At 68.6% G+C, this 54,766-nt stretch carries 57 protein-coding genes and 1 tRNA gene (2 of these 58 running past the window's edge); 23 read left to right on the top strand and 35 right to left on the bottom strand.

Translation table 11 applies throughout. The features are described 5' to 3' along the window. The 3 genes in view from MRBLWO14_RS16755 to lepA are tightly spaced (at most 10 nt apart) and all read right to left on the bottom strand, a layout consistent with a single transcriptional unit that may run on beyond the window. A protein-coding gene (locus MRBLWO14_RS16755; protein ID WP_341934205.1) for a DUF1990 family protein crosses the window boundary here: on the bottom strand, positions 1–193 show its start. Its footprint begins 458 nt before the window's first position; only the first 193 of its 651 coding nucleotides appear in the window; its start codon is at positions 191–193; its stop codon lies beyond the left edge, outside the window. Between the two features lie 10 nt (positions 194–203). Continuing rightward, positions 204–704: a DUF1990 family protein gene (locus MRBLWO14_RS16750; protein ID WP_341934204.1), complete on the bottom strand. Its 501-nt coding sequence runs from the start codon at positions 702–704 to the stop codon at positions 204–206. After that, positions 705–2,558 carry a translation elongation factor 4 gene (gene lepA / locus MRBLWO14_RS16745; RefSeq protein WP_341934203.1) on the bottom strand — a complete coding sequence of 618 codons (1,854 nt, stop codon included), beginning with the start codon at positions 2,556–2,558 and terminating at the stop codon, positions 705–707. It abuts the gene before it with no gap. 238 nt (positions 2,559–2,796) lie between these two features. Here lepA and MRBLWO14_RS16740 point away from each other — a divergent pair, with 238 nt between their 5' ends. The 5 genes from MRBLWO14_RS16740 (at position 2,797) to MRBLWO14_RS16720 (ending at position 9,656) form a co-directional block, all read left to right on the top strand. Beyond that, positions 2,797–3,780 carry an ABC transporter permease gene (locus MRBLWO14_RS16740; protein WP_341934202.1) on the top strand — a complete coding sequence of 328 codons (984 nt, stop codon included), beginning with the start codon at positions 2,797–2,799 and terminating at the stop codon, positions 3,778–3,780. After that, positions 3,780–4,706, top strand: coding sequence for an ABC transporter permease (locus MRBLWO14_RS16735; protein ID WP_341934201.1), 927 nt, complete (start codon positions 3,780–3,782; stop codon positions 4,704–4,706). The genes MRBLWO14_RS16740 and MRBLWO14_RS16735 overlap by 1 nt, the downstream gene beginning before the upstream one ends. Further along, positions 4,703–6,634 carry an ABC transporter ATP-binding protein gene (locus MRBLWO14_RS16730; RefSeq protein ID WP_341934200.1) on the top strand — a complete coding sequence of 644 codons (1,932 nt, stop codon included), beginning with the start codon at positions 4,703–4,705 and terminating at the stop codon, positions 6,632–6,634. The genes MRBLWO14_RS16735 and MRBLWO14_RS16730 overlap by 4 nt, the downstream gene beginning before the upstream one ends. 117 nt (positions 6,635–6,751) lie before the next feature. Continuing rightward, entirely contained in the window at positions 6,752–8,467 is a 1,716-nt protein-coding gene (locus tag MRBLWO14_RS16725) for an ABC transporter family substrate-binding protein (protein ID WP_341934199.1), read from the top strand. Positions 8,468–8,903: 436 nt separating this feature from the next. Then, positions 8,904–9,656: an alpha/beta hydrolase gene (locus tag MRBLWO14_RS16720; RefSeq protein ID WP_341934198.1), complete on the top strand. Its 753-nt coding sequence runs from the start codon at positions 8,904–8,906 to the stop codon at positions 9,654–9,656. On the opposite strand, the gene MRBLWO14_RS16715 is transcribed toward MRBLWO14_RS16720, so the two are convergent. Continuing rightward, a complete protein-coding gene (locus MRBLWO14_RS16715) occupies positions 9,574–10,971 on the bottom strand; it encodes an MFS transporter (protein WP_341934197.1) in 1,398 nt (465 codons plus the stop codon). The genes MRBLWO14_RS16720 and MRBLWO14_RS16715 overlap by 83 nt on opposite strands. Positions 10,972–11,119: 148 nt before the next feature. Between MRBLWO14_RS16715 and rpsT the strand changes: the two genes are divergently transcribed. After that, positions 11,120–11,380, top strand: coding sequence for a 30S ribosomal protein S20 (rpsT, locus tag MRBLWO14_RS16710; RefSeq protein WP_341934196.1), 261 nt, complete (start codon positions 11,120–11,122; stop codon positions 11,378–11,380). 93 nt (positions 11,381–11,473) lie between these two features. Here rpsT and MRBLWO14_RS16705 read toward each other — a convergent pair whose 3' ends face one another. Genes MRBLWO14_RS16705 through MRBLWO14_RS16695 form a run of 3 tightly spaced genes read right to left on the bottom strand, consistent with a single transcriptional unit; the run spans position 11,474 to position 15,383 of the window. Next, complete coding sequence (locus MRBLWO14_RS16705; protein ID WP_341934195.1) at positions 11,474–12,169, bottom strand: histidine phosphatase family protein; 696 nt, start codon at positions 12,167–12,169, stop codon at positions 11,474–11,476. Beyond that, positions 12,166–13,209: a DNA polymerase III subunit delta gene (gene holA / locus MRBLWO14_RS16700; protein WP_341934194.1), complete on the bottom strand. Its 1,044-nt coding sequence runs from the start codon at positions 13,207–13,209 to the stop codon at positions 12,166–12,168. The genes MRBLWO14_RS16705 and holA overlap by 4 nt, the downstream gene beginning before the upstream one ends. A gap of 59 nt (positions 13,210–13,268) precedes the next feature. Continuing rightward, entirely contained in the window at positions 13,269–15,383 is a 2,115-nt protein-coding gene (locus MRBLWO14_RS16695; RefSeq protein ID WP_341934193.1) for a ComEC/Rec2 family competence protein, read from the bottom strand. Between the two features lie 413 nt (positions 15,384–15,796). Here MRBLWO14_RS16695 and MRBLWO14_RS16690 point away from each other — a divergent pair, with 413 nt between their 5' ends. Next, positions 15,797–16,237 carry a VOC family protein gene (locus MRBLWO14_RS16690; RefSeq protein WP_341934192.1) on the top strand — a complete coding sequence of 147 codons (441 nt, stop codon included), beginning with the start codon at positions 15,797–15,799 and terminating at the stop codon, positions 16,235–16,237. A 40-nt stretch (positions 16,238–16,277) separates the two neighbouring features. Here MRBLWO14_RS16690 and MRBLWO14_RS16685 read toward each other — a convergent pair whose 3' ends face one another. After that, complete coding sequence (locus MRBLWO14_RS16685) at positions 16,278–17,099, bottom strand: SDR family NAD(P)-dependent oxidoreductase (protein WP_341934191.1); 822 nt, start codon at positions 17,097–17,099, stop codon at positions 16,278–16,280. Positions 17,100–17,156: 57 nt separating this feature from the next. Between MRBLWO14_RS16685 and MRBLWO14_RS16680 the strand changes: the two genes are divergently transcribed. The 3 genes from MRBLWO14_RS16680 (at position 17,157) to MRBLWO14_RS16670 (ending at position 18,833) form a co-directional block, all read left to right on the top strand. Continuing rightward, on the top strand, positions 17,157–17,702 hold the full coding sequence (locus tag MRBLWO14_RS16680) for a TetR/AcrR family transcriptional regulator C-terminal ligand-binding domain-containing protein (RefSeq protein WP_341934190.1): 546 nt from the start codon (positions 17,157–17,159) through the stop codon (positions 17,700–17,702). Between the two features lie 127 nt (positions 17,703–17,829). Continuing rightward, positions 17,830–18,309 carry a GNAT family N-acetyltransferase gene (locus tag MRBLWO14_RS16675; protein ID WP_341934189.1) on the top strand — a complete coding sequence of 160 codons (480 nt, stop codon included), beginning with the start codon at positions 17,830–17,832 and terminating at the stop codon, positions 18,307–18,309. A gap of 104 nt (positions 18,310–18,413) precedes the next feature. Further along, on the top strand, positions 18,414–18,833 hold the full coding sequence (locus tag MRBLWO14_RS16670; protein WP_341934188.1) for a VOC family protein: 420 nt from the start codon (positions 18,414–18,416) through the stop codon (positions 18,831–18,833). Here MRBLWO14_RS16670 and MRBLWO14_RS16665 read toward each other — a convergent pair. The 3 genes from MRBLWO14_RS16665 to MRBLWO14_RS16655 form a co-directional block, all read right to left on the bottom strand. Further along, positions 18,823–19,416, bottom strand: coding sequence for a ComEA family DNA-binding protein (locus tag MRBLWO14_RS16665; protein ID WP_341934187.1), 594 nt, complete (start codon positions 19,414–19,416; stop codon positions 18,823–18,825). The two genes, MRBLWO14_RS16670 and MRBLWO14_RS16665, sit on opposite strands and share 11 nt — an antisense overlap. Before the next feature lie 112 nt (positions 19,417–19,528). Continuing rightward, positions 19,529–22,105 (bottom strand): leucine--tRNA ligase, encoded by a 2,577-nt coding sequence (leuS, locus tag MRBLWO14_RS16660; RefSeq protein WP_341936223.1) that lies wholly within the window; start codon positions 22,103–22,105, stop codon positions 19,529–19,531. 33 nt (positions 22,106–22,138) lie between these two features. Beyond that, positions 22,139–23,449, bottom strand: a complete 1,311-nt coding sequence (locus MRBLWO14_RS16655; protein ID WP_341934186.1) for an anthranilate synthase component I family protein — start codon at positions 23,447–23,449, stop codon at positions 22,139–22,141. Positions 23,450–23,490: 41 nt separating this feature from the next. On the opposite strand from MRBLWO14_RS16655, the gene MRBLWO14_RS16650 reads away from it, so the two are divergent. From MRBLWO14_RS16650 to MRBLWO14_RS16640, 3 genes are read left to right on the top strand one after another with little or no spacing between them, the layout of a single operon-like run. Next, positions 23,491–24,168: a DedA family protein gene (locus MRBLWO14_RS16650; RefSeq protein WP_341934185.1), complete on the top strand. Its 678-nt coding sequence runs from the start codon at positions 23,491–23,493 to the stop codon at positions 24,166–24,168. Between the two features lie 4 nt (positions 24,169–24,172). Further along, positions 24,173–25,198, top strand: a complete 1,026-nt coding sequence (locus MRBLWO14_RS16645) for a phosphatase domain-containing protein (RefSeq protein ID WP_341934184.1) — start codon at positions 24,173–24,175, stop codon at positions 25,196–25,198. 1 nt (position 25,199) lies between these two features. Beyond that, positions 25,200–26,063: a 3-methyladenine DNA glycosylase gene (locus tag MRBLWO14_RS16640; RefSeq protein WP_341934183.1), complete on the top strand. Its 864-nt coding sequence runs from the start codon at positions 25,200–25,202 to the stop codon at positions 26,061–26,063. A gap of 34 nt (positions 26,064–26,097) precedes the next feature. Here MRBLWO14_RS16640 and MRBLWO14_RS16635 read toward each other — a convergent pair whose 3' ends face one another. Genes MRBLWO14_RS16635 through MRBLWO14_RS16615 form a run of 5 tightly spaced genes read right to left on the bottom strand, consistent with a single transcriptional unit; the run spans position 26,098 to position 30,428 of the window. Further along, positions 26,098–27,306: a glycoside hydrolase family 3 N-terminal domain-containing protein gene (locus MRBLWO14_RS16635; RefSeq protein ID WP_341934182.1), complete on the bottom strand. Its 1,209-nt coding sequence runs from the start codon at positions 27,304–27,306 to the stop codon at positions 26,098–26,100. Positions 27,307–27,310: 4 nt separating this feature from the next. After that, positions 27,311–27,967, bottom strand: a complete 657-nt coding sequence (locus MRBLWO14_RS16630; protein WP_341934181.1) for an SDR family oxidoreductase — start codon at positions 27,965–27,967, stop codon at positions 27,311–27,313. Positions 27,968–28,005: 38 nt separating this feature from the next. Beyond that, positions 28,006–28,530 carry a DUF3592 domain-containing protein gene (locus tag MRBLWO14_RS16625; protein WP_341934180.1) on the bottom strand — a complete coding sequence of 175 codons (525 nt, stop codon included), beginning with the start codon at positions 28,528–28,530 and terminating at the stop codon, positions 28,006–28,008. After that, positions 28,527–29,318: a hypothetical protein gene (locus MRBLWO14_RS16620; RefSeq protein WP_341934179.1), complete on the bottom strand. Its 792-nt coding sequence runs from the start codon at positions 29,316–29,318 to the stop codon at positions 28,527–28,529. The genes MRBLWO14_RS16625 and MRBLWO14_RS16620 overlap by 4 nt, the downstream gene beginning before the upstream one ends. Before the next feature lie 45 nt (positions 29,319–29,363). Then, positions 29,364–30,428, bottom strand: coding sequence for an NAD(P)/FAD-dependent oxidoreductase (locus tag MRBLWO14_RS16615; RefSeq protein WP_341934178.1), 1,065 nt, complete (start codon positions 30,426–30,428; stop codon positions 29,364–29,366). Between the two features lie 135 nt (positions 30,429–30,563). On the opposite strand from MRBLWO14_RS16615, the gene MRBLWO14_RS16610 reads away from it, so the two are divergent. After that, positions 30,564–30,639: transfer RNA gene (locus tag MRBLWO14_RS16610), tRNA-Ala, on the top strand. A gap of 62 nt (positions 30,640–30,701) precedes the next feature. On the opposite strand, the gene MRBLWO14_RS16605 is transcribed toward MRBLWO14_RS16610, so the two are convergent. Beyond that, positions 30,702–30,947: a hypothetical protein gene (locus MRBLWO14_RS16605; RefSeq protein ID WP_341934177.1), complete on the bottom strand. Its 246-nt coding sequence runs from the start codon at positions 30,945–30,947 to the stop codon at positions 30,702–30,704. 106 nt (positions 30,948–31,053) lie between these two features. On the opposite strand from MRBLWO14_RS16605, the gene MRBLWO14_RS16600 reads away from it, so the two are divergent. The 3 genes from MRBLWO14_RS16600 to bla all read left to right on the top strand — a co-directional run bounded on the left by MRBLWO14_RS16600 (position 31,054) and on the right by bla (position 33,516). Continuing rightward, positions 31,054–31,791 carry a MerR family transcriptional regulator gene (locus tag MRBLWO14_RS16600; RefSeq protein ID WP_341934176.1) on the top strand — a complete coding sequence of 246 codons (738 nt, stop codon included), beginning with the start codon at positions 31,054–31,056 and terminating at the stop codon, positions 31,789–31,791. A 64-nt stretch (positions 31,792–31,855) separates the two neighbouring features. Continuing rightward, positions 31,856–32,569, top strand: coding sequence for a type II CAAX endopeptidase family protein (locus tag MRBLWO14_RS16595; RefSeq protein ID WP_341934175.1), 714 nt, complete (start codon positions 31,856–31,858; stop codon positions 32,567–32,569). A 5-nt stretch (positions 32,570–32,574) separates the two neighbouring features. Next, positions 32,575–33,516 (top strand): class A beta-lactamase, encoded by a 942-nt coding sequence (bla, locus tag MRBLWO14_RS16590; RefSeq protein WP_341934174.1) that lies wholly within the window; start codon positions 32,575–32,577, stop codon positions 33,514–33,516. Positions 33,517–33,545: 29 nt separating this feature from the next. Here the strand turns inward: bla and MRBLWO14_RS16585 are convergent, their stop codons facing one another. Further along, a complete protein-coding gene (locus tag MRBLWO14_RS16585; RefSeq protein ID WP_341934173.1) occupies positions 33,546–34,556 on the bottom strand; it encodes an IS481 family transposase in 1,011 nt (336 codons plus the stop codon). A gap of 206 nt (positions 34,557–34,762) precedes the next feature. On the opposite strand from MRBLWO14_RS16585, the gene MRBLWO14_RS16580 reads away from it, so the two are divergent. Genes MRBLWO14_RS16580 through MRBLWO14_RS16570 form a run of 3 tightly spaced genes read left to right on the top strand, consistent with a single transcriptional unit; the run spans position 34,763 to position 37,052 of the window. Beyond that, the gene (locus MRBLWO14_RS16580) at positions 34,763–35,575 is read left to right on the top strand and encodes a glycosyltransferase family 2 protein (RefSeq protein WP_341934172.1); all 813 of its coding nucleotides are present in this window, start codon (positions 34,763–34,765) and stop codon (positions 35,573–35,575) included. After that, positions 35,572–36,432: an endonuclease/exonuclease/phosphatase family protein gene (locus MRBLWO14_RS16575; RefSeq protein ID WP_341934171.1), complete on the top strand. Its 861-nt coding sequence runs from the start codon at positions 35,572–35,574 to the stop codon at positions 36,430–36,432. The genes MRBLWO14_RS16580 and MRBLWO14_RS16575 overlap by 4 nt, the downstream gene beginning before the upstream one ends. Further along, positions 36,429–37,052, top strand: a complete 624-nt coding sequence (locus MRBLWO14_RS16570; RefSeq protein ID WP_341934170.1) for a hypothetical protein — start codon at positions 36,429–36,431, stop codon at positions 37,050–37,052. Before MRBLWO14_RS16575 ends, MRBLWO14_RS16570 begins: the two co-directional genes overlap by 4 nt. Before the next feature lie 36 nt (positions 37,053–37,088). On the opposite strand, the gene MRBLWO14_RS16565 is transcribed toward MRBLWO14_RS16570, so the two are convergent. Next, positions 37,089–37,577 carry a pyridoxamine 5'-phosphate oxidase family protein gene (locus tag MRBLWO14_RS16565; protein WP_341934169.1) on the bottom strand — a complete coding sequence of 163 codons (489 nt, stop codon included), beginning with the start codon at positions 37,575–37,577 and terminating at the stop codon, positions 37,089–37,091. 163 nt (positions 37,578–37,740) lie between these two features. Here MRBLWO14_RS16565 and MRBLWO14_RS16560 point away from each other — a divergent pair, with 163 nt between their 5' ends. Next, positions 37,741–38,871, top strand: coding sequence for an AI-2E family transporter (locus MRBLWO14_RS16560; protein WP_341934168.1), 1,131 nt, complete (start codon positions 37,741–37,743; stop codon positions 38,869–38,871). Positions 38,872–38,970: 99 nt separating this feature from the next. Further along, positions 38,971–39,144, top strand: coding sequence for a hypothetical protein (locus MRBLWO14_RS16555; RefSeq protein ID WP_341934167.1), 174 nt, complete (start codon positions 38,971–38,973; stop codon positions 39,142–39,144). Positions 39,145–39,176: 32 nt separating this feature from the next. Here the strand turns inward: MRBLWO14_RS16555 and MRBLWO14_RS16550 are convergent, their stop codons facing one another. The 7 genes from MRBLWO14_RS16550 to MRBLWO14_RS16520 are packed head-to-tail and all read right to left on the bottom strand — an operon-like array spanning position 39,177 to position 47,054. Continuing rightward, positions 39,177–40,250, bottom strand: coding sequence for an Lrp/AsnC family transcriptional regulator (locus MRBLWO14_RS16550; RefSeq protein ID WP_341934166.1), 1,074 nt, complete (start codon positions 40,248–40,250; stop codon positions 39,177–39,179). Continuing rightward, entirely contained in the window at positions 40,196–41,095 is a 900-nt protein-coding gene (locus MRBLWO14_RS16545) for an alpha/beta hydrolase (RefSeq protein ID WP_341934165.1), read from the bottom strand. Before MRBLWO14_RS16545 ends, MRBLWO14_RS16550 begins: the two co-directional genes overlap by 55 nt. Positions 41,096–41,141: 46 nt before the next feature. Continuing rightward, complete coding sequence (locus MRBLWO14_RS16540) at positions 41,142–42,338, bottom strand: Xaa-Pro peptidase family protein (protein WP_341934164.1); 1,197 nt, start codon at positions 42,336–42,338, stop codon at positions 41,142–41,144. Further along, positions 42,335–43,237, bottom strand: coding sequence for an ABC transporter permease (locus MRBLWO14_RS16535; RefSeq protein ID WP_341934163.1), 903 nt, complete (start codon positions 43,235–43,237; stop codon positions 42,335–42,337). Before MRBLWO14_RS16535 ends, MRBLWO14_RS16540 begins: the two co-directional genes overlap by 4 nt. Then, positions 43,234–44,196: an ABC transporter permease gene (locus MRBLWO14_RS16530; protein ID WP_341934162.1), complete on the bottom strand. Its 963-nt coding sequence runs from the start codon at positions 44,194–44,196 to the stop codon at positions 43,234–43,236. The genes MRBLWO14_RS16535 and MRBLWO14_RS16530 overlap by 4 nt, the downstream gene beginning before the upstream one ends. Positions 44,197–44,226: 30 nt before the next feature. Beyond that, positions 44,227–45,846 (bottom strand): ABC transporter substrate-binding protein, encoded by a 1,620-nt coding sequence (locus MRBLWO14_RS16525; protein ID WP_341934161.1) that lies wholly within the window; start codon positions 45,844–45,846, stop codon positions 44,227–44,229. Next, positions 45,846–47,054: a membrane dipeptidase gene (locus MRBLWO14_RS16520; RefSeq protein WP_251588690.1), complete on the bottom strand. Its 1,209-nt coding sequence runs from the start codon at positions 47,052–47,054 to the stop codon at positions 45,846–45,848. Before MRBLWO14_RS16520 ends, MRBLWO14_RS16525 begins: the two co-directional genes overlap by 1 nt. 167 nt (positions 47,055–47,221) lie before the next feature. Here MRBLWO14_RS16520 and MRBLWO14_RS16515 point away from each other — a divergent pair, with 167 nt between their 5' ends. Beyond that, the gene (locus MRBLWO14_RS16515; RefSeq protein ID WP_341934160.1) at positions 47,222–48,877 is read left to right on the top strand and encodes an ABC transporter ATP-binding protein; all 1,656 of its coding nucleotides are present in this window, start codon (positions 47,222–47,224) and stop codon (positions 48,875–48,877) included. Positions 48,878–48,923: 46 nt separating this feature from the next. On the opposite strand, the gene MRBLWO14_RS16510 is transcribed toward MRBLWO14_RS16515, so the two are convergent. The 9 genes from MRBLWO14_RS16510 to obgE all read right to left on the bottom strand — a co-directional run. Beyond that, positions 48,924–49,208, bottom strand: coding sequence for a hypothetical protein (locus tag MRBLWO14_RS16510; RefSeq protein ID WP_096715580.1), 285 nt, complete (start codon positions 49,206–49,208; stop codon positions 48,924–48,926). 98 nt (positions 49,209–49,306) lie between these two features. Beyond that, complete coding sequence (locus tag MRBLWO14_RS16505) at positions 49,307–49,996, bottom strand: SDR family oxidoreductase (protein WP_341934159.1); 690 nt, start codon at positions 49,994–49,996, stop codon at positions 49,307–49,309. Position 49,997: 1 nt separating this feature from the next. Continuing rightward, a complete protein-coding gene (gene rsfS / locus MRBLWO14_RS16500; RefSeq protein WP_341934158.1) occupies positions 49,998–50,375 on the bottom strand; it encodes a ribosome silencing factor in 378 nt (125 codons plus the stop codon). After that, a complete protein-coding gene (locus MRBLWO14_RS16495; RefSeq protein WP_341934157.1) occupies positions 50,375–51,646 on the bottom strand; it encodes a hypothetical protein in 1,272 nt (423 codons plus the stop codon). Before MRBLWO14_RS16495 ends, rsfS begins: the two co-directional genes overlap by 1 nt. Next, the gene (gene nadD, locus MRBLWO14_RS16490; RefSeq protein ID WP_096715584.1) at positions 51,643–52,245 is read right to left on the bottom strand and encodes a nicotinate-nucleotide adenylyltransferase; all 603 of its coding nucleotides are present in this window, start codon (positions 52,243–52,245) and stop codon (positions 51,643–51,645) included. Before nadD ends, MRBLWO14_RS16495 begins: the two co-directional genes overlap by 4 nt. A gap of 6 nt (positions 52,246–52,251) precedes the next feature. Further along, positions 52,252–52,476: a hypothetical protein gene (locus MRBLWO14_RS16485; protein ID WP_341934156.1), complete on the bottom strand. Its 225-nt coding sequence runs from the start codon at positions 52,474–52,476 to the stop codon at positions 52,252–52,254. Positions 52,477–52,541: 65 nt separating this feature from the next. Further along, on the bottom strand, positions 52,542–53,795 hold the full coding sequence (locus MRBLWO14_RS16480) for a glutamate-5-semialdehyde dehydrogenase (RefSeq protein WP_341934155.1): 1,254 nt from the start codon (positions 53,793–53,795) through the stop codon (positions 52,542–52,544). A gap of 9 nt (positions 53,796–53,804) precedes the next feature. Then, positions 53,805–54,590, bottom strand: a complete 786-nt coding sequence (gene proB, locus MRBLWO14_RS16475) for a glutamate 5-kinase (RefSeq protein WP_341934154.1) — start codon at positions 54,588–54,590, stop codon at positions 53,805–53,807. After that, positions 54,587–54,766, bottom strand: the 3' portion of a protein-coding gene (gene obgE, locus MRBLWO14_RS16470) for a GTPase ObgE (protein WP_341934153.1). 1,320 nt of this gene lie beyond the right edge of the window; the window shows 180 of its 1,500 coding nt (coding positions 1,321–1,500); its start codon lies off the right edge, out of view; the stop codon is at positions 54,587–54,589. Before obgE ends, proB begins: the two co-directional genes overlap by 4 nt.

Below are 54,766 nucleotides of genomic sequence, written 5' to 3'. Positions count from 1 at the left end.
CGGATGCGCGCTGCGCCGTCCACGACAGGAGCGCTTCGCCGGCTGTCTGGAACCGTTCCTCTCCGCTGCCGATGCGCCAGGAGTTCTCGGCGGGGATGCTGCGCTCCGGCGGATACTGCATCAGATCGGGCGCATGGGTCGCACCCACAGCCGCATAGTCAACCGTGTCGTCTCGGAAAGTCCCGCGCCGCATGCCGACCAGCCTACCCGGGGTCGCCTGGACGGTGCCTCCGGGCTTCGTGGATCGCGGTCTCGACGGTGCGGATGTAGCGGTCGAACACGGAGCGCTGCATGACTCGCAGCGCCGGCGTCAGCATCCACCACAACGGGGTGGACGGACGCGAGACCGACCGGGCGGTGAAGACCCCGCCGTCGAGGACGAAGGACTCCTCGCCGTAGATCGGGTGGCCGGGCCTCGTCTCGTACCCGAACCCGTGCGCGTCGGCCCAGACGACCCGGATCGGCTCGGCGAAGCGGACCCCGAACACGCGCTTCGCGAGGGTTCCCTCACTCCCGGCCCGCGGCTCCTCGACGGGCGTGTCGAACCCCGCTCGCCGCTTGAACTCCCAGGACGTGATCAGTGCGGCGACGGCATCCCTCGCGTACTCGGGAACGGGGACCGACCGCTCAGCACCGCGGAGTCCGCGAGGAACCTCGCCGAGCGGATGCCGGGTGAGACCGCGCTCGTACCGCGGCAGCGCCACCTACTTCTTGTCCTTGCCCTCGACGTCGCCGGAGAGCGCGGCGATGAACGCCTCCTGCGGAACCTCGACGCGGCCCACCATCTTCATGCGCTTCTTGCCCTCTTTCTGCTTCTCGAGGAGCTTGCGCTTCCGGCTGATGTCACCGCCGTAGCACTTCGCGAGCACGTCCTTCCGGAGCGCGCGGATGGTCTCGCGGGCGATGATCCGCGCACCGATCGCCGCCTGGATCGGCACCTCGAAGTTCTGCCGAGGGATGAGCTTCCGCAGGCGCTCGGTCATGAGCGTGCCGTAGGCGTAGGCCTTGTCGCGGTGCACGATCGAGCTGAACGCGTCGACCTTGTCGCCCTGCAGGAGGATGTCGACCTTCACGAGGTCGGCCTCCTGCTGCCCCGCCGGCTCGTAGTCGAGCGACGCGTAGCCCTGGGTCTTCGACTTCAACTGGTCGAAGAAGTCGAAGACGATCTCACCGAGCGGCATGGTGTACCGCAGCTCGACGCGCTCCTCCGAGAAGTACTCCATCCCGAGGAGCGTGCCTCGGCGTGACTGGCACAGCTCCATGACGGTGCCGACGTAGTCCTTCGGGAGCAGGATGGCCGTGTTGACCATGGGCTCGGACACCGAACCGATGCGCCCGTCGGGGTATTCGCTAGGGTTCGTGACCGTGACGGTCTCCCCCGTGTCCGACGTCAGCACCTCGTAGATCACGCTCGGCGCGGTCGTGATGAGGTCGAGCCCGAACTCCCGGGCGAGCCGCTCGGTGATGATCTCGAGGTGCAGCAGGCCGAGGAAGCCGCAGCGGAAGCCGAAGCCGAGCGCGACCGACGTCTCGGGCTCGTACTGCAGAGAGGCGTCGGAGAGCTTCAGCTTGTCGAGCGCCTCGCGGAGCTCCGCATAGTCGCTGCCGTCGATCGGGTAGATGCCCGAGAACACCATCGGCTTGGGATCGGTGTACCCGGCGAGGGCCTCGGATGCCGGCCTGCGGGCGTTCGTGATCGTGTCGCCGACCTTGGACTGGCGCACGTCCTTCACACCGGTGATGAGGTAGCCCACCTCTCCGACGCCCAGTCCCTTGGCGGGGGTCGGCTCGGGGCTCGACACACCGACCTCGAGCGCCTCGTGGTTCGCGCCCGTCGACATCATCTGGATGCGCTCGCGCGGCGAGAGGCTGCCGTCGACCATGCGCACGTAGGTGACGACGCCGCGGTAGGCGTCGTAGACGGAGTCGAAGATCATCGCGCGTGCCGGCGCCTCGGCGTCGCCGACGGGCGCCGGGATCTCCTGGACCAGACGGTCGAGCAGGTCCTCGACTCCCACGCCGGTCTTGCCCGACACGCGAAGCACGTCCTCGGGCTTGCCTCCGATGAGCGACGCGAGCTCCTTGGCGTATTTGTCGGGATCAGCCGCCGGAAGGTCGATCTTGTTCAGGACGGGGATGATGTGCAGGTCGTTCTCGAGAGCCAGGTAGAGGTTCGCGAGCGTCTGGGCCTCGATGCCCTGAGCCGCGTCGACGAGCAGGATCGCGCCCTCGCAGGCCGCCAGCGAGCGGGAGACCTCGTAGGTGAAATCGACGTGCCCTGGCGTGTCGATCATGTTGAGCGCGAAGGTCTGACCGTCGAGCTCCCACGGCATCCGCACGGCCTGGCTCTTGATGGTGATGCCGCGCTCGCGCTCGATGTCCATCCGGTCGAGGTACTGTGCCCGCATGTCGCGGTCGGAGACCACTCCGGTGATCTGTAGCATGCGGTCGGCGAGGGTCGACTTGCCGTGGTCGATGTGCGCGATGATGCAGAAGTTGCGGATCTGCGTCGCAGGCGTCGCGGCAGGCTGAAGCGGAGTGAGGGCGCGTGGTGACATGTCCTGACGATTCTACGGTGACGCGCTGTCGATGCTCGATTCGCCGGATCCGGTGATATTCTGCCCAGGTTGCCCGGGAGCCGACCCTGAAACCGGATTCCGTGAGTGACGAGACTCCGTCACACTCGAGTGCAGGTGTCGTGTCGCGCAGATCGGCAGATGGTGATTGACTGTCCTCCGGCTCAGCGTTGCGTCGGCAGATCCCGCGCGCGTCTGTAAAAGAGAAAGAATCAACACCTTGATCAAGTATCTCGTGCGCCGCCTGCTGGGGTGGGTGCTGATGATCGTCATCGCGACGAACATCACCTACTTCCTCGCGTGGCTCTACCTCGACCCGGAGAACAATTACGTCGGTCGGCGCCCTCCGCTCTCGCCGGAGCAGATCGATCACCTCCTCCGCCCACGCAACCTCAGCGAATCCGTACCGCTGATCGAGCGCTGGTGGACATGGCTCTCCGGCATCGTCCTCCGTTGGGACTGGGGCATGGGCCCCACGGGCGAATCAGTGAACGAACAGGTCGCCTATCGCGTCTGGGTGAGCGCCGAGCTGGTCCTCGGGGCGACCATCATCACCACCGTCATCGGAATCGCGCTCGGTGTGTACACGGCTTCGCGTCAATACAAGCTCGCCGATCGCATCGGCCAGGGTACGAGCATCATCACGATGAACATCCCGACCGTCGTCGCGGGGTTCGCGCTCGTCCTCCTCGCGATCAACTTCAACAACTGGATCGGCACCACGGTCTTCTACGTCACCGGGTCCGCCAGTCCGGGGGTCCAAGGGTTCTTCCCGGTCCTTCTGGACGTCGTCCAACACTTGACGCTCCCCACTCTCGGCCTGGTCATCACGGGGTACGCGCAGATCCATTTCCTGCAGCGTTCATTGCTCCTCGACAACATCAAGGCCGATTACGTGCGCACCGCGCGAGCGAAGGGCCTGACGAAGCAGCAGGCGATCCGGAAACACGCTCTGCGCACCTCGCTGATCCCGGTGACGACGCAGGTCGCTTTCACGATCCCCGCGGTGTTCACCGGCGCGGTGCTGACCGAGACGATCTTCAACTGGAACGGCATGGGTCGCTACTTCATCCAGACCCTCAACAACAACGACATTCACGGCGTCGTCGCAGTCGCGGCGTTCGGCGCCCTCATGACGGCAATCGGTGCGATCCTCGCTGACATCACCGTCGTCGTCCTCGATCCGAGAGTGCGGGTGAGCTGATGTCCCTGGAATCGATCGGGGTCTCCCCCGAGATCACCGAGCAGCCGCAGGCGCCGCGGAGCCGCAAGCGTACATCTATGATGACGCTCTACACGCGCCGGTTCTTCCGCAACCGGGGCGCCCTCCTGGGCGTCATCATCCTCGGCCTGCTGGTGGTCTTCGCGATCGTCGGTCCGCTCATCGCACCGTATAGTCACACCGATCTGGACTTCCTCAACCTGCGGAAGGCCCCGAACGCGGATCACTGGTTCGGCACGAACGGCTCCGGCAACGACAACTTCGCGCAAGTCGCCGTCGGACTCCAGCGCTCCATGATGATCGCCGCAGTGGTGGCCATCGGGACCACGGTCGTCTCTGCGATCGTGGGCGCGACCGCCGCGTACTTCGGCGGTCGCTACGAGCGCATCATGCTCGCGATCATCCACTTCATGATGGTCGTGCCGAACTTCCTGATCCTCGCCATGATCTCCAACGACGCGGGCGGAAACTGGCTGGTCATCTCTCTGGTGATGGTGTTCATCGTCGGCTGGTTCTTCCCCGCGCGCATAATCTGGACGCTGTCGCTCTCGATCCGCGAACGCGAGTACGTGCACGCGGCTCGTTACGCAGGACTATCGGGCATGCGCATCGTGCTGCGGCACATGCTTCCCAACATCGGCTCGCTGCTCGTGATCAACTTCACGCTCGGCGTCGTGTCTGCGGTCCTCACGGAAACGGCCCTGTCGTTCCTCGGATTCGGTGTGAAACTGCCGGACGTGTCGCTCGGCGCTCTCATCGGCTACGGGTCGAGCACGCTCGTGAGCGCTCCCTGGCTGTTCTACTTCCCCGCTGCGGCGCTCACGCTCCTCACCGTCTCGATGGCTCTCATCGCAGACGGACTGCGCGACGCCCTCGACCCGACCTCCGCGGCTGGAGGTCGCGCATGAGTACTGTTCTCTCCGTCCGCGACCTCAAGGTCAGTTTCCCGTCCGAGGCGGGACGAGTGGACGCCGTCCGCGGCGTCTCGTTCGACCTCGAAGCCGGCAAAACCCTCGGCATCGTCGGGGAATCCGGTTCCGGCAAGTCCGTGACGTCGCTCGCCATCATGGGACTCCTCGATGAAAATGCGAAGGTCACCGGATCGATCGTCTACGACGGACAGGAACTGATCGGCAAGACCGACAAGCAGCTCTCCGTCATCCGCGGCAACGGCATGGCCATGGTCTTCCAGGACCCGCTGACCTCGCTCACCCCCGTGTTCACGATCGGCGACCAGCTCATCGAGGCGCTCACCGTCCACCGGAATCTGTCGAAGAAGGATGCGTGGGATCGCTCCGTCGAGCTGTTGACGCTCGTCGGCATCCCCGAGCCCGAGCGGCGGATGAAGTCGTTCCCACACGAATTCTCCGGTGGTATGCGGCAGCGCGTCGTGATCGCCATCGCGATGGCCAATCAGCCGAAGCTCATCATCGCCGACGAGCCCACGACGGCGCTCGACGTGACCATCCAAGCGCAGATCCTCGAGCTCATGGCGAAGGCGCAGCAGGAGACCGGCGCGGCGATGATCATGATCACGCACGACATGGGCGTCGTCGCCAAGACGGCCGACGATGTGCTCGTCATGTACGCGGGGAAGCCCGTGGAGCACGCCCCTGTGCGGGAACTGTTCTACCGCACCCGCATGCCTTACTCGATCGGCCTCCTCGGGGCGATCCCCCGCGTGGACAAGACCGAAAAGGTCCCCCTGATCCCGATCAAGGGGAATCCTCCGCTTCTGATCGGTCTCCCGGACGCCTGCCCGTTCGCCGCGCGTTGCCCGATCGCGGTCGATGCCTGCCGTGAGCGAGAGCCTGATCTCCTGCCCGTGTCGACTGATGGCCATGTCAGCCACACCGTCGCGTGCATCCGCGCCGAGGATATCGACGACGACGGACGCATCGGCGGCCTCCCCGTCTACCCCATTCCCGAGATCCCGGAGAGCAGTCTCAATCGCGTGCCTCGGGAGGAGCGACCGATCACGTTGCAGGCCGTGAACCTCACCAAGACCTTCCCTCTCATGAAGGGTGCTCTGTTCAAGCGCAAGGTCGGCGAGGTGCACGCTGTCAAGGGCATCAGCTTCGACGTGCGCCAGGGCGAGACGCTCGCGATCGTGGGCGAGTCCGGCAGCGGGAAGACGACAACGCTGTTGCAGATCATGGACCTCGTGAAGCAGGAGGACGGGGACATCCGCATCGGCGGAACGAGCGTCGCCGACATCAAGAATCGGTCAGAGGAGCGGAAGCTCCGACGGGATCTGCAGATCGTCTTCCAGGATCCGATGGGTGCGCTCGACCCGCGCATGACGGTCTGGGACATCATCGCCGAGCCCATGTTCGCGATCGGGATGAGCCGAGACGAGGTGTTCGACCGCGTCGAGGAGCTGATGGGCCTCGTCGGGCTCGACCCTGCGCACAGCGATCGTTTCCCGCAGGCGTTCTCGGGTGGACAGCGTCAGCGCATCGGGATCGCCCGCGCGCTGTCGACCAATCCCAAGGTCGTCGTGCTCGACGAGCCGGTCTCCGCGCTCGACGTGTCTATCCAGGCCGGCGTGATCAACCTCCTCGACGAACTCAAGGCGAAGATGGGGCTGTCGTACCTGTTCGTCGCCCACGACCTCGCCGTCGTCCGACACATCGCCGACCGTGTGGCCGTGATGTACAAGGGCGAGTTCGTCGAGCACGGAGACGTGGATCAGGTGTTCGACGCTCCGCAGCATCCGTACACGAAGGCGCTGCTGTCGGCTATCCCCATCCCCGACCCCGACATCGAGCGCACCCGCGAGCGGATCATCCTGCCCGTCGAGGGCTTCGACGCCGAAGCAGCTGCCGCGAGCTAACCCAAATACCGATGTGCACAGTCCGATAACGAACGGTGCGCTGATGGTTTCGTCCGTGAGACGCAGAGTTATTCTGCCCTCATCCCCAAGATAGGCCGACAGGCACTAAGGAGTACCATGAAACGGCATCAGAAGCTGATGGGCATTGCTGCTCTCGGCGCCGCCTTCGCACTCGTCATGAGCGGTTGTGCGCCGGCAGGCAACGGAGGCGGTAACGGTGGAGAGGGCGATGGCCCCCAGACCGTCGAGGGAGCGGACTACAACCCGCAGCCTCGCGAGAACCTCGCCGAAGGCGGAGAGCTGCGCATCCCGGTCTCGAACATCGCGGAGCAGCTGAACTACTTCCACGGCGACGGTGACGCCCGCGTCACCCAGATCGGCACGTGGTTCCGTCCGCAGATCCTGCTCATGGACCCTGACGGCACGGTCAAGAAGAACGACGCCTACCTGGACGACTACTCGTTCGGTGTCGAGGATGGCAAGACCGTCCTGCACTTCAAGGTGAACGAGAAGGCAGTCTGGAACGACGGAACTCCGATCGACGTGTCCGCCTTCAAGGCGACCTGGATGGCTCAGAACGGCGAGAACGAGGAGTATGTCCCGAACGCCACAGACGGTTGGAAGGAGATCGAGTCCGTCGAGGCCGGCGAGAACGACCGCGACGTCATCGTGACCTTCAAGGGCGAGTTCGCCTGGCCCGAGATGGTGTACTCGCAGCTCCTGCACCCCGCCGTCAACACGCCGGAACTCTTCAACACGGCGTTCCTCGGCGACTGGCACCCCGAATGGGGCGCCGGCCCCTACACGGTCGAGGACTTCGACAAGACCGGCGGTGTCGTCACGCTCGTCCCCAACGAGAAGTGGTGGGGCAACGCCCCGCTCCTCGACAAGGTGCAGTTCATCCAGATGGAGCCGACTGCTGCGGTCAACGCCCTGCGCAACGGCGAGGTCGACATGGCCGAGACCGGAAGCGCCGAGCTGCTCGCCCAGGTCGAGGATCTCGACGGCGTCAAGACCTACAAGGGTCAGGCCACTGCGAACGCGATCTTCACCCTGAACTCCGCGAACCCGGCTCTTGCCGACCTCGAGGTGCGCAAGGCCGTGTTCGAGGCGATCAACATCGAGCAGATCAAGGAGATCATCTTCAACGGTCTCAACTACACCGAGGAGCCGGCGGGTTCGCTCACGCTCTTCTCGTTCCAGCCGAACTACATCAACGCACTGGAAGAGGCCGGACGCAAGGACGGCGATGCTGAGGGTGCGAACAAGCTGCTCGACGAGGCCGGCTGGGAGGTCGGTTCCGACGGAATCCGCGAGAAGGACGGCGTCCGCCTCGAGCTGACGTTCCCCGTCCACTCGGACACCGAGACCGCTCGCGCGCGTTCGCTCGCCGTGCAGGCTCAGCTCAAGGAGGTCGGCGTCGCGGTCAACATCGACGTGCGCCCCTCTTCGGAGTTCGCGGAGGACTACAACACCCAGAACGGTGACATCTTCTTCCTCAACTTCACCTCGTCCGACCCGTTCGGTGCTGCCTGGTTCTGCCAGCTCTACTGCTCCGACAGCGGTCTGAACCTCTCCGGCACCGGCACCGAGGAGATCGACAAGATGATCCACGAGGAGCTGGAGACGATCTCCGATCCCGAGGAGCAGACCAAGAAGGCCATGGAGATGGAGTCCGAGATCTTCGCGAAGACCTGGGGCATCATCCCCGTGCTCAACGGCCCGGAGATCTGGACCGTCAAGGAAGGCCTTGCGAACCTCACCCCCGAGCCCTACGTGGGTCTCGACCTCTTCGGCATCACGCCGGTAGAGAACGTGGGCTACGAGAAGTAATTCCTACAAGCACTGACGCAGTCGGTGCGTGTGGGCGGGGCCGGTGGATATCCACCGGCCCCGCTTTCATGTCAGCGACTGGCGATATTCTTTCCGCGCACATCCTTGCCCTCGTCGTGGTCCACCGTTACGTTTACGGGACATCTGAAGGACGAGTCACTGGAGGGTGATGACGGTGAATCAACGACGCAACTCCGTAGCACGGAAAGCGATCTGCGGATTGGCTCTGGCGGTCGCGCTCGCGTTCGGGCCGGCCGTATCCGCGAGTGCCGTGGTGGGTATCGCGCCACCGGAGAACGGGGGCGGAGGCTACAACGGCAGCGTGGGTGGCTGGCCGATCAAGTGCATCAAGTACTGCGTCAAGCGATGATGCATTAGCTCGCCATGAGCGGGGCCGGTGGGTATCCACCGGCCCCGCTTTCTCTATGCTGAGACGGTGACCGTGCAGATCGTCCTCGTGCACGGCATCCGCACGTCCGCGACCATGTGGCGCTCGCAGCTCGCGTATCTCGACGAAGCCGGCATCCCCGCGGTCGCGGTGGATCTGCCCGGCCACGGCACGCGGATGGCGGAGGACTTCACTCTGCACGAAGCGCTGCACACGATCGACGCGGCTGTGCGCGACGCCGCCTCACGCGGACCGGTGCTGCTCGTCGGCCATTCGATGGGCGGTCTGCTCTGCCTCGCCTACGTCGGTGCGGAGAAGCCGTCGGTGGCCGCGCTGGTCGCGGCATCCTGCACAGCGCTCCCCCGGGGTGCGGGACTGCGCGCGTACCGGATGATCGCTCGCGCCGTAGACCGCCTGCCCGACCGCGGCATGTGGATCACCCAGCGCATCCTCGACGCCACGATTCCCGTCGACACGCGCGCCGACTTCGCCGCCGGTGGGTACGCCCTCGACACGCAGGACATCGCGCTGAGCAATCTCGCAGCCCTCGACCTGGCCACCGCGGTCGAGCGGATCCGCGTTCCGCTGTGGTTCGTCAACGGCCAGTACGACCAGCTGCGCGTCAACGAAGCCCTCTTCCAGCGGTTGGCTCCGCACGCCGAGCTCATCGTGGTCCCCCGCACGACCCACCTCGTGACAGCGATGCGTCCACGGGTGTTCAACGCGGTGCTGCGTCTGGCGATCGCGACGGTCGACGCCGAGCAGTCCGACCCGACTGCGGACGACGCGCCCGCGCCGTGAGCACACCTCCCGCCAGGGAGAACACCGCTGCGGCGGCGAAGACGAGCCAGAATCCGCCGACCAGAGCGACGAGCCCCGCCCCGAGCACCGGTCCGATCAGCTGTCCGAGCGCGGCGGTGACCGTGACGATGCCGAGATCGCGGGCGTGGTCCTTCTCGTCGGGCAGCAGGTCGGCGGCGAACGCGAGGCCGACGGTCGAGAACGCCCCGTATCCGACGCCCATGAGTGCCGCCGCCACCATCGTCGCCTCGAACGTGGGGACGATGGCGATCACGACGCCGGACGTGGCCTGCACGAGCGTCGCGGCGACGGTGAGCGTGCGGCGGTTCCCGGTGCGGTCGGACAGGATGCCGGTGACCACCGCCGCGACCACGACGAACACCGTGTAGACGACGATGAGCAGAAGCAGGTTGTCCTGGGCGGTCGCCGTGTCCTGGTGCAGACCGTGGAGGAGGAAGAAGAGGAAGAGGGCGGTGCCGAGCGCGTTCCCGACGTTGGTGACGAGCCGGCCAGACAGCATCCAGGCGAAATCACGGTCGCGGAGCGAGGAGAGCAACGGCCCCCGCCGTTGCACCGCCACCACCCGAGCCGCTGCCGGCGGGTCAGGGAGCAGCACCGCAGCAGCCGAACCCGCGACGGCGATGATCGCCGCCAACAGCAGATATCCGTCGCGGACGCCGAGCCCCAGGAGCACGACCACCCCGACGCCCAGGACGATACCCACCGCCTGACTGGACCCGACGGCGGCGGATGCCGTGCCCCGCTGCGTCTCGGGAAGCTGGTCGGCGATCAGCGCGGTGAAGGCGGCCGAGGCGACCGCGATGCCGACAGAGACGCCCACCCATGACAGACCGACGGCCCAGGGCCCCTCGGCGAAGCCGGTGACCACGAGGGCCGCTGCGGTCAGCAGCGCTCCCCCGAGGGCCCACGGTCGACGCCTGCGACGTCCGGCACCGGCGCGGTCGGAGAGCGCCCCGGCGACCGGACCCGCGACGATGCCCGCCAGACCGCCGAGCCCCAGGACGAATCCCGACGAGACGACCCCGCGTATCCAGTCGTCCTCGGGCGTATCGAGCTGCAGCGGCAGCAGGAGCTGCACCGGAGTGAGCTGCACCATCCAGATCGCCAGCCAGGCGACGGTGAACAGACTGATCCAGCGGGCTCCGACCCGCGCGCCGTCGTTCATGCGTCGCCTCGCTCGCCGATCGCGCGGATGCCGGAGGTCGGTGCCATGTTCATATCGCTCCTGACGGCGTCGTCGAGCACGGGGGTCCGGCGTGATGCCGGTCGACGGCGGATAAGCTCGATTGTGCACCCGCGTTCACCCGTTTAGGGGGAACGGCTCGACTGCTGGTAGACTCGACTCTTGGCTTGCGTGTGGGTTTTTCCCTCACGACCGCCGTGCGGAAGCCCTCTTCTTCTGCCGGCATTCCGAACAACCTCCGTACAGAAAGCGTCCACACGTGGCAAACATCAAGTCGCAGATCAAGCGCAACAAGACCAACGAGAAGGCGCACGAGCGCAACAAGGCCGTCAAGAGCGAGCTGAAGACGCACATCCGCGCCGCCCGCACCGCCATCGCCTCGGGCGACAAGGCTGCCGCCGAGGCCGCTGTCAAGACGGCGACCCGCAAGCTCGACAAGGCCGTCAGCAAGGGTGTCATCCACCAGAACCAGGCTGCGAACCGCAAGTCGGCCATCGCCAAGCAGGTCTCGGCTCTCTGAGCATCGACCACTGAGAAAGGGCCCGTCTCGTCGAGACGGGCCCTTTCTCGTCCGCGCGTCGTGCGCGCGGGGTCAGCTGGGTCGTGACGGCCGTCAGCCGGCCGGCGTCTCCACCGGTTCGCCCGGCTCCCCCACCGGCTCGGCCGGGACATCGAGGGCAGACGGGTCTTCGAGGTCGAGACCGCCGAGCGGCTCCTGCCGCCAGGAGACGAGACGCCATCCCGATTCCGGATCTCCGTCGAGCACGCACATGCCCGTGTTGTAGAGACGCCAGTGCACCGCGTCGTCGAGATCGATGCCGTCGAGCCTCGCAGCCGCCCAGACACGGATCGCGGCGCCGTGGCTGACGACGACGGCTGCTCCGCCGACGTTCCGCGATGCGACGTGGGCGATCGCCGAGTCGTAGCGTGCAAGGAAATCCGTGCCGCTCTCTCCGCCCTCGATCGCGACGTCGAGCTCACCGGTGAGCCACCGTCGGGCGGCGTTCACGTAGCCTTCGATCGCCTCGCGGTCGCTGTGCATCTCCCACCGGCCGGCCGAGATCTCCTCCAGGCCCTCGACGATCTCGATCTCCAGCCCGCGATCCTCGGCGAGCGGGGTGGCGGTGAGCTGCGTGCGGACCAGCGGCGAGGCGTAGATCGCGTCGACGCGCTCACCGGTCAGAGCCGCCGGGATCGCCGATGCCTGAGCATGGCCGAGCGGGGTGAGACCCGGCCCCGGACGCCCGGTGTCGAGCGCGCCGATCACGTTGCTCGGCGTCTGTCCGTGGCGGATGAGCAGCAGTCTCATGATTCCTCTCCGAAGGGGCGTCGCGTGGCGATGACGGTCAGCATGCGTTCCAGGGCGAAGATCGGGTCGCGTGCCGCACCCTTGACCTCGGCATCCGCCCGTGCGGTCGCCTGGATGGCGATCCCGAGCGAATACTCGTTCCATCCCGCGAGGTCGCGGCGGGCGCGGTCGACCTGCCAGTCCTTCATGCCCAGTCGCTGGGCGAGTTGACGGCTGGGCTCGCGGTTTCCTGCGACGCGCGCCATGGTGCGCAGCTTCATGGCGAACGCCGCGACCATGGGCACCGGGTCTGCGCCCGAGGCCAGGGCGTGGCGCAGGGCGACGAGTGCCTCGCCGTACCGTCCGGCGATCGCGGTGTCGGCGACGACGAAGGCCGAGACCTCGACGCGTCCGCCGTAGTACTTGGTGACGACCTCTTCGGTGATATCGCCCTCGACGTCGCCGATCAGCTGCTGGCAGGCCGCAGCGAGCTCGGTGAGGTCATCGGCGAACGCCGAGACGAGGGCGCGCAGTGCCGGCGGGGCGATGCGCTTCTTCGCCGCCTTGAACTCACCCGCCGCGAAATCGACCCGGTCGCCGTCACGTTTGACGGCGGGGCAGGCGATCTCGATGCCCTCCCCGGTGCCTGCCCTGATGGCATCGAGCAGCTTCTTGCCGCGCACGCTCGCGCCGGTGTGGCGCAGGATGACCGTCGCCCCCTCCTGCGGGTGGTCGAGGTACGACACGGCCTCCTGGATGAAGGCGTCGGTGCACTTCTCCACGCCGGCGACGCGCACCAGACGGGGCTCGCCGAACAGCGACGGTGATGTGAGTGACAGGAGGGTTCCCGGCGCGTAGTCGTCTGCGCGGACGTCTGTGACTTCGAGCGCGGGATCCTCGGCGCGCAGGTAGTCGCGCACGCCCGCGATCGCGCGCTCCGCGCAGACCTCTTCGGGTCCGGAGACGAGCACGATGGGAGCCGGTCGTGGATCACGCCATGACACCTGCGGGATCTTGGCCGACGCCGCCGCGCCTCGAGAAGGAGTACGCGCAGCAGCCATGGCTTCAGCCTACCCGGGGCCCACCGACATGCGGCCGCTCACCGACCCCGCGCCATCGATCATGGCGGTGGCCTTTCCGTCCACACCTCCAGGGCGCCGTCGTCGAGGCCCACGAGGACGCGTCCTTCGAGGTCGGTGCGCAGGGCTCGCGCGCCGTTCGCGGACGCCAGGGCGAGCGCCTCGGCGCGGGGATGGCCGTAGTCGTTCCCCAGCCCGGCACTGAAGATCAGAGCTGCGGCATCCGCCTGCTCGTAGAGCGCAGGATCCTGATCGGCGCTGCCGTGGTGGGCGACCTTGACGAGGTCGTATTCGCCGCGCAGGCGACCCGAGTGCAGCAGCATGCCCTGCGGCTGGGCGGACAGATCGCCGAGGAACAGCGAACGCGGCACCTCCGCACCGCCGATCTCGACGACGACGCTCATGTCATTGCCAGGAGGGTAGGCGCGCGACTCGCGCTCGGGCCACAGCACCTGCCAGTCCGCTGCCCCGAGGTCGCCCCGCATCCCCGCGACACCCTGCACGACCGCCGCACCGCCGCTGCGCAGCCTGTCGAGCGTCCGCCGGTCCGCGGGTTCTCCGAGGGGCCCGTGCACGACCGTGCCCACCATCCCCTGCACGGCCTCGACTCCCCCGACGTGGTCGATGTCGAAGTGCGTGAGCACGAGCAGGTCCACCCGATCGATGCCGAGGGCGCGCACGCACGCCGCGAGGGAGTCGGGGTCCGGTCCTGTGTCGATCAGCGCGACCTGCTCCTGGGAGCGGACGAGCACCGCGTCACCCTGTCCGACATCGCACGCGGCGATGGACCATGCTGTCGGGGTGGTCATGCGGGCGAGCGGACCGGAGAGCAACGCATGGGCGCACGCCAGTGCCGCTCCGGCGGCCAGCACGAGGGATGCTGCGGTGCGGACCCCACGCACCCGCACGCTCTCCCCCGCGATGACGACGCCGACGCAGGCGCTGAGTGCCGCGACCGCAGCGGCGCTGAAGACGCCCGGAGGCACCGCCACCACGGCGAACGGCAGTCGCGACGTCGCGTCCGCGGTCGCAGCGATCCACGACGCCGGGAGCCAGGCCGATGCAGCGAGCAGGTCGGCGAGCAGCGGCACCGGGGCGCAGAGGCACGCGAGCAGGCCGATCACCGTGGCGACGGGCGCGGCCGGCGCGGCGAGCAGATTCGCCGCGAGACCGACGAGGGACTGCTGCTCGGCGAACAGGGCGATGATCGGCCCGCAGGCAAGCTGAGCCGCAAGCGGCACACCGATCGCGAGCGCCAACGGCTGCGGCATCCATCGCGCGAGCCCTCGAGACAGGACCGGTGCGAGCAGGATGAGCGCACCGGACGCGACCACCGAGAGCGCGAAGCCGGGCGTGGACGCCAGCCAGGGATCGGCGATGAGGATGCCGGCAGCGCTGAGCGCCAGCATCCCCGCTCCGGCGCTGGGGCGACCGATCAGGATCGACGTCATGGCTACCCCCGCCATGACACCCGCACGGATCACGCTCGGTTCCGGGGTGACCAGGACCACGAACCCCGCCAGCCCGAGTGCCGCGAGCACGATGCGAAGCCCCCGCCCTGCTCCGCACAGCGACGCCAACCAGAACACCGCCCCGACGACGATGGCGCAGTTCGCTCCGCTCACGGCGGTGAGGTGGCTCAGCCCGCTCGTGCGCATCGCGTCGTCGAGTTCCGCTGCGACAGCGCGCGTGTCTCCGACGGCGAGACCGGGCAGCAGACCGGCGCCCGGTTCAGGAAGACGCGTCGAACGCTCGATGAACGCGTGACGCAAGCCCGCCGCCGCGGCGAACACGCCCGATGCCTCCCGTTCCACAGACGCCGCGCTCGCGAACAGCACGAGCGCCGCGCGCTCCCCCGCATCCGTCACCGCGCTCTCGGCGGTGACCCGCACGACCGCCCCGAGGTCGAACCCGTCGACCGGGTCGATCCCGACTCGCACCGGAGCGGACACAGCACGCACCTGTCCCGGCGGCCCGATCCCCCGCAACTGCACGTCCACCCACAACCGTCCGTCCCGCCCGACCGATGCAGACGACGCGACCTCCCCCACCGCCTCGACGACCCGGCCGTCCCACTCCCGTGCCACGTCACGATGCACCGACTCCGTCATCACCGTGAACGCGACGGATGCGCCGACTGCCAGGACGACGATCATCAGCCCTCCCAGCGTGGCGGCCCGACGGCGACCGACAACGATCACAGCACCGGTCAGGAACGCGGCCGCCGAACAGCCTCCCACCCACCACCCCGACGCCTCCGGCGCGAACACGCACACGAGCGCCACACCCCACGCCCCACCCGCGACCGGGAGCAGACGAAGGTCACGCCTCGCACCCGGGCCTCGCCCCAGATGCCTACGTGCGACCTCCGTCTGAACAACCATCCGAACAACCTAGAAGCCAGCCGACGCCCCGGCTGACCACGAACACACGAACAGGGGAAAGCCGCCGAGCCCTCGCACCTGTGCAGGAGACGTTCGGATCTGCCGTCACCTGACCGCAGTGGTTCCGAATCCGGCGCCGAACGACCAGAGCCGGGCTTCGCGCTGAGACGAGTAAGGTACGGCGCATGACGATAAAGCTCGAGAACATCGGTATCGCAGTCCGAAACATCGACGCGGCGATCGCATTCTTCACGGATCTGGGACTTTCGGTCGTCAGTCGCGAGACGATAAGCGGCTCATGGGCCGACACCGCAGTCGGACTCGACGGAAATCACGCCAAGATCGCCGTACTCCAGACTCCGGACGGTCACGGCCAGCTGGAGCTGTTCGAGTACATCCACCCCACCGCTATCGAGACCGACCCGGTCCTCCCCAACGAAATCGGAATGCACCGCGTCGCGTTCTCGGTCGACGATATCGATGCCGCCCTCGCGATCGCCGCCCGGCACGGTTGTCACCCACTTCGCGGCGTCGCGAACTACAACGACATCTACAAGCTCACGTACCTGCGGGGTCCCAGCGGCATAATCGTGATGCTCGCGCAGGAGCTATCCCGCACCCGCTGACCCGCCGTCGTTGCTCTACTACGCCTGCGTGAGCGACGCCTCAGCCACCCGCGAAGCGCGGATCGTGAGAGTAGTCCTCGTATCGAAGATCCAGCGCTGCCCGCACCTGCGACGGCGCGTCGTCTCCGACGAGCACACGGAGTCGATCGTCGCGGGGATCCTGCACCCACGCGAGGATGGCGGCAGCCGCGTCCTCCGGCGAGGTCCCACCGGTCGGCCCTGCCGCGGGCCACGGCACCTCCGCCGTGCCGAAGAGCTCGGTCCGCAGGTCGTCGTTCTCGGGCATCGGCGCGGCGAATCGCATGCTCGAACCCGCCCAATCCGTGTCGAGCGCGCCCGGCTCGATGAGGGAGACTCGGATGCCGAACCTCCGGACCTCGGCTGCCATCGCTTCGCTGAACGCCTCCAGTCCCCATTTCGTCGCGTTGTACAGGCCGAGCGTCGGCATCGTGCCCACCGCGCCGACCGACGAGATCTGCACGATGTGCCCGGCGCCCTGGGCGCGCATGATCGGGATCGCGGCCTGGCTCAGCCACAGCGGCCCGAGCAGGTTGGTGTCGATGAGCAAGCGCGTGGCCTCCTCGGACACCTCCTCGGTCGCGCCGATCAGCCCGACTCCCGCATTGTTGATGACCACGTCGAGACCTCCGAGGCGGGAGGCGGCGGCATCCACCGCATCCTGCACGCTCCGTCGATCCCGCACGTCGAGCTCGAGCACGCTCAGCAGCTCGTGGTCGGGCAGCGAGTGGCCCGCTCTCGCCGTGGCCACGACCGCATGCCCCGCATCCAGGGCCCCCAGGGTCAGTGCTCGTCCGAGGCCTCGGCTGCCTCCGGTGATCATCCATCGCTGGTTCGTCGTCATGGCGTCAGCTTAGCTGGAACTGGACGCAGCGTCTCGTTCTGCCGATAGGCTTAGACCATGGCTCGCCCCCGCACGCGCACGAAGGTCCATGAAGCGGTGCTCGCACTCGCTCACGAGGGCCGCATCCGATCCATCACGATGGAGGCGATCGCCGCGCGCGCCGAAGTCAGCAAGCAGACGCTGTACCGCTCGTGGTCATCGACGGGCGCGATCCTGTTCGATGCCCTGCTGGCTCGAAGCCTGGACGAGAACGGTGTCGTCACGCTCCCCGACACCGGAGACCTCACGGCCGACCTGCACACGATCGCGTCGGCCATGGTCGCGGAACTCACCGACCGCCCCCAGGAGACGCTGCTGCGCGCCGTGACCGCTCAACTGCAGGACGACGAGGCGCTCGCCGCGCAGTACCGTGAGTCGCTCTTCGATATCCAGCGGGATGCCGTCGCCCGACGCCTCGCTGCGGCAGGCGTCGATGAGCCCGACGAGATCGCCGAACTGTTCTTCGGACCGATCCTGCACCGCTGGCTCCTCCGTACACGACCGTTCGACGACGGCTGGGTGCGCCGGCACGTCGAGCGGACGGTCCGAGCCGCCTCCGTCTGACTCGCAGTCCAGCCCTTCGCGCCCGTGAGCGCCTCTCGTGCGATTGCCTGGGCAGCACCTAGTGGCGACGCGACCCCCCGCTTGACACGATGTGAGGGTGGTAACGGTTCAGGTCTTCTCAGGTGCGATGGCGTCGCATTTCCGCGACGCCGTCCTCGACGTATGGTCAGAGGTCTTCGGCCGCGTCGACGCGCCTGACGAGTGGGCCATCTCACCCTGGGACCGTCATCGGGCCAGGCCGGGATACCGGCTCGCGCTCGCTCATGCCGACGATCGACTCGTAGGGTTCGCCTGGGGGTACACGGGCGCGCGCGGCCAGTACTGGCCCGAACTCATCAGCCGCGAGCTCAGCGCGGCGGCCGACGGCTGGGTGGGCGGACACTTCGAGTTCGTCGAGTTGGCCGTCCGTCCTGGGGCTCGCGGCGAAGGTGTGGGGCGGCGCCTTCACGATGCTTTGCTCTCCGACCTCGATCACAGCCGCGCCCTGCTCGCGACCACGTCGGATCCGCAAGACCCGGCGGTCCGGTTGTATTCGTCGCGGGGCTGGCTGAGCTTGGGCACCTACGGTGACGGCCGTCAGGTCATGGGACTGGTGCTCCCGCACTGAGAGCGCCCGAAGCGCACGCACCCCGCCCGCGCGAGACCGTATTGCTCGGCGACCGGATCCAGGGCCGCACCCGCGCCCGCCGCGGCGTGTGCGAGACTCGCCCCATGGAACAGCGCGTCAGCTTCATCACCCTCGCCGTCGCCGATCTGGGCCGCAGCCGGGCCTTCTACGTGGACGGATTGGGCTGGGAACCGATCTTCGCCGGCGACGATGTGCTGATGCTGCCGGTCGCCGATCGGCTGATCCTGTCGCTCTGGTCGGTCGAGGGGTTCACTGCGGAGATCGGCGAGGCACCGGCATCCGGCATCGCCCCGATCACCCTCGCCCACAATCTCGCCACGCCCGCCGAGGTCGACGCAGTCCTCGAAGAGGTGCGCGCACTCGGAGCGCCCGTGAGCGCGGCTCGCGAGCGCGAGTGGGGCGGCTACTCGGGGTACTTCTCCGACCCGGACGGGTTCCGCTGGGAGGTCGCGGTCAACCCCGGCGAGACCGGAGACTTCGTACTCGCGCCCGTCACACCCTGACTCCGTCGCGGATGCCGGCAAGGAGCTTCTCTCCAATTCCCGGCACGGCCAGGAGATCGTCGACGGATTGGAACCGTCCGTTCTCCTCCCGCCACGCCAAGATCCGCTCCGCGAGCGCAGGCCCGATGCGGGGCAGTGTCTCGAGTGCCGCCTGATCGGCGGTGTTCAGGTCGATCCGATCGTCGCCCGGCGCTGCCGTTCCCGGCGCGCCTGCACCGGCGCCGATCACCGGGACGATGATCTGCTCGCCGTCGGTGACCGCACGGGCGAGGTTCACGCCGGCGAGGTCGGCCTGGTCCGTCGTCCCGCCGGCGGCGGCGACAGCATCCACGAGCCGTGCATCGAGATCGAGCACGTACAGACCGGGCTGCTCGACCGCGCCGAGCACGTGCACGTAGAGCTCTCCCGACGCGGACACCGCCGGTTCGTCGGTCGACATCGGAACCGACTCGGTCGGCGCCGCCTGCCCGCGGAGCAGCCCCAGACCGACAGCACCCGACAGCACGACGAGGGCGACCACGACGGCCGCGCCGATGCTCAGACGCAGACGGCGCTGCCGCGGTGGAGGTGGGGACTCTGTCACCCCGCCAACCTAAGCGCGTGCGCCGACGTCCGAACAACGCGAAGACCCCCGCCGTGCAGAACGCACGGCGCCTGCGAGATGTGCAGGAGCGGTCTCGGACCGCCCCTCGACGTCACTTGACGACGATGCTCACGATCTTCGGGGCGCGCACGACGACCTTCACGATCTCGCGATCACCGATCGACCGGATCACCCGCTCGTCGGCGCGCGCGAGTGCCTCGAGCTCGGCCTCCCCGATGCGGGCGGGAACCTCGAGCTGCGCGCGCACCTTGCCGCCGACCTGCACGACCGCGGTCACCGAATCCTCGACGAGGAGCACCGGGTCAGCGGATCGCCAGGTCACCAGACCCACCGACGGCTCGTGACCGAGTGCCTCCCACATCTCCTCCGCGGTGTGCGGAGCGATGAGGTCGAGCATCACCGCGACCGTTTCCGCCGCCTCGCGCACCGCCGGGTCCGCAGCGCCGGACGCGCTCGTGTCGATCGTCTTGCGAGTGACGTTGACGAGCTCCATGAGACGCGCGACCAGCACGTTGAACTTCGTCTGCTCGACGAGGCCGGGAGCCTCCGACAGAAGCTTGTGCGTCGCGCGACGCAGCGCGGCGGTGCCGCCGTCGAACACGACGTCGACATCGCTCGAGACCTCATGCGCGATGCGCAGAGCACGCGAGAGGAACTTCTGAGCACCGGTCGTCGAGACGTCCGCCCAGTCCTTGTCGTCCTCCACCGGACCCGCGAAAGCGAGACCCACCCGCAGGGCATCCGCTCCGTGCGCGTCGAGCTCCTCCTGGAACAGCACCAGGTTGCCCTTGCTCTTCGACATCTTCTGACCGTCGAGGAGCACCATGCCCTGGTTGATGAGGTTCGAGAACGGCTCGGTGAAGTCGATGAGCCCCATGTCGAACAGCACCTTCGTGATGAAGCGCGCGTACAGCAGGTGCAGGATCGCGTGCTCGACACCGCCGATGTACGAGTCGACGGGCGCCCAGCGCGACGCCAGGGCGGGATCGAACGCCTCGGTGTCGCTGTTCGGCGAGAGGAAGCGCAGGAAGTACCACGAGCTGTCGACGAACGTGTCCATGGTGTCGGGGTCGCGCAGCATCGGGTCACCCGAGACGGGGTCGATCGTGCGCACCCAGCTCTCGGCTCCACCCAGCGGCGACGTGCCCTTGGGCTTCAGGTCGAGGCCCTCGACGCTCGGCAGCTTCACCGGCAGCTTGTCCTCCTGCACCGGCACGATGCTGCCGTCCTCGGCATGCAGCATGGGGATCGGGGTGCCCCAGAAGCGCTGTCGCGAGATCAGCCAGTCGCGTAGGCGGTAGTTCTTCGCGGCACGACCGGTGCCCGACGCCTCGAGCTGCTCGATGGCCCGCGCGATCGCATTGCGCTTCGAGAGCCCGTTGAGGGGCCCGGAGTTGATCATGCGCCCCTCGCCGGTGAGCGCGACCCCGGTGGAGGCCGGGTTCTGCTCGTCGAGCGCCGCTTCCGCGTCGATCGGCACGCCCTCGTCGTCGACCTCGATCACCTGCATGGCGCCCGTGATGGGCGCCGTCGTGTCGACGACGACCTTGACCGGCAGGTCGAAGGCGCGCGCGAAGTCGAGGTCGCGCTGGTCATGCGCCGGCACGGCCATGACCGCACCGTGACCGTAGTCGGCCAGGACGTAGTCGGCGGCCCAGATGGGCAGCTTCTCCCCGTTCACCGGGTTGACCGCGTAGCGCTCCAGGAAGACGCCGGTCTTCGGGCGGTCCGTCGACTGGCGGTCGATGTCGGTGGTCTTCTGCACGTCGGCGAGGTAGTTCTGGAAGCGCTCGCGCACGTCATCCGGAGCCTCGGCAGCCAGCTCGGCGGCCAGGTCGCCGTCGGGGGCCACGACGAAGAACGTCGCGCCGTGCAGCGTGTCAGGGCGGGTCGAGAACACGGTGACCGGCTCGTCGCGTCCCTCGATGCGGAAGTCGACGTCTGCGCCGACCGATCGTCCGATCCAGTTGCGCTGCATCTGCAGCACCTTGTGCGGCCAGCGACCCTCGAGCTGGTTCAGGTCGTCGAGCAGACGGTCGGCGTAGTCCGTGATGCGGAAGTACCACTGCGTCAGCTTCTTCTTGACGACCTCGGCCCCGCAACGATCGCAGCGCCCGTCGATGACCTGCTCGTTCGCGAGCACCGTCTGGTCGTTCGGGCACCAGTTCACCGGGCTCTTCTTGCGATAGGCCAGACCGCGCTCGTACAGCTTCAGGAACAGCCACTGGTTCCAGCGGTAGTACTCCGGGTCGGAGGTGTGCAGCACCCGGCTCCAGTCGAAGGAGACGCCGTACTGCTCGAAGCCGACCTTCTGCTGCGCGATGTTCTGGTAGGTCCACTCGCGCGGGTCGGCGCCCTGGCGGATGGCGGCGTTCTCGGCGGGGAGGCCGAACGAGTCCCATCCGATCGGGTTCATGACGTTGTGGCCACGGTGCCGCCAGAAGCGCGCGACGATGTCGGAGTACAGGTAGTTCTCGGCGTGCCCCATGTGCAGGTCGCCGGACGGGTACGGGAACATCGCCAGCACGTAGCGGCGGGGCCGCGTGTCGTCGTCGCCACCCGTGAGGAACGTGCCGTTCTCCGCCCAGTACTTCTGCCACTTGGCCTGGATGTCGTGCGCCGAGACGGACTCCTCGGCGACGGGAGAGGTGGACAGGTTCTCAGACAACGAACGCACGACCAATCTGAAGGGAAGAAGGGATCAGTTCAGGATATCGGAAGCCCAGGCCACGGGCGTATCCGCCCCCAGGGCTGCGAGCGGTGCGCTGGCCTTCGTCGCGACCTCCGCGACCTCGGATGCCGCGACCGACCGCCACGTGATCCCTCCCCCTGCCCCGACGACCGCCTCGCCTCCGTCGACGACGATGCTGCGGATCACCATCGCGAGATCCAGGGCGCCGTCGTCGCCGACGAACCCGAAGCATCCGGCGTAGACGCCGCGCGGACCGCCCTCGAGCTCGTACAGTCTTGTCATCGCCGAGAGCTTCGGAGCACCGGTCATGCTGCCGGCGGGCGCCGCTGCGGCGAAGAGCGCCGAGACGTCGGCGCCGGATGCCGCCGTGCCGCTGACCGTGCTCACGAGCTGGTGCACGGCGGGGTAGGTCTCGACCGCCCACAGCGCGTCCACGCGGATGGTGCCCGGCACGCACACCTGCGACAGGTCGTTGCGCATGAGGTCGACGATCATGACGTTCTCCGCGCGCTCCTTCTCGTCGACGGCGAGCTCTGCGGCGAGCGCGGCATCCGTCTCCGGATCAGCACTGCGGGGACGCGTGCCCTTGATCGGTCGGGTGCGGATGACCCCGCCGTGCGCCTGGAGGAACTGCTCAGGGCTGGCGCTCAGCAACGACTTCTCCCCGATGCGCAGGAACCCGCCGTGGTGCGCGGGGGTCGCGGCGCGCAGTCTGCGGTAGGCGTCGACCGCGTCGTCCACTCCGGCCACGGTGAAGCGCGTGGTGAGGCAGAGCTGATAGGCGATGCCCGCCCGGATGAGGTCGCGGCAGCTTTCGATGAGTCCGACGTACTCGCGGGGGCTGTGGCGGGCGAAAGCGGAGCGCTGTCTCGGCGCGGCGACGGGACGAACCTCCGAGCTCGATGCGGCGGCGACGAACGCCTCCCACTCGTCCAGGTCATCCTGCGCGAGGACCCAGGCCGCCCCGTCGTCATGGCGCACGGCGAGCAGGCGGGTCACTCGCAGCCAGGCATCCCCTTCGTCTGAGCCGTGCGCGGCGACGGGAGCCCCGGCGGCGCCTGCCCCGCTCTCGTAGTCGTACCAGCCGACCCAGCCGCTGCGGAACGGCGGCTCGTGGGCGTCTCGCGTCGCGGCCACGTCGAGCCGCACCGCGCCGGGGAACGAGGCGCGCTCCCCCGTGCCGACGTAGCTCCATCCCTCGGTCGCCGTCGATCCGGCATCCAGCCAGAAGACGTCCGCATGACGCTCCTCGAGAGCGAGGAACACCGCTTCGGGATCCACCGCACGACCGAGGAGGCGGCTGGTCAGTCGCTCGGGCACGTTCACAGCCTAGGCCGCGACCGCTCCCGTAGTCTCGGAGGGTGGACGACCTCCTCCTCTGGCTGTTCGATGTGATCCAGTCGATCGATCCGGTCACTCGCACGCTCATCGCCGGGGTCGCCGTCATGCTGGAGACGAGCATCCTCGTCGGTCTCATCGTCCCCGGGGACACGATCGTCATCATCGCGTCCATGGGGGTGACGAGCGTCTGGGAGGCGATCGCGATGGTGATCGCCGTCGTGATCGGGGCGCTCATCGGCGAGAGCATCGGCTTCTGGCTGGGTCGCTGGCTGGGACCGCGCATCCGTCAGTCCTGGATCGGCCAGCGCGTGGGTGAGAAGAACTGGGTGCGCGCCGAGAACTACCTGGTCCGTCGCGGCGGCATCGCCATCTTCCTGTCGCGCTTCCTGCCGGTTCTCCACTCGCTCGTTCCCCTGACGGTCGGCATGAGCCACTACTCGTACCGCCGCTTCCTCGCGTGGACGGCGCCCGCCTGCCTGCTCTGGGCTGCCGCCTACGTCAGCATCACCTCCCTCGCCGCGGGCAGCTTCCGCGAGCTGGTGGACCGGGTGCATTTCGCCGGCTACATCTTCGTCGGCATCATCGCGGTGTTCCTGCTGCTGATCTTCCTGGGTAAGCGGCTGCTGGGCCGTCTCGAGTCCCGTCACATCGAGACGCCGGATGCCGACGCGCAGAACAGTGCGGACGTGAAAGACTGAAGCAATGGCTTCCGCACCCCTGGCGCCCCGGATCCACTGGTTCGCGCGCCTCGAACACCGCTTCCACGTGTGGCGTGAGGGGCGAGCGCGCCGTCGCGGTCGCAGCGCCACCGTCCTCCCGTTCCCCGGGTACGGCGGTCCGGGCTGGGTGCGTGTCCTGGGCCGCGTGCTGATCGTCCCCCCGCTGCGCAAGGGAGACGACGGCGAGCCGGCGAGCATCCGTGGCTGGCGGAGCTTCGTCGGGATCCCCGTGAGCTTCGCGAAGGTCACCGTGACGATCGGCGACTCCGTGCACCACGTGGTCGCCGACCGGGGCGGTGTGATCGACTCCGTGATCCACGCCGAGCTCGAGCCGGGCTGGCAGACCTTCACGTTCTCGGTCGAGGGCAAAGACCCCATCGAGGCCACGGCCTTCATCGTGGCCGAGTCGACGCGTTTCGGCGTGCTCTCCGACGTCGACGACACCGTCATGGTCACCGCGCTCCCGCGTCCCTTCATCGCGGCCTGGAACTCGTTCGTCGTCGACGAGCACGCGCGCATCCCCGTCCCCGGCATGGCCGTGCTCCTCGACCAACTGCTGCGACAGCATCCGGGCGCTCCCATGATCTACCTCTCCACCGGCGCCTGGAACGTCGCTCCGACGCTCCGCCGGTTCCTCGGGAGGCATCTGTTCCCCGCCGGGTCGATGCTGCTCACCGACTGGGGACCCACGCACGACCGGTGGTTCCGCAGCGGACGCGATCACAAGCTCACGAACCTCCGTCGCCTCGCCACCGAGTTCCCGCACGTCAAGTGGCTGCTCATCGGCGACGACGGCCAGCATGACGAAGCCATCTACTCCGAGTTCATGGAAGAGCACCCCGACTCCGTGAGCGGTGTCGCCATCCGGCGACTGCTGCCCGCCGAGGCCGTGCTGGCCGGCGGCCGTGCCGGACGCGAACCGCACTCCGAGGACGTCGCCCCCTGGGTCAGCGCAGAGGACGGTGCGGGGCTGCGCGACCTCCTCGGCGAAGCCGGCATCCTGGACTGATATGCGTCTGTCCCCGACCACCTGGCTGGAGCGAGAGCGGGCGCACCACGAGCGGGCGGACGCTCTCACCGCCGAGCACCGTGCGCGGGCCTCGCGCCGCGAGACCCACCCGGTCTGGGACTTCCTCTTCACCTACTACTCGTACAAGCCCGCGCAACTGCGACGGTGGCATCCCGGCGCGGGAGTGGAGCTGGAGGATGCCGGCGAGAGGCGCACCTGGCGCTGGTACTCCCCCGGCACGACTCCCGACGGCGCCGTCCCCGACGCTGCCGGGTTCGCAGCGGAGAAACCCGAGCTCGCCGGACTCGTCGAGCGGATGCTGCGCCGCACCGCCTCGAGACCCGGCCAGTTCGGGTGCTTCGGCCTGCACGAGTGGGCGATGGTCTACCGCGCCGACGAACACCGTCATGCGGTGCCGCTGCGGCTCGGACAGGCCGGTACCGACCTCGTCGTGGAGAGCCACGAGCTGCGGTGCACGCACTTCGACGCTTTCCGGTTCTTCACCCCCGATGCGGTGCCGCGCAATCGCACGCCCCTGACGCGCGACGACCAACCGCTGTTCGAGCAACCGGGATGCCTGCACGCCGGGATGGACCTCTACAAGTGGGCGCTCAAGCTCGGCCCCCTCGTTCCCGGTGAGCTGCTGCTCGATGCGTTCGAGCTGGCCCGTGACATCCGCCTGCTCGACATGGAGGCAGCCCCGTACGACCTCAGCGCCTGGGGCGTCGTGCCGGTGCCGATCGAGACGCCCGAGGGGAAGGCCGAGTACGTGCGCCGTCAGCGGGGGTTCGCGGAGCGCGGGGCGGCACTGCGTGCGCGGTTGCTCGAATCGTGGCTCGGAGCAGATGCCCTGATGGCGGTCTGACCGGCCGTCGCTGCGACCTGCCGCGCACCGACCGTCAGTCGACGGGCGTGCACTCGGCGCAGAGGGTCCACTCGGTCGATGCCGTCGCCTGCTGCAGGCGGAGAGCCATGACCCGCGTGGCGGCATCGACGAGCCGCTCCTCCGGCACCGTGCCCGCCTCGACCGCCGCGGTGATCCCGGCGGCGATCTGACCGGCTGTGTCGGGCGTCGAGCCCGCGATCATCAGCAGCAGGTCGCTCCCGGCCGCGAGGGCCGTGACGGCGTTGGCCACGGGGTCGGCGTAGGCGGCGATACCCGAAGACGACAGCATCCCGAGGTCGTCGGTGACGATGACCCCGTCGAAGCCGAGCTCGTCTCGCGCGATCTCATGCCAGGCGGGCGACAGAGATGCGGGCGCCGCATCGATAGCGGTGTACGCGAGATGACCGAACATGAGGAGGGACGCTCCGGCGTCGACACCCGCCGCGAACGGCACGGCGTCGGTCGCGCGCCACTCGTCGAGCGTCTCGGTGGTCGACGGGATCGCGTGGTGGGAGTCGCCCGGCGCGGCACCGTGCCCGGGGAAGTGCTTGAGCGTGGATGCGACGACCGGCTCCTGGGCCGCTGTCGCCGCGACGACGCGCTCTGCCGCGCTCTGCGGGTCCGCGCCCAGCGCGCGACCGAAGATGAACGACGCGGAGTCGGCCGGCACGTCGGCGACCGTGCCGAAGTTGACGTGGATCCCCGAGCGCGCGACGAGCGCGGCGCGTGCTGCGAATGCGGCAGACGTCGCAGCGACCGGCTGCGTCTTCAGCGACGTCGACGCCGGGTAGGTGTCCGCGCCGAGACGCGAGACGATCCCGCCCTCTTGATCGATCGCGAGCAGCGGCGGCGGGTCGGCGTCGGCGTCGGCGTCGGCGTCGGCGACGAGTGCATCGGTGACGACCGTGACGTCGCCGCTCTCCGGCACGTTCGCACCCATGAGGATGAAGCCGCCGAAACCCTGCTGCATGTAGCTCGCGAGCGCTGTCGGGTCGGTCGTCGGGATGTGCCCCATGACCACGCTGGCCGCCTGCTCGGCGGTGCTCATGCGCTCGACGAGCTGCGCCGCACGCGCATCGATCCCTCCGCCGTCTGCGGCGGAGGGTGCACGCGGGACTGATGCGCGGGTAGCGGGCGCGTCGACCGCGACCGCGGGTGCCGACAGCATCCCCAGCGCGACGATGACCGCCGCGCTGATCGCCGCCGCCGGACGCCGCCTCATCGACTCAGGCGCTGAGGGCGTCGCCGATCGGGACGGCGGTGTCGGCGTCGCCGTTGCCGAAGCGGATCGTGCGGCCGAACGTCGAGGGGTTGCCGATCGACTCGGCGATGACCTGAGCGACATCGGCGCGCGAGACCTCGCCGCGCCCCTCCGGATCGATCACGATGCGGCCGGTGGGCTCGTCGAAGGTCAGCGTTCCGGGGCCGAGGATCGTGCCGTCGAGGTCGGTGCCGCGCAGGTGCTCGTCGGCGGCCCATTTCGCGTCGGCGTACGGGAAGAACGAGTCGTCCTCGGGGATGCCGTGGTCGGCTTTCGAGCCGATCCACGAGACCATGACGTAGCGACCGACACCGGCATCCGCCGCGGCATCCATCGTGCGGATCGCCGCGTCGCGATCGACCGCATACGTGCGCTCGGGCGATCCCCCGCCCGCGCCGGCCGACCAGACGATCGCGTCGTGTCCGGCGATGATCTCGGCGAGGCCGCGCGTGTCAAGCTGCTCGATGTCGGAGACCAACGCCGTCGCACCCGTCTTCTCGACGTCGTCGACGTGGTCGGGATTGCGGATGACCGCCGTGACCTCGTCGCCGCGGGCGACGAGGAGAGGAGCGAGCAGCAGGGCGATGCGGCCGTGGCCGCCGAAGACGATGATGCGCGACATACCTTCACCCTACGCGCCGGATCCGACATCGGCTCGGGTCAGCGGGGGCCTTGCGAACTGTCGATCACATATGCCTGCGGGTGCGAGGGCAGGTAGCGCACGACCACCTGATCGCCCGACAGGTACGCGTCGCGGTCGGGGTAGACCGCGGGGGTGAAGAAGTTGCTCTCCACCGTGTACTCGACACCGGAGGCCGTCGAGAACGTGATCCAATCGCCGTCGCGGGTGCCCGTCGTCGGCTGCCCGTGCTCGTAGATGTACGCGCGGGTCACGGGAACGCCGGTCAGGCTCAGGATGCCGATGACGAGGCTCGCGAGCATGACGACCGTGAGCACGCGGAAGACGATCCGCACGAGGCGTCCTCCCCATCGACCGCGTTTCGCGTGCTCTGGACGGAGCAGCCCCTCGCGCTCGCGCACTCGTCGCAGCGCATCGCCCGGCGTCGCGCCCGACGCCGACAGCGCGAAGAGTCCGAAGAGCGAGAAGCCCGCGATGAAGACCATGGCGTAGCCGTGCGCCGCCGGGAAGTTCAGCAGCCAGATCAGGGTGTCGGGGATGTTCATCGGCCGGGCTCCTTCTCGATCGTGACCGCCACGGTCTGCGGATCCTCCCGTCGGTAGAACGCCCAGATCGGTGCGCCGACCTGGAAGCGCGAGATCGCCTCCGGATACACGAAGACGGTGGTCTCGGCCTCCCAGGTGGATTGTCCCTCCGGTGCCAGGAGCACCGTCAGGGCGAGCTCGCTCTGCCCCTCCAGACGTCGTCCGGTCGGTCGCACCGCGATCACGGAAGCCGGCACCTGCGTCCCCGTCGTCCGTGCCCGCACCTGACTGGGATCGATGAGCCCGCGGTCGATGCGCCACTGCAGCACCGCCTCGCGCACGGACGGGTCGCTGATGTCGGCGAGCTCCACGGCGTCCTGGTCGGCGAGGCTGTATCGCACCGGGAGCGGGTTTCCCACCTGCAACGACGACAGGTCGGTCGGCTGCACGAGGGTACGCAGCTGGGCGATGAAGTCGTCGCCGGAGCCAGGGGTGACCCGGATGAAGAGGTCGTACTGCGGCACGTCGTTGACCGTGAGACCCGTGCGGGAGACCTCGACGATGCGGCCCACTCCGATGTGCGATTCGCCGCGGAGCTTCCGGCGTCGACCGAAGCCCGACATGGTGCCGCCGAACGTGAGCATGAGCCCCCAGGCGACACCGATGATGATCGGAGCGCCGAGCGTGTCCTCCCCCGCGAAAGGCAGGATCGACTCGCGTTGGTCGACGCCGAACAGTCCTTCCCCGGTCCAGATCACGAGCCATGCCGAGAGCAGCAGCCAGACGACCATGAGCGCGATGCGGATCATGTCCTCAGCGTATCGACGGCGCACCGCCGGGATGGAATCAGCGACTCAGGGGGCGGGAACCGTCCGCGTGGCGAGTGCCAGCTGCACGCCCTTGGCGGCTGCGCGTCCTGCTCGATTGGCGCCGATCGTGCTCGCCGACGGCCCGTATCCGACGAGCTGGATCCTCGGATCGGCCACCGCCGTCGTGCCGCGACCGTTGCGGTCGAGCTGTATGCCGCCTGCCGCGCTCCGCAGGTGCAGGGGCGCCAGGTGGGCGATCGCCGGGCGGAATCCCGTCGCCCAGAGGATGACGTCGACGCGCTCGAACGTGCCGTCGGCCCAGCGCACACCGTCGGGTTCGATGCGCTCGAACATCGGCCGCCTGTCTGCGTAGGCGCCGAGCCGTTCGGCCTCCCGCTCCTGCTCGCGCAGCATCAGCCCCGTCACGCTCACGACGCTCTCCGGCGGCAGCCCCTGCGCCACTCGCTGCTCGACGAGAGCGACGGCCGCCGCCCCGGCCTCCGGGGTGAAGTCGTCGGTGCGCCAGACCGGCTCGCGACGGGTCGCCCAGACGGTCTCGGCGATCGGCGCGATCGCACCGAGGAACTGCACGGCCGATGCTCCGCCACCCACGACGAGCACGCGCTTGCCGCGGAAGAACTCCGGCCCCGGGTAGTCGACCGTGTGGAACTGGTCGCCCAGGAACGTCTCCATCGCCGGGTAGTGCGGCAGGAACGGATGAGTCCAGGTGCCGGTGGCGTTGACGATCGTGCGGGTGCGCCACTCGCGGTCGCCGGCGTGGACGATGAGGATGCCGTCGTCGTCCGTGACGCGATCGACGCGCACCGGTCGCACCACCGGGAGTCCGTGGGCCTTCTCGTAGGCCGCGAAGGTCGCCGGCACCGCGACATTGGCCCTCTCGTCGTCGCGCGGCGGTGCTGCGTCGTCGGGGAGCTCGGCCACACCGTGCACGTCGCGCATCGTGAGCGCATCCCAGCGGTGCTGCCAGGCTCCGCCTGGCCTGTCATCGGCGTCCAGCACCACATGACGGATGCCGAGGCGCGTCAGGTGGTACGACGCCGAGAGTCCGGCCTGACCGGCCCCGATCACCACGCTGTCGAGGATGTCCACGCTCTGATCAACACCCGACCGCGCGGTGTTGTTCCGCGCACCGCCGACGCGCCCGGAGTGCACGCCCCGATTGGTGCTGTGCGTGATCCGTGTAGTACTCTTTCAAAGTTGCTTCGAGCAGAAGGAAGCAGTTCTGGGCCTGTGGCGCAGCTGGTAGCGCACCTGCATGGCATGCAGGGGGTCAGGGGTTCGAGTCCCCTCAGGTCCACCATCAAGAACCCGCGAGAGATCGCGGGTTCTTTCGTTTTCCGGCGGCCTCCCGGTGGGCGCCCGTCACCTCCGCGAGCGGAGCGAGGCGCTCCTCTCGATGCGACTCTCGACGAAGAGCCGCACGAGGATCGCGACAGCGCCCACTGCGGTGCCGATCCACGACACCCACCCGTGGTCGGTCGTGAAGTCCGTGATCGGATCGGGCAGGAACTGCAGCACGTTCGGGTTGTTGCCGTGCACGGTGAACGACACAGCGACGAGGATTCCGAGACCGGCGAGAACGGCGAGGACAGCACTCAATTTCTTCATGGGTCGAGGACACACCGTGCCCTGGGGGCCGGGTCAACCGGGAATCTCCTTGACCGTGCCCCTGGGGCACCTGCTGATATGGATATCGGCGACGAAAGAGGAACGCATGGCGTGGAGCACGAAGCAGCTGGCCGACCTGGCCGGCACGACGGTGAAGACGGTCCGGCACTACCATCGGGTCGGGGTGCTCGACGAGCCGGAGCGCGCGGGCAACGGGTACAAGCAGTACCGGACCGCTCATCTGGTCCGTCTGCTGCAGGTCAAGCGGATGAGCGACCTCGGCATCTCTCTCGCGCAGATCCGCGCGCTGGCCACGAACTCGGCCGACGCGGACGCCTCCATCGCCATCCTGGATGCAGAACTCGAGGCGACCATCGAACGACTGCAGCGCGTACGCGCCGAACTCGCTCTCCTCCTGCGATACCGAGCACCGCTCGACACGCCCGCGCCGTTCGCGAATTCCGCGGACGGACTCCCAGAGAAGTACCGCGGGCTGCTCACCGTGTACTCCCGCGTCCTGAACGAGACGGTGCTCCACGACACGAGCGTCCTGCTCACCGAACCCGACGACGCGAGCGAACCGTTCGAGGCTCTCACCGACGAGTCGGACGGCGCAGTCGTCGAGCACGTCGCCCAGCTCCTCGCCGTCTCGATGGCGGCGCACCGCGAGCGATTCCCCTGGGCGGCCGACCTGCGATCCGCGACACGCACGAAGGGAAGTCTCGCGCAAGAGGCTCTCTCGTCGGCACTCCTCGACACCTTCAATCACGGTCAGCTCCGTGCTCTCGCGCGTGCCGACGAGATCCTCCGACGCGGGGAGGCGGAGGACGATCCACCGGCGTGATCGATCTCCGTCCGGCCACCGAGACGTTGACCCTGCCCCGAGGGCACGGTGTCCACTGACATCCATGACGAACGACACCTCGAAAACGAACGCCCCGAGAACGAACGCCTCGACGACCGCAGAGCGTCGACCGCAGTGGCTGGAGCTGATCGTCGCGCTGGTCTCCGCGGTGCTGATCTACGGAGCGGGCATCGTCCTGCTGGGGATCTTCCCCGCGCCGACCCCGGCCCTGGAGGGAGTCGCCGGGCTCTTCTTCTCGGGCGCGGCGCCGATCCTCGTGTTCACGATCGTCGTCCTCGTCCGCATGCGCGACCTCTCCGCGTTCGGGGTTCGGCGGGTCGAGCCGCGATGGCTGCTCATCGCCGTGCTCCTGGCGGCCGCGTGCTTCGCCGTGATCCTGACCTTCGACACGGTCGTGCAGCATCTGTTCCCCGGCGTGGACGACTCTCAGGACACCCTCCGCGCCGCGGCATCCGGAGGAGTGCTCGCGCTCATCGGTACGATCTTCTTCGGAGCGGTCCTCACGCCGCTGGGCGAGGAACTCGTGTTCCGCGGGATCCTGACTCGCTTCTTCGAGAGGTGGGGCAGTTGGGCGGCGATCGTCCTGAGCGCGCTGATCTTCGCCGTCTTCCACGGCATCAATCTCGTCCTCCCCTCCGCCCTCCTCGTCGGTCTCGTGAACGGGTGGCTCATGGTCCGCACGAAGTCGGTGTGGCCAGGAGTCGTCGTGCACATCGTCTACAACTCGGCGTTCCTCATCCTCTACTCGTTCGGTTGAAAGGAATGTCCCTGACAGACGCGAAGCGCACGACGACGACCTGGACGCGGGCCTTGGCCGTGTCGGCGCTGGCCGTCGTGCTGGCAGCGTCGGGCTGCAGCGCCGACCCTGCCCCGCCCTCTCCGGTGAACACCGATCAGACCGCTGCGCCCACTCCGCCCGCAGCGGCGGACATCGGTCCGCAGATCCGAGCGATCGAGGCGGAGTTCGCGGTCACCGTCGGCGTCGCCGCCATCCGAGACGACGGCCGGATCGTCGATCACGACGCCGACGTCCGCTTGCCGTACGCCTCGACCATGAAGGTCTTCATCGCCGCCGCCCTGCTGGCCACCGCATCGCCGGAGGAGCGCGGGACGAACGTCCGCTGGACCGCGTCGCAGATCGATGCCGCCGGATACTCCCCCGTGACCTCCGAGCACCTCGACGACGGACTCAGCCTGGATGCTCTCGCCGAGGCTGCCGTCCGCGACAGCGACAACACAGCAGCCAACCTCGTGATGGAGTCGCTGGGCGGCCCGGCGGCCGTCCAGGACTTCCTCCGCGCACGAGGGGATGCGACGACCGTCGTCACCGCGTACGAGCCCGAACTCAACGTCGTCGTCCCCGGGAGCGACGACAACACGAGCACGCCGTCGGCTCTCGCGACGAGCCTGAAGAGCCTCGTCGACGGCGACTCCCTCGACACCGGCTCCCGCGAGACGCTCCTGGACTGGATGAGCGGCAATGCGACGGGCGATGCCCTCATCCGTGCGGCAGCGCCTGCCGGATGGGCCGTCGCAGACAAGTCCGGAGGGGCCGGGGGCGTGCGCAACGACGTGGCCGTCGTGACGACGGGATCGGGTGAGCGCATCTACATCGCGATCCTGACGGCGAAGACGGACCCGGATGCCGCGTACGACGACGAGGTCGTCGAGGAGGTCGCCCGCGTCGTGCTCGCCGAGTTCTGACCCGGCGCGGCGGCGTGCAGCCGCGACGCTCACGAGCGCTGGCTGTTCTTCTCCGGCAGGTTGTGAACGCGGGCTGAGGGTGTGAGTCCGCCGATTCCGCTGTGGGGTCGGTGGTGATTGTAGTGATGAAGCCACTCGGGATAGGCGGCTTCGCGTTCGGTCTCGGATGTGTAGGGGCGGGCGTAGGCCCATTCGGCGGCGAGGGTGCGGTTGAAGCGTTCGACCTTGCCGTTCGATTGGGGGCGGAACGGTCGAGTGCGTCGATGCTTGACGCCGTCTCCGAGTGCTGTGGCGAAGGCTCGTGAGCGATAGCAGGCGCCGTTGTCCGTCATCACCGCAGCGACCGTGATGTCGTGTTCAGCGAAGAAGCTGCGGGCTCGACTCCAGAACGCGGCGGCTGTGTCGCCGCGTTCGTCGCCCAGCCGTTCGGAGTAGGCCAGTCGGCTGTGGTCGTCGACCGCGTGATGCAGGAACACGTATCCGCGCGACGGTGACGCGCCTCGACGGGCAGCGCGATCACGGACGACGCCGGCTCGGCGGTCTTGCTGGGACCCTCGGCCATAAGCACGCCAGCCGCCACCGTCAGGGATCCTGCTGAGCTTCTTGATATCGACGTGAACCAGCTCGCCCGGGACGCTCATCTCGTAACGAAGCGCCTTCGGTCTGCGAACGGGCAGGCCGGTGGCTTGATCCAGGTGCTGCAGCAACGGCATCCGATAGCGGGTCAGTACCCGGCCGACCGTCGAGCGCGGAACCCCCAGATGCCAAGCGATCCGGTGCGGACCCCATCGTCTCGTGAATCGCAGCGCGATGATGCGACGCTCCAATCGCAGCGCCACCCGGTTCGGTGACGAAGCCGGCCGTGAGCTGCGATCCGTCAATGGCAACCCGGCCCGATAACGGCGCGACCACCGCGACGCCGTCGCGGGCGAGCATTGGAACCGTTGCGCGGCGACGCGGACCGACCAACCATGATCAACAATCGACGACGCGAGACGACGACGCCCTTCAGGCGTCAAGGGAGCATTAGCGTGAGTCACGAAGACCTCCGGTGAACGAAGTGAGGGTGGTACCCACATCGTCCCGGAGGTCTTCGCTACATCAAACGATCACAACGTCCCGGGGAAGAACAGCTAGCGGGGCGCCGCACCGTCGTCAACCCGGCCACGTCCCTTCCCTGCCCTCCGTAGGGTGGAAGAAGAGCACGGACGGACGTCCGTGCGGTGACGTCATGGGAGGCGCACGGATGCCGGAGCTGTCGGTCGATGCGGGGCACCTCCGAACCTCGGTGGTCATCCCGGTCAAGGACGATGCCCGGCTGCTCGCCCGCTGCCTCGACGCGCTCGCCGGGCAGACCGTTCCGCCCGACGAGGTGATCGTCGTCGACAACGGCTCGACCGACGACTCGGCGGCCGTCGCGCGCGCTGCGGGCGCCCGCGTCATCCCGTGCCCCGTACCCGGCATCCCCGCCGCCGCGTCGACCGGCTACGACGCCGCACGGGGAGACCTCGTGCTGCGCCTGGACGCCGATTGCGTGCCGGCGCCGACGTGGGTCGCGGAAGTGCGCGACGCCTTCTCGCACGCCGAGCAGGTCGCGGCGTTCACGGGACGCGCGCACTTCACCGACGGTCCGCGCGCTCTCCGCGCACCGCTCGCGCTGCTCTATCTCGGCGCGTACGCGGCGATGACGGGAATGGCGCTGGGGCATCTGCCGCTCTTCGGATCGAACCTCGCCTTCCGCCGTTCGGCCTGGGAGCAGGTCAAGGACGACGTGCACCGCGAAGACGCCGAGGTGCATGACGACCTCGACCTCGCCTTCCACCTGGGCGACGCGTTCACGATCGCCCGACTGCCCGGGTCGTCGATGGGCATGTCGATGCGACCCCTGACCCAGGGTGCCTTCGGGCGTCGCGTGCATCGAGGGTTCCGGAGCGTGCTGCTGCACTGGCCCGAGGACTTCCCTCCGCGTCGCTGGCGCCGTCTCGTCGCACGCCGTCGTCTCGTCGCACGGCGTCGCCGCACGACGCCCGTCCGCGCATCGGCGGGGATCGCCGCATGACGGCATCCGGTCCAGCGACCCCCTCGAAGACGGCCGAGACGCCGGTGGAACTGATCGATCCCGACGATCTGCACGTGATGACCTTCAATCTCCGCCGGCCGACGGACGGCGTCCTGCAGCGGCGGGCGGATCGGTGGAGCACGAGAGCTCCGGCGGTCTCAGCGCTGCTGCGCACGAGCCGTCCCGCCGTGCTCGCCCTCCAAGAGGCGCTGCCGCGAGCCATGCCGACCGTCCGCGGCGCCCTGGGCGACGCCTATCGCAGCCTCGGTCGCGGGCGCGGGCCCGAGGGGCGCGGCGAGGGCACTCCCCTGCTGTACGACAGCACCCGACTGACCGTGCGGACCTGGAAGCAGGAGGCGGTGTCCGACGAGCCGGACCGTGCGGGATCCCGGGACCGGGGAACCCCGTTCCCGCGGATCCTCGTGTGGGCCGAGTTCGAGGACCGCCGCACGGGGTCGGTGCTCCTGGCGATCAACGCGCACCTCGATCCGCTGTCCGCCCGCTCTCGGGACCGGTCCGTCGACCGCATCCATACCCTGGTCCGAGACCGGGCGCTGCCGACGATCGTGCTCGGGGACTTCAACGCCGGCCCCCGCTCGAAGACCCTGCGGCGGATGCTCGACGACGGGCTGCTCGTCGACGCCTGGACGGCCGCGCACACCCGGCGCACACCGGAATGGGGCACCCACGCGAACTACCGGCGGCCACGGACCGGAGCGAGACGGATCGACGGGATCCTCACCACATCTGACATCGACGTGCGATCGACGGCCGTCGACTCTCGGCGCTTCGCGGGAGTCTCCCCGTCCGATCACCTGGCCGTGCACGCCATCCTGCGCATCGGAGGAACAGCATGAAGCACGACTTCCTGCGACCGCCGGCGACGCTCGGCGACTGGCTCGCCGACGTACTGCGCGTGATCGGCGTGCTCGGGGTGATCGCCGCCGCGATCTGGCTGAAACCCACGGATGCCGGGATCGCCGCGCTCGCGCTGCCCGCGCTCATGCTCCCCCGGATGCTGGGCCTCGCCGCCTGGTTCGACGTCACCGCCTGCGCGACGGTGCTCGTCGCGGCATGGAGCAACGTCTTCGATCTCTACCGCACCGTCACCGGCTGGGATCTCGTGCTGCACTTCCTCTGCACGGCCGTGCTGGCGGTCATCGCCGCGGTCATCCTCACGCGGACGGGCGTCGTCCCCCTGGTGGCGGCGGTCGACGGGAGCGGGCCCCCGCTGCGCCGACGCACCCCGGTCGTTCTCGTGCCGCTGGTGGCGCTCGCGATCAGCGCGGTGTGGGAGATGATGGAGTGGCTCGGCTGGAGGTATCTCAGCGACGACATCTTCGTCACCTATCAGGATACGATCGGCGACATGGTCATGGGCGGGCTCGGCGGTGTCGCAGCGGGCGTCCTCCTCGCGCTCGTCCCGGTGGGGCGGCGCTCACCGAGGGTCGCTGAGACCCTGCCGCTGTCGCGCTGAGCGGCGCCGCACCCGACAGGATGCGGCGCCCGACGCTCAACGCTCGGGCAGACGGACCGTCTCGTTCTCGGCGTCGTACTGCTCGCCGGTGACCTTCGACTTCACGAAGCTGAACAGCGAGGCCAGCTTGCCGCCGGGGCTGTCCCAGTACTCGGCGGTCTCGGCGGTGAACTTCAGCAGACCGACCTCGGGGTCGTCGGGTCCGTCGGTGAACCACGCCTCGACCGTGGGGCTCCACAGCTCCTTGATCTTCGCCCGGTCGTCGACGAGTTCCGCACGCCCCGACAGGGAGACCCAGGAGTCGTTGGAGCTCAGGGAGACACCGACGCGGTCGTCCGCGCGCAGGTCGGTGACGAACGTGGCGCCCTTCGCGACGAGGAACCACAGATCCCCGTCGAACTCGGCCTCCTGCACCGTCAGCGGGTGGGCGACGAGCCGGTCTTCCGCGTTGCGTGTCGTGAGCATGGCGAAGCGGAAGTCCTTGATGAGCTCTGCGACGCGCTGGGTGGGGGTCTGGTCGGTCATATGTGTGTCGTCCTCTCCCGCCGCCTCGCTGGCGGCATAGAAGAATCGTGCGGCTTCCGCGACCCGCGCGCCAGGGGCTTGCTATCGGCGGCGGGCCTGGATAGAAAGACGGGGCGATCGTTCGTCATTCCGGCGTCGGCGCGGACAGCGGGAGGCGCACGTGATGGGACTGTTCCGACGACCGGAGCCGACGACAGCGGACTCGACGACACCGGACGCGGGCAGCCTCTGGGCCCGAGGATGGGGCCTCGCGGCGACGCGCAGCCTGCAGACCCTCGCCGTGCTCGCACTCGTCGCCGTCGGAGTGCTCGTCATCACGCAGCTGTCGCTCGTGTTCATCCCGGTCACCATCGCGCTCATCCTCGCGAGCGCCATCCACCCCCTGGTCGCCCTCATGAGGCGACGAGGGATGCCGTCGATCCTCGCGACGTGGATCGCCCTGATCGGCATCATCGTGGTCCTCGGCGGGGTGGTCTGGGTGATCGTGCTGACGGTCCGGTCGCAGTGGGACGATCTCGTCGACTCGGCCTCCGACGGGATCTCGCAGGTCACGGCGTGGCTCGACACCCTCCCCTTCGACTTCGCGTCGATCGACCTCGACGAGGTCTGGGCCAGCGCCGGCGACTTCCTCACGAGCGCGTCCTTCGGTCAGGGCGCCCTCGCCGGGGTCTCGGCGACCGCGAGCTTCTTCACCGGGCTCGCGCTCATGATCGTCGTGCTGTTCTTCTTCCTGAAAGACGGCCCGCGCATCTGGGAGTTCCTGCTGCGTCCCTTCATGGGCGAGAGCTACGAGCGAGCCCGCCGCATCGGCGACAAGACGGTGGACGTCTTCGGCGGCTACGTCCGCGGCACCTCGATCGTCGCGGCCGCAGACGCGCTGGGAATCGGCATCGGTCTGGCGATCCTGCAGATCCCGCTCGCCATCCCCCTGGCGGTCATCGTCTTCCTCACCGCGTTCATCCCCCTCGTCGGGGCGACCACAGCCGGCATCCTGGCCGCTCTCGTCGCCCTCGTGACGCACGGACCCGTCGCGGCCCTCATCGTGATCGGCATCGTCGTGCTCGTGAACCAGCTCGAGGGCAACTTCCTGCAGCCGGTCGTGATGGCGCGCTCGCTCAAGCTGCACGCGCTCGTCATCCTGCTCGCTCTGACGACGGGCACGATCCTCGGCGGGATCGTCGGCGCTGTCCTGTCGGTGCCGATCGCCGCGGTCGCCTGGGGGATCATCACCGTGTGGGACGGCCCGCACACCCCCGCCCGCCCGTTCCGCAAGAAGCGCCCCGAGACCGTCTGACCACCGCGTCCTAGCCCTGCGACGCCCGGGAGTCAACCGACTCCCGGGCGTCCACTTCTCGCCGTACCGTGACAGTCACCACGACGAGAGGAGCAGCTCATGTCCAGCAATCCCCCGCCCCCGATCCCTCCGGTCCCGCCGCTCGGCGACGGCGACGAGTCCGCGGAGGAGCCGATCCGCGAGGTCGACGGTGAGCGTGAGCTCGATCCGGACGCGAACCCCGAGCTCATCGACAGCGCCGACGCCGACCGCATCGCGGCCGAGGGCGACTGAGCACCGGGCTGAGCCGGTGCTCTCGGGCCGGCTCAGCCCGCCCCGGCCGACGCCACCTGCGCGCGCCACCACGGCGTCTCGATGAACCCGCGCTTCATGAACACCAGCTCCATGGCGGCGTTCCAGCCGCGGACGCCCTTCAGGTGCGCGATCGTGCCGGTGAGGAAGTCGTGCAGCGTCTCGGTGCTGGGGAGGATGATCTCGCAGTAGAGCGAGTTCTCCTCGAGCGCCGCCGCGAGGAACCGCACCGACACGTGCTGCGAAAGCGTCTTGGCGACCGACGCGAGCCGTGACGGCTCCACCCGCAACATCAGCAGCGTCTCCGCGCTCATGCCCAGGGCCGATGCCGGGACCATCGTCACGGTCGTGAGGCACCCCGCCGCCCGCATCCGCTCGTACCGCCGACGCACGCTGCTCTCGTTCATGTCGAGCTTCGCGGCGATCGACAGGAACGACGCCCGGCCGTTCTCGCTCAGCTCGCGGACGATGGCGCGGTCCGCGTCGTCGAAGTGCGTCGGGTCGCAGGTGTTCGGCGCAGGCATGTACGACTGCGGATCCGTCGCGGCCTCCGCATGGGAGTCGTACAGCTGGCGGCCCCAGTCGAAGCTCACCTTGTAGGTGTGCACCACGAGATCGCTGCGCCACCGCTCGACGCCGGGGATCGCCTGCAGGTCGGAGAGCACGTGGGCGTAGTGCGCCGCGCCGCCCGGGATGACGACCTCGGCGAAGACGTCGAACTTGCCCGTGACGAGGGTGACGAAACGCACGTACGGAGATCCGATCAGCGCCTCCGCGACGCCGAGCTGCGAGCCCGGCGTGCAGTTGATCCGCACGAAGAAGGTCTCGACGTGCCCCTCGCTGCCGAGGGTCGGCACGATCCCGACCCGAACGATCCCCTCCGCGAGCAGCTGCTGCCCGCGGCGCGTGACGGTCGACACCGAAGCTCCGGCGAACTCGGCGATCGAGGTCCAGCTGGCCCGTCCGTCCTGCTGCAGGGCGACGACGATGCGCCGGTCGAGGTCGCTGACGTCCCTCACGAGTGCGGCGCTGCTCATGCCGTCGGCGGGTGCACCCGGTGCAGGAAGGTGCGCACCGTGTCCGTCCACGCCTCTGCCTCCTCGATCTGCGGGGAGTGCCCCGACTTCTCGAACACCACCATCTCGGAGTCCGGGATGAGATCGGCGATCGTCTGGCTACACGATACTGGCGTGATCCAGTCGGTCCGCCCCACGGTGATGAGTGTCGGAACCGATATCTCGTGGAGGCGGGGCTTGAGGTCGTAGTTCGGCAGGTTCACCGAGAACGCGTAGTTGTGAGCCTCGTAGCGGTACGGCGTCGCCTGCACCTTCCGCTCGACGGCATCCGGGTCGTAGACGAAGTCGTACAGCGGCAGGATCTCGCGCCAGCAGTCCTTGAGGTCCTCGTTGTCGCGGACCTCACCGACGTCGATGCGGTCGAACTTCTCCATGTCGATGCTCACGCGGTCCGACGCCAGCGCGTTCTCGCGTGCGAGGTGCGCGTTGGAGTTGTCGGGCGAGGTGTCGCGCAGCACGACGGCCGCCACGCGGTCGGGGTAGCGCAGGGCGTACTCCATCGCCATGAATCCGCCGTACGAACCGCCCGCCATGACGATGCGCTCCGCGCCGATCCACTCGCGCAGCCCGTCGATGTCGGCGGCCCACTGCTCGTGACTGAACGTGCCTTTGCCCTCGCTCTGACCGCTGCCCCGGGCGTCGAAGACGACGACCCGGTACTCGTCGGCGAGGCGTCCGAAGCTCGCGCGCGGCTCCGCGCGCGACCCGAGGCCGGGGGCGCCGTGATGCGTGATGATCACGGGGGCGTCCTTCGGACCGAGCACCTCGACGGCCAGGTGGTTGCCGTTGATCTCGACCCACTGGTGATCGGTGGTGGCTGCGGCGAACTCCGGGGAGACCTCGGGCGTGCTGGTCATGGTGTTCCTCTTCCTTCGAGTGGTCGTGTGATGCGAGGGGCGGCGCTCAGAGCGGGATCGTGCAGTCGTCGAGCCCGCGCGGGAACGTGGTGAGGGGTTCCGCGCCGTCGTCGGTGATGAGCATGCTGTCGCTGATGCGGTAGCCCGCGTGCCCCGGCACGTAGATGCCGGGTTCGTTGGAGACGACCATGCCGGCCTGCAGCACCGTCGCGTCGCCGTCCTCGAGCCAGGGCGCCTCGTGCATGCCCAGCCCGATACCGTGGCCCTGGCGGTGACGGATGTACTCGCCGAGGCCCGCATCGCGGATCACGTCGAGGCAGAGCCGGTTCGCCTCCCGGCCCTCGATGCCGGCGCGGATCGTCTCGCGTCCGAGCTGCTGCGCGGCGTGGATCGTGTCGTGGTACCGGCGCTGCTCCGCCGTCGGCTCGCCGAGCACGAAGGTGCGCTCCCCCTCGATGAAGCGCCCGCCCACCGCGCACCCGAGCGACAGCATGAACGTATCGCCCTCACGCAGCCTGTTGACCGAGGGCAGCCCGTGCGGGAACGCGGAGTTGGGCCCGGAGTACACCAACCCGCCGGCGAGCAGCGAGGCCACGACGACGTTGCGGTGCTCGGCGTACATGAGGCGGGTGCCCGCGGCGGTGACGTGCCGCTCCAGCTCGGTCTCCGTCGGAAGGTCTCCCCCGGCGGCGACGGCATCGACCACCAGCTGCACGCCGGCGTCCAGCATCCGGTCGGTGATCCTGGCCGCCTCGCGGTGCAGTACGACCTCCTCCGGGAACTTCACGTAGCGTGCACGGATCGTGAGGTCCGAATCCACGAGGTCGGCGCCGCCGAACGCAGAGCGGGCCGCGGCGAGCCGGGCGTAGGGCATGGTCGACGCGAAGCCCACCCGTCGAGGCGGTGCGACCGCGTCGGCGAGCACCTGGAAAGGCGCCACGACGCCCGGGTACTCGAAGAAGGCGACGAGCTCCGCACGGGCGGACTGCGACTCCGCGTACTCCCGCTCGAGCTCCGGGAGCAGCATCACCGTGCGCCCCGACGCCTCCACCCACACCGCGACCGGACGCTCGGACGGGTGGTGGAAGAACCCGGTGAGGTAGGCGATGTCCTCGGGATGATCGGTGAGGAACGCGTCGAAGCCCTCCTCCGCCATCATGGTGCGGACGCGCTCCTGTGTGCGGTCGAAGAACGCGGGGGCGAGTCTCTGATCGAAGTCGTTCATGTCATCCGTTCCGGTCATCGCTTGAGGTGACGGGGATTGCGGGCGTCGTTGTAGGCGATCGAGAGCAGCGTCGCCGACAGCACGAGGATGAGGATCGCGATCGAGGGGAACAGCGTGAGCCACCACGCGCTGACCATGGCTCCCGCCTGCTGCGCCTCGTAGAGGATGCGACCCCACGACCACGTCGTCGGATCGCCCAGGCCGAGGAAGGCCAGGCCCGCTGCCGACAGCACGGCCCGTGAAGCGGTGACGACGACCGACACCACGACGACCGGCGTGACGGCGGGGAGGAGGTGACGGGTGATGATCCACACGGGCGAGGTGGTCATGAGGCGCGCTGCGTCGACGTACGGCAGTCCGACGACCGTGAGCGCCTGCGACCGCACGAGACGCGTCACCTCGGGCCAGGAGAACGCGGCGACCACGAGGATGATCGTCGTCGTGCTCGGGCCGACGAGCGCCGCGATGAGGATCATGAGCGGCAGCACGGGCAGCGACAGGGTCATGTCGACGATGACGCTGATGATGCCGTCGAGGCGCCGGAAGTACGCCCCGATGACCGCGATGATCGTGCCGAAGATGATCGCGATGACGGATGCCGCGACGGCGACGAGCACGCTCTGCTGCGTTCCCCAGATGACCTCGGAGAACACGTCGCGACCGAGCGCGTCGGTTCCGAACCAGTGTCCGGCGCCCGGCGGACGCAGGACGTCGGGGCCGTAGCTCGCCGGGTACGGGGCGATCAGCGGTGCGGCGAGCGCGACGACGACCAGGAGCAGGAGCAGCCCGAGAGAGATCATCCCGAGCGGGTCCCGGCGGAATGCGCGCCACGTGTGCGCGCTCGCCCGTTCGCTGCCGACGGCGGCCGGTTCGGTGAGGGGCGCGCCCTCGGCGGTGGGGAGAAGAGGAGCGGTCATGACGTCTTCACTCTCGGGTCGAGGTAGCCGTAGACGATGTCGGTGATGGTGTTCGCGACCACGACGGTCACGGCGAGCATGAGGAAGGCGCCCTGCAGCACCGGGAAGTCGAGCTGGGTGACGGCCTCGTAGATCCCGCGGCCGATGCCCGGGTAGGCGAACACCGTCTCGGTGAGCACGGCTCCTCCGACGAGGAAGCCGAGCTGCAGGCCGATGAGCGTCGTGGTGGGGAGCAGGGCGTTGCGCAGTGCGTGCTTCCAGAGGATGCGTCGACCGCGCAGGCCGTTGGCCTTGGCGAGGAGGATGTAGTCCTCGCTGAGGGTCTCGATGAGCGTCGACCGCATCGTCAGCACGTACGACCCCACCTGGATCAGCATGAGCGACACGGCCGGCAGCACGAGGTGCTGCGCGACGCTGAGGTACCAGTCCATCCCGTACGTGTTGTTCGTGTACGCCCCGCCGATCGGGAACCAGCCGAGGTTCAGCCCGAAGACGAACAGCAGGAGGATCGCGACGCTGGGCACGAACAGCGACTGGCCCGTGACGCCGAGGACCTGCACGGCCCGGTCGATGAAGCGGCCCTTGAAGGAGGCGGCTGCCACGCCGAGGGGGATGCCGATGACGATCGTGAGGACGAGCGCCGTCACGGTGAGCAGCAGCGTCCACGGGAGCCGCTGGAGCAGCACGTCGAGCACGGGGATCGACTGGGTGAACGAGATCCCCAGGTTGCCCTGCACGAGCTGCCACATGCAGAGGCCGTATTGGATGAGCAGCGGCTGATCCAGGCCGTACTGCTCGAGGATGGTCGCCCGGATCTCGTCCGTCATGTTCGGGCTCGCCAGCGCGAGCGCCGGGTCGCCGGGGAGCAGGCGGAGCAGCAGGAACGTCACGGTCACGGCGAACCAGATCGTGAGCAGGCCTCGCCCTGAGCGGCTGAGAATGAACGATGCTCGGGACACCCGGGCGACCTTCCTCGAGAGTGGGGGTTGTTACTCGACCGGGTGCGCGCTCGCGAGCGAGAGCGGGTTCACGATCGAGAGCAGTTCGCTCGGCTTCGAGATGAAGCCGGCCCATTCGTCGCTGGCTGCGAAGAAGAGGTTCTGCGTGTACATGATGTTGTCGTAGACCTGCTCGTGCACGATCTTGTTCGCCTCGCGCATGATCGAGATCTTCTCGTCCTCGTCGAACGTGACCATGCCCTCCTCGATCAGGGCGTTGAGCTCGGGGTCGTCGACGTGGGTGTAGTTGATCGCTCCTCCGGGGAGGTACGACAGCGCGAAGTTCGTGACGGGGTCGTCCATGATCGCGAAGTTGCCGGCGTAGATGTCGTAGTCGCCCGCGTTGGTCATCGCGAGGTACGTGTTCCGCTCGGTGCCTTGCAGCTCGATCGTGATGCCGGCCTCCGCCGCCGTGTCCTTCACCAGCTGCGCCCATTGGCTCGTCACACTGTCCTGCAGCGAGTAGATCAGCCGAAAGGAGATCGGGAAGACGCCGTCGGCGTCAGCCGTGTACCCGGCCTCCTCCATGAGCGAGCGCGCCTTCTCCGGATCGAACTCGTACTCCTCCACGGAGTCGTCGTAGTACTTGGCGAGCACGGGCATGAGGGCGCTGGAGCCCGTCGACACCGCCTGGCCCTGCAGCACGACCGTGCGGATCGCCTCGTAGTCGACCGCATGGGCGAGCGCCTGCCGCACCTCGGTCTTCGCGAGGTCGGGCTTCTCCATGTTGTAGACGAGGTGGGCGTATCCGAGGCCCGGGGCTTCGATGACCTGCAGCCCGCTCGAGTTGCTGAGCTGCTCGACCTGCGCCGGCGGCAGCGCGTTCGCGATCACGTCGATCTCACCGCTCTGCAGAGCGAGGATCTCGGTGTTCACGTCGGGGTACACGCGGTAGACCACCTCGGCCGGTCCCGGCACCCCGCCGTCGACGAGCGGGTAGTCCTCGACGCGCTTCAGCGTGTAGTGCTGCCCGACCTGGAAGTCGTCGAGGATGAACGGCCCCATGCCGACCCACCCTCCGTCGCTTCCGTCGTTCGCGAACTCGGCGATCGATCCCTGCGGCTCGAACACATGCTGCGGGACGACCACGCCCCAGAAGCCGATCTCGTCGATGATCGACGAGTCTGGCTGGGTGAGCGTGAGCTCGACACGCGTGTCCGACACCGCCGTGGCCGTGTCGAGGTTGCCGAGCTGACCGTAGAACGTCCCGGGCGCCTGGTCGCGCTTGACCGCGTTCAGCGTCCACGCCACATCCTCGGCGGTCAACGGCTCGCCGTCGCTCCACGTCAGGTCGTCGCGGATCTCGTAGAACCCGGTGGTGTCGTCCACGTAGCCCCAGTCGGTGGCGACGTGCTCCTCCTTCGTCCCGTCCTCGCTGATGCTCAGCAGGTGCGGGTACATCAGATTGGTGATCCACGAGTCCGTGCGGCTGTTGCCGAGCACCGGGTTGAAGTTGACGACGTCCGTCGTCGTCCCGATGCTGAGCGTCTCGTCGCTCGGCCCGGTGCTGGAGGACGACTCCCCCGGCTCCGGAGCGGATGGGGCGCACGCGGTGAGGCTCACGGCGAGTGCCGCGGCCGCACCGAGGGCGAGGTATCTCTTGTGCTTCATCAGACCCAGACCTCCTCGAGTACGCGCATGGTGTTCCCGCCGACGACCGCGCGGATCTCGTCGTCGGAGTAGTCGTGCTTCACGAGCCAGCCGATGATGTTGTAGAACGCCTCTGCGGGGTTCTCGATCCCGTCGACGTACGGCTGCTTCTCGTACTCGACGTTGGCGTGGGCCTGGCCGAGGGAGAGGTTCGACGAGAACGCGTCGTGCAGTCCGACGTGGTCGCCGAACAGTGTGTCGGGCCCGAAGCTCACGTGCTCCAGGCCGACGAGGTCGACGCAGTACTGGAAGTGGTCCATGACCGACTCCAGCGAGTGCTTCGGATGCTGCGGCGAGATCGTCGTGTGCGGCGCGGCCTCGATGCCGATGACGCCACCGCGCTTCGCGCACTCGATGATCGTCTCGTCGGTCTTCATGCGGTTCGTGGGCCACAGACCCCGCGCGCCGGCGTGCGTGATGAAGACGGGCTTCGTGGAGTGCGCGATCACGTCGAGGCACGTCTGGTCGCCCGAGTGGGAGATGTCGATCGCGATGCCGAGCTTGTTCATGCGCTCCACAGCGCGCTCGCCGAAGTAGGTGAGGCCCCCGTCGCCGCGCTCCTTGAGCCCGCCGCCGAGCATGTTCGCCTCGGAGTACGCGATGCCCATCTGGCGCACGCCGAAGCCGTAGAGCACGTCGAGCCGGTCGACCTCGTTCTCGATCATCGTCGACGCCTCGAGCGCGAAGATGTGCGCGACGCGTCCGGTCTCGGCCGCGTAGCGGATGTCCTTGATCGACTCGGCCTTGATGACAAAGTCCTGATGGGCGAGGTCGGCCATGCGCACGCCCAGGTCGAACAGCACGTCCTGGTACTTCCAGCCGGCGTCGCTCGAGATGCAGCAGGTGCCGTCCATGCCGTTGTCGAAGACAGCGGTGAGGCCGGAGCGCGCGAGGCCCTGGTAGCCGGTGGGTTCGCGGCCCTGGCGGATGTGGTCGCGCAGCTCACCCATGTCCTCGGGGAAGACCTGCACGTGCTCGTGCAGCGAGATCACGGTCTCCTCGCGCAGCAGGCGCTCGGTGCGCTCCTTCTGCGCGTCGGTGAGCTCGAGGCCCTCGTAGGCGGGGACGCGGCCGATCTGCTTGGCGTAGCGGAACTCGCGGTAGTCCTTGCCCGCTTCGAGGTACTCGTAGGCGGTGTAGCCGTCATAGCGGTCAGCTTGTTCGAGCACGAATGCTCCTTCGTTTCGGTGATGCGGGATGCCTCTCCCGTCCGACGAAGAGAGATTTCCTCGAATCTCGATGATTTCGGCGCTGGTGTCAACTACTTTGAGAAAATTCGGCTGAAATGTTTCCTGTTCGAAACATTTCGGGTCGGATCTGGTGGCATGATGTGTCCATGGAGAACACGTCTGCACCCGGAGACGGCACCGTGCTCGAGGTCGCCGGACTCACCGTCACTCTCACCGGAGACGGCAGGACCAACCGCGTCGTCGACGGCATCGACCTCTCGGTGCGCCGCGGCGAGGTCTTCGCGCTGCTCGGCGAATCCGGCTCGGGCAAGTCGATGACCGCCCGCGCGATCATGGGGCTCATCGACGAGGGAGAGGTGCACGCCGACAGGCTCGCGCTCGGCGGCACCGACCTGCTGACCCTCTCCCCCGAGCAGCATCGACGCCTGCGCGGCGTCAAGGTCAGCCTCGTGATGCAGGACGCCCTGTCGGCCCTCAACCCTGTGCTGAGCATCGGCGATCAGATCGGCGACCTCCTCCGCGCCCACCGCCGCATGTCGCGCCGTGACGCCCGCGCTCGGGCGGTCGAGCTCCTCACCCTCGTCGGCATCCCCACGCCCGAGAAGCGCGTGCACGACTACCCGCACCAGTTCTCCGGAGGACAGCGGCAGCGCATCCTCATCGCCATGGCGATCGCCCTCGATCCCGATCTCGTCATCGCCGACGAGCCCACCACGGCGCTCGACGTCACGGTGCAGGCGCAGATCCTCGATCTGCTGCTCTCCCTGCGCGACCGGCTGGGCATGGGCATCCTGCTCATCACGCACGACCTCGGCGTCGTCATGGAGGTGGCGGACAGCGTCGCCGTCATGCGCCACGGCCGCATCGTGGAGTCGGGCAGCGCCGACGACGTGCTCACCGCACCGCAGCATCCGTACACCACGCAGCTGCTCGACTCGATGCCGAAGGACGTGAGCGCTGCCGTCCAGGACGACGCCTCGGCGCCGATCCTGCGGGCGACCGCCGTCGAGCGGACGTTCCGTTCGGGCAGCGGCCGTCGCGCGCACCGCGTCGCCGCCGTGGCCGGCGTGGACCTGGAGCTGCGCAGCGGCGAGATCCTCGCGATCGTGGGCGAGTCGGGCAGCGGCAAGTCCACTCTCGCCAGGATGCTGGTGGGCCTGGACTCCCCCGACGCCGGGACCCTCGTGTATCGCGACAGCGACGTCACCCGTGGTCGCCTTCAGGACCGCAAGACGCTGCGCAAGGGCGTGCAGATGGTCTTCCAGGATCCCTATCAGTCCCTGAATCCCCGGATGACGGTGCAGCAGCTCATCGCCGAGCCGCTCGCGGCCACGGGCACCGGCACGGCGGCGAGCCGCCGAGAGCGCGTCGCGGAGCTGCTCGAGCTCGTGGGACTGTCACCGGACATGGGTTCGCGCTTCCCCCACCAGTTCTCCGGCGGCCAGCGACAGCGCATCGGCATCGCGCGGGCCCTGGCCCTCGATCCCGATGTGCTGGTCTGCGACGAGCCGGTCTCGGCGCTGGACGTCTCGATCCGCGCGCAGATCATCGACCTGCTGTGCGATCTACGCGAGCGCCTCGGCATGTCGATCGTGTTCATCGCGCACGACCTGTCGCTCGTGCGCCACATCGCCGACCGCGTGGCCGTGATGTACCTCGGCGACATGGTCGAGGTCGGCGACACCGAGACGGTCTACCGCAGCCCCACCCACCCGTACACGCGGTCCCTGCTGTCGGCGATCCCCCCGCAGACCAGGGCCGATCGCGGGATGCTGGCGCGGCGGACTCGCCTCAGCGCCTGAGCGGGGCCGACCGGCAGTGGTCGGCCCCCTGCGCGAAGAGGGGCGCTCAGGTCGCCAGCAGCGGCGGCAGGTGCGGGATGGCGATCGGACGCGTCGCCCTGCTCGAGTCCTGCACCCGCGAGACGTCTTCCAGCACGTCGTACGCGGTGGAGTAGCGGATCGCCAGAGGGAGATCACGCAACCACACGACCTCCACCTCCGTCTCCGCGTACTCGTACACGCACGCCACGACGTAGCGAGGGTCGTTCTCGGCGTACCGGCGGTCGTTGATCACCCATTCCGACGGGGTGATGCGGTTGAGCACGTATCTCGGCTCCGGATCTCCATTCATGTGACAGTCCTCCAAGACTCTCTCCCCGCGGAGATCATCTCTGGCACGACGAAGAGAACCGAGCCCCTTGACAACCGCACCGATCGACGGCAGACGGGTCAGCGAGCAGGCCGGACGGTGAGGTCTGTCAGAGCCGCGTCGGACGGCAGGTCGAGCGCGGTGAGGATGGTCGTCGCGACGCTCTCCGGCGTGATGAAGCGCTCGGCGTCGTACTCCCGCCCCTCCTGCTGGTGCACGCGCTCCTGCATCGGCGTCGCCGTGCGCCCGGGGTAGATCGAGCTCACGAGCACGCCGTGCTCCGCCTCCTCCGCCCGGAGTGCGTCGGCCAGCGCGCGCAGCCCGTGCTTGGATGCCGCGTACGCGCCCCAGCCGGCATGAGCGTGCAGCCCCGCTCCCGAGTTGACGAAGATCACCCGTCCGCGCGAGACCCGCAGCACGGGCAGCAGCAGCCTGGTCAGCTCCGCCGGACCGACGAGGTTCACGGCGAGCTGCTGCTCCCACAGCGAGGGCGGCAGGTCGGCCACGGACCCGAGGTCGACGACCCCCGCGACGTGGATCAGCGAGTCGATGCGCTCGGGCAGTGGCTGCTTCGAGAACGCCCACGAGAGGCGACCGGGCTGGGCGAGATCTCCGACGAGCGCGGTCGCCTCGGGAAGCGCTGCCGTCATCTCCCGGGCGCGGCCCGCATCCCGTGCGAGCACGATCACGTCGTCTCCGCGCGCCAGCAGGCGCTGTGCGACGACCGCACCGATGCCCGAACCGGCACCCGTCACCAGGTGGGTGGGCATGTCAGCTGCGGTCGGCGGGCTCGGCCAGCTCGATCGGGATGACCGGGCAGTCCTTCCACAGGCGCTCGAGTCCGTAGTAGACCCGCTCCTCCTGGTGGAAGACGTGCACGATCAGGTCGCCGAAGTCGAGCAGGACCCAGCGCGCTTCCGCGCGACCCTCCCGGCGCACGCGCTTGTGTCCGGCTTCGATCAGGCGATCCTCGACCTCGTCGGCGATCGCGGCGACGTTGCGCTCGCTGTTGCCTGTGACGAGCAGGAAGATGTCGACGAGCGGCAGCGGCTCCGACACGTTCAGGGCGACGAGATCCTCGCCACCCTTCGAGACAGCGGCCTCTGCTGCGATCTGCAGCATCTCTTCGGCGGTTTCAGGTGATTGCATCAGAAGACATTCGTGGTGATGGCGATCACGACGGCGACCCCGACCGCGAGGGCGAGACCACCCGCCACGATCGCGAGGATGATCATGAGCCGGTTGCCCTTCTCGGGCGCCGGGGGACGGATGACCTCTCCGGCGGGCTTGATGGTGCTGATCGCGGAGCTCGCCGCGATCGGGGTGGGAGAGGATGCCGGGGGCAGCTCCCCGTCGATGAGGACGGCGTCGACGTCTTTGCCGTCGGTGGTGCCGTGGGCGTGGCCCTGTGATCCGAGCCCCTTCGGCAGCTCGTAGGACCCGGTGACGAGGATCTCGCCGGTCGAGGCCACGGGACCGGACAGGGAGCCCTCGCCGGGGCTCGGTGTGAAGATCAGGGTGTTCGGAGCGCGGTGCGACCCGGTCGAGTCGCCGACCGTGAGAAGCTCGTCGAACGACGGGGCGAACGGCTTCTGCGGCTCCGGCTCACTGCCGAGCACACCGCTGCCGAAGGCCGAGTTGACGGTCGGGCGCTCCCCCTCGGGGACCACGACGTCGTCCGCGTCGTCGACGTCCGCGAGCACGTCGTCCTCCGCGTCGTCATCGTCGTCGTTCTCGGGCTCCGTCTCGACCTCGATTCCCAGGGCTGCGACGGCCGCGACGGGGTCCTCGTCGTCCTGGGGCTCGTTCGAGCCGGTGTCGGCGGGCGCCTCCTCAGGCTCCACGGATGCCGGCACGAGCGGCACGACGCCGACCGAGTCGACACTCGCGGCAGCGCTGACCGGGAGCACCGTGAGCTCCTCGTCGACCTCGTCGTCGTCGTCCGACGACGAATCCTGTTCCTCGGACGGTGCGGGCGGCGCGAAGACCGGGACAGCCGTCACGACGGACTCGTCCTCATGGGGGGCCTGGTCGGGAGCGGCGGAGCCGGCGGCATCCTCATCGGCGGACGCGGTCTGCTCTGCGTCGGCCTGCTCGCCGTCGGCCTGCTCTGCGTCGGGCTGCTCGCCGTCGACGACCGGCGCGGATGCCGTGCGGATGCGCTCGCGCACCTGGCGGCGGGTAAGACGCGTCTCGCCGGTGTCCTCGCCTTCGGACTCCGTCTGCTCCGGTGCCGCCGTCTGCTCCGGTGCGGCCGCCTGCTCCGGTGCCGGAGCGGGCTCGGCGGGGGCGGCCGGGGTCGCCGCAGCAGCGGCTGCGGCCTCGTCGGGCGTGATGACCGGCGTGGAACCCGTCAGTCGGAGCTCCCGCAGCTGCTTTCGTGTCAGCGGGCCCTGCTCGGGCTGATCCGATGTACTCATGCCTTGCTCCGATACAGATGATGCTTCGCGATGTACTGAACGACTCCGTCGGGAACGAGATACCAGACCGGCTCCCCCTCGCGTACCCGCGCGCGGCAGGCGGTCGAGGAGATCGACAGCGCAGGCACCTCCAGCTGGCTGACGTCGTCGCTCGGGAGGCCGTCGGTGCTCAGGATGTGACCTGGGCGGGAGACCGCGACGAAATGGGCCAGTTCCCACAGTTCATCATGGTCCCTCCAACTGAGAATTTGCGCCACGGCGTCGGCCCCGGTGATGAAGAAGAGCTCGGCATCCGGCCGCGCCTTCTTGAGATCCCGCAGCGTGTCGATCGTGTAGGTGGGCCCCTCGCGATCGATGTCGACGCGGCTCACCGTGAACTGCGGGTTCGAGGCCGTCGCGATCACCGTCATCAGGTAGCGATGCTCGCTGGGGGTGACGTCCGACTTCTGCCAGGGGTGACCGGTGGGGACGAAGACGACCTCGTCGAGCCCGAAGGAGTGCGCGACCTCGCTCGCGGCGACGAGGTGTCCGTGGTGGATGGGGTCGAACGTTCCACCCATCACACCGATGCGCGCGGGGCGCGAGGTCGTGTCAGTCATACGGGACTAGTGGCCGTGCCCTGCCTCGTGTCCGTCCTTGCCATGCCTGGCGGCCCAGGCCTCGGCCTTGGCCGAGTGGCGGTTGGCGACGTTCTTGTACGACAGCGTGACGAGCGCGAGGAACGCGAACACGATCGCGGCGATCACGCCGAAGATGATGGTCTCGAGAGCGACGTTTCCGTGGTGCTCGGTCTGGGCGGCGGCCATCGCGATCTGTGCGACGAGGTTCATCCTTGCTCCGTTTCGTGGCTGGCGGGTGGGCGCTCGTAGCGCCGCAGCGCCACCTAGTCTAGCCCTCAGCCGCGAGTCTGCCCGGCCCCACGCGCCAGCCACTTCGTGCTGGTCAGCTCGGCGAGTCCCATGGGACCGCGGGTGTGCAGCTTCTGCGTCGAGATGCCGACCTCGGCGCCGAACCCGAACTCGCCGCCGTCGGTGAAGCGCGTCGATGTGTTCGCCATCACGACAGCGGAATCGACCTCGGCCAGGAACCGCTCGGCGTTGCGGGAGTCGGTCGTCACGATCGACTCGGTGTGCCCTGTGCTGTAACGACGGATGTGGTCGAGTGCGTCGTCGAGCGTGTCGACGACCTTGATGGCGATGTCGAGGCTCAGGTACTCGGTGGCCCAGTCCTCCTCGGTCGCGGGGATCACGTTCGAGACGAGGCCGGCGACGATGTCGTCACCGTGGATCGCGACGCCCTCGCTCTGCAGAGCGCTGGCGACGAGGGGCACGAGCCGAGGCGCGGCCTGACGGTGCACGAGCACGGTCTCCACCGCGTTGCAGACGCTCGGACGCTGCACCTTGGCGTTCACGACGATGTCGCGCGCCCAGTCATCCGGAGCGCTCTCGTCGAGCACGATGTGCACGTTGCCCGCCCCGGTCTCGATCACCGGCACCGTCGACTCCGTGACCACGGTCTCGATGAGCCCTGCGCTGCCACGCGGCACGAGCACGTCGATGAAGCCGCGGCCGTGCATGAGCGCCTTCGCGCCATCGCGGCCGAAGTCGTCGACCGTCTGGATCGCCTCAGGGGTGATGCCGACCTCTGCCAGGGCATCACGCATGACCTCGACGAGCACGGTGTTCGAGTCGCGCGCGGCGCTGCCCCCACGGAGCACCGCGGCGTTGCCCGACCGGAGAGCGAGTGCAGCGATGTCGACCGTCACGTTCGGCCGGGCCTCGTAGATGGCGCCGACGACCCCGAAGGGCACGCGCACCTGCTCGAGCGCGACGCCGTTCGGCATCCGATGCCCGCCGACGACCCGGCCCACCGGGTCGGGGAGGGCGGCGACCTCGCGCACGGCGGCTGCGAGGGCGGCGACCCGCTTGTCGTCGAGGCGCAGGCGGTCGATCAGCGAGTCACCGATTCCATCGGCCTGACCGCGCTCGATGTCGCGGGTGTTCGCCGCGATGATCGTCGCGGAGTTCGCCTCGAGGGCCGCCGCGATCGCTTCGAGCGCGCGGGCCTTGTCATCGCTGGTCAGCGCGGCGGTGGCGCGGGACGCCTCCTTGGCGCGCTCGAGGCGCACCTGCGGGGTCTGGTCGGTCATCCGCCCAGTCTAAGAGAGCGCCGGCTCGAACCAGGTGCCTATTTCCTCGCCTGCCAGGGCCTGTCCGACGAGGTCGGCGCTCGTCACGAGCACTCCGATGCCGGATGCCGCGGCGAGCCGCGCAGCCGAGACCTTGGTCGCCGCTCCCCCGGTGCCGACGCTGTTGACGACGGTCGATCCGAACTCGAGTCCTGAGAGGTCGGCGTCCGGAGCGACGACATCGATCGGCTCGGCCCGGGGGTCGGACGGCGGACGCGTGTACAGGGACTCGATGTCGCTCAGCAGCACCAGCGCATCGGCCTGCGTGAGTTGAGCCACGAGAGCGCCGAGCCTGTCGTTGTCGCCGAACCTGATCTCCTGCGTCGCGACGGTGTCGTTCTCGTTCACGATGGGCAGGATGCGGAGCCCGAGCAGGCGCTCCATCGCGCGACGGGCATTGCTGCGCGACGTCGGGTTCTCCAGGTCGCCGGTGGTGAGCAGCACCTGACCGGCGACGATGTCGAACGGGCGCAGTGCCTCCTGATACCGGTACACGAGGATGTTCTGGCCGACGGCCGCGGCGGCCTGCTGAGTCGCCAGGTCGGTCGGCCGGGCGTCGAGGCGCAGAAACGGGATGCCGGTGGCGATCGCCCCCGAGGAGACGAGGATGACCTCGGCGCCGCGCCCGTGCGCGGCAGCCAGTGCCTCGACGAGCACGGGGATGCGCCACGACGCCTCCCCGCTGATCGACGACGAGCCGACCTTCACGACGATCCGCGAAGCGGTCGCGAGGTCCGCCCTCGTGCGAGCTGTCACGCGTCGTCCTCGCGCGTCGCGAGACGGCGTTCCTCCGCCTCCGCCCGGGCCACGGCCCTGGCATCCATCCGCTCGTAGTACTGCTCGCGCCGCTCCGAGGTGGTGCGGCGACCATTGGGAGCGAGACGCGGGTCGGTGCCGCGCGGTGCCGTCATGAGCTCCGCGGCCGACGACAT

Origin of the sequence: Microbacterium sp. LWO14-1.2, from assembly GCF_038397715.1 — a bacterium.
Lineage (GTDB): Bacteria > Actinomycetota > Actinomycetes > Actinomycetales > Microbacteriaceae > Microbacterium.
This window is presented reverse-complemented; position numbering and strand designations above follow the sequence as displayed.

Bases quoted from the DNA above. Each gene is read 5' to 3' on its own strand.
- lepA (WP_341934203.1), bottom strand. From the start codon at position 2,558: ATGTCACCACGCGCCCTCACTCCGCTTCAGCCTGCCGCGACGCCTGCG.
- MRBLWO14_RS16735 (WP_341934201.1), top strand. From the start codon at position 3,780: ATGTCCCTGGAATCGATCGGGGTCTCCCCCGAGATCACCGAGCAGCCG.
- MRBLWO14_RS16730 (WP_341934200.1), top strand. From the start codon at position 4,703: ATGAGTACTGTTCTCTCCGTCCGCGACCTCAAGGTCAGTTTCCCGTCC.
- MRBLWO14_RS16725 (WP_341934199.1), top strand. From the start codon at position 6,752: ATGAAACGGCATCAGAAGCTGATGGGCATTGCTGCTCTCGGCGCCGCC.
- MRBLWO14_RS16705 (WP_341934195.1), bottom strand. From the start codon at position 12,169: ATGAGACTGCTGCTCATCCGCCACGGACAGACGCCGAGCAACGTGATC.
- holA (WP_341934194.1), bottom strand. From the start codon at position 13,209: ATGGCTGCTGCGCGTACTCCTTCTCGAGGCGCGGCGGCGTCGGCCAAG.
- MRBLWO14_RS16695 (WP_341934193.1), bottom strand. From the start codon at position 15,383: ATGATCGTCGTCCTGGCAGTCGGCGCATCCGTCGCGTTCACGGTGATG.
- MRBLWO14_RS16690 (WP_341934192.1), top strand. From the start codon at position 15,797: ATGACGATAAAGCTCGAGAACATCGGTATCGCAGTCCGAAACATCGAC.
- MRBLWO14_RS16685 (WP_341934191.1), bottom strand. From the start codon at position 17,099: ATGACGACGAACCAGCGATGGATGATCACCGGAGGCAGCCGAGGCCTC.
- MRBLWO14_RS16680 (WP_341934190.1), top strand. From the start codon at position 17,157: ATGGCTCGCCCCCGCACGCGCACGAAGGTCCATGAAGCGGTGCTCGCA.
- MRBLWO14_RS16675 (WP_341934189.1), top strand. From the start codon at position 17,830: ATGGCGTCGCATTTCCGCGACGCCGTCCTCGACGTATGGTCAGAGGTC.
- MRBLWO14_RS16670 (WP_341934188.1), top strand. From the start codon at position 18,414: ATGGAACAGCGCGTCAGCTTCATCACCCTCGCCGTCGCCGATCTGGGC.
- MRBLWO14_RS16645 (WP_341934184.1), top strand. From the start codon at position 24,173: ATGGCTTCCGCACCCCTGGCGCCCCGGATCCACTGGTTCGCGCGCCTC.
- MRBLWO14_RS16640 (WP_341934183.1), top strand. From the start codon at position 25,200: ATGCGTCTGTCCCCGACCACCTGGCTGGAGCGAGAGCGGGCGCACCAC.
- MRBLWO14_RS16635 (WP_341934182.1), bottom strand. From the start codon at position 27,306: ATGAGGCGGCGTCCGGCGGCGGCGATCAGCGCGGCGGTCATCGTCGCG.
- MRBLWO14_RS16630 (WP_341934181.1), bottom strand. From the start codon at position 27,967: ATGTCGCGCATCATCGTCTTCGGCGGCCACGGCCGCATCGCCCTGCTG.
- MRBLWO14_RS16625 (WP_341934180.1), bottom strand. From the start codon at position 28,530: ATGAACATCCCCGACACCCTGATCTGGCTGCTGAACTTCCCGGCGGCG.
- MRBLWO14_RS16620 (WP_341934179.1), bottom strand. From the start codon at position 29,318: ATGATCCGCATCGCGCTCATGGTCGTCTGGCTGCTGCTCTCGGCATGG.
- MRBLWO14_RS16605 (WP_341934177.1), bottom strand. From the start codon at position 30,947: ATGAAGAAATTGAGTGCTGTCCTCGCCGTTCTCGCCGGTCTCGGAATC.
- MRBLWO14_RS16600 (WP_341934176.1), top strand. From the start codon at position 31,054: ATGGCGTGGAGCACGAAGCAGCTGGCCGACCTGGCCGGCACGACGGTG.
- MRBLWO14_RS16595 (WP_341934175.1), top strand. From the start codon at position 31,856: ATGACGAACGACACCTCGAAAACGAACGCCCCGAGAACGAACGCCTCG.
- bla (WP_341934174.1), top strand. From the start codon at position 32,575: ATGTCCCTGACAGACGCGAAGCGCACGACGACGACCTGGACGCGGGCC.
- MRBLWO14_RS16580 (WP_341934172.1), top strand. From the start codon at position 34,763: ATGCCGGAGCTGTCGGTCGATGCGGGGCACCTCCGAACCTCGGTGGTC.
- MRBLWO14_RS16575 (WP_341934171.1), top strand. From the start codon at position 35,572: ATGACGGCATCCGGTCCAGCGACCCCCTCGAAGACGGCCGAGACGCCG.
- MRBLWO14_RS16570 (WP_341934170.1), top strand. From the start codon at position 36,429: ATGAAGCACGACTTCCTGCGACCGCCGGCGACGCTCGGCGACTGGCTC.
- MRBLWO14_RS16565 (WP_341934169.1), bottom strand. From the start codon at position 37,577: ATGACCGACCAGACCCCCACCCAGCGCGTCGCAGAGCTCATCAAGGAC.
- MRBLWO14_RS16560 (WP_341934168.1), top strand. From the start codon at position 37,741: ATGGGACTGTTCCGACGACCGGAGCCGACGACAGCGGACTCGACGACA.
- MRBLWO14_RS16555 (WP_341934167.1), top strand. From the start codon at position 38,971: ATGTCCAGCAATCCCCCGCCCCCGATCCCTCCGGTCCCGCCGCTCGGC.
- MRBLWO14_RS16545 (WP_341934165.1), bottom strand. From the start codon at position 41,095: ATGACCAGCACGCCCGAGGTCTCCCCGGAGTTCGCCGCAGCCACCACC.
- MRBLWO14_RS16540 (WP_341934164.1), bottom strand. From the start codon at position 42,338: ATGACCGGAACGGATGACATGAACGACTTCGATCAGAGACTCGCCCCC.
- MRBLWO14_RS16535 (WP_341934163.1), bottom strand. From the start codon at position 43,237: ATGACCGCTCCTCTTCTCCCCACCGCCGAGGGCGCGCCCCTCACCGAA.
- MRBLWO14_RS16525 (WP_341934161.1), bottom strand. From the start codon at position 45,846: ATGAAGCACAAGAGATACCTCGCCCTCGGTGCGGCCGCGGCACTCGCC.
- MRBLWO14_RS16515 (WP_341934160.1), top strand. From the start codon at position 47,222: ATGGAGAACACGTCTGCACCCGGAGACGGCACCGTGCTCGAGGTCGCC.
- MRBLWO14_RS16510 (WP_096715580.1), bottom strand. From the start codon at position 49,208: ATGAATGGAGATCCGGAGCCGAGATACGTGCTCAACCGCATCACCCCG.
- MRBLWO14_RS16505 (WP_341934159.1), bottom strand. From the start codon at position 49,996: ATGCCCACCCACCTGGTGACGGGTGCCGGTTCGGGCATCGGTGCGGTC.
- rsfS (WP_341934158.1), bottom strand. From the start codon at position 50,375: ATGCAATCACCTGAAACCGCCGAAGAGATGCTGCAGATCGCAGCAGAG.
- MRBLWO14_RS16495 (WP_341934157.1), bottom strand. From the start codon at position 51,646: ATGAGTACATCGGATCAGCCCGAGCAGGGCCCGCTGACACGAAAGCAG.
- nadD (WP_096715584.1), bottom strand. From the start codon at position 52,245: ATGACTGACACGACCTCGCGCCCCGCGCGCATCGGTGTGATGGGTGGA.
- MRBLWO14_RS16485 (WP_341934156.1), bottom strand. From the start codon at position 52,476: ATGAACCTCGTCGCACAGATCGCGATGGCCGCCGCCCAGACCGAGCAC.
- MRBLWO14_RS16480 (WP_341934155.1), bottom strand. From the start codon at position 53,795: ATGACCGACCAGACCCCGCAGGTGCGCCTCGAGCGCGCCAAGGAGGCG.